This is a genomic window from Streptomyces sp. NPDC088354 (genome assembly GCF_044753585.1).
Lineage (GTDB): Bacteria > Actinomycetota > Actinomycetes > Streptomycetales > Streptomycetaceae > Actinacidiphila.
The window spans coordinates 225,422-281,822 of record NZ_JBIVNJ010000004.1 but is presented as its reverse complement, the minus strand read 5'-3'; the positions used below and the strand labels follow the sequence as shown (position 1 = coordinate 281,822).

Sequence of the window (56,401 nt, the reverse complement as noted above, 5' to 3'; positions counted from 1 at the left end):
CACGCTGCCCGCCGAACGGGGCACGGTCACCGACCGCAACGGCATCGACCTGGCCACCACCGTCGACGCGTACGACATCACCGCCGACCCGCTGCTGTTCACCCCCGAGTACGCCAAGGTCAAGGACGCCCCGCAGCGCGCGGCCGAACTGCTGGCGCCGATCGTCGACGGCGACGCGCAGACCATCGCCAAGCAGCTGGCGAACTACCCCAAGTCGCGCAACGAGATCATCGCCCGCCAGCAGTCGCCGCAGGTCTGGAACCAGATCAAGGACCTGCAGAACGCACTGGCCGACAAGGCCGCCAGGGGCGACGACGGCAACTACCTGGCCGGCGTCTTCCGGCTGCGGCACAGCAAGCGGGTCTACCCCGCGGGGGACCTCGCCGCCGGGGTCATCGGCTGGGTCAACGCCTCCGACGTGGGCGGCGGCGGGCTGGAGAACAGCCTGAACAAGCTCCTGGCGGGCAAGGACGGCACGATCACCTACGCCCAGTCGGGCGGCCGCCGGGTGCCCACGGCCAGTGTGCGCGAACAGGCCGCGGAGCCCGGCACGGACGTGGAGCTGACCCTCGACCGGGACATCCAGTGGGCGGCGCAGCGGGCCATCACCGACCAGGTCGCGCAGTCCGAAGCGGACCGCGGCTACGTCGTCGTCCAGGACACCCGCACCGGGCAGATCCTGGCCATGGCCAACTCGCCCGGCTTCGACGCCAACGACCTGTCCCGGGCGGACGCCTCGGCGCTGCACAACTTCGCGATCGAGGACGCCTACGAGCCCGGCAGCGTCAGCAAGCTGATGTCGATGGCCGCCGTCCTCGACGAGGGCGTGGCCACCCCGCAGACCCATGTGACCGTGCCGGGCACGCTGCCCCGCGCCGACCGGGTCTTCCACGACGACGTGGACCACGGCACCTGGTACCTGACGCTGAACGGCGTGCTCGCCAAGTCGAGCAACATCGGCACGATCCTCGCCGCCGAACAGCTCGGCAAGAACCAGAAACAGGCCAATCGCGTCCTCTACTCCTACTTGCACAGGTTCGGCATCGGGCGGCCCACCGGTCTCGACTTCCCCGGTGAGACGCCCGGCATCCTGGCGAAGCCGGACGACTGGAACGCGTCCCAGCAGTACACGATCCCGTTCGGGCAGGGCCTGTCGCTGAACGCCGTGCAGGCCACCTCGGTGTACTCGACGATCGCCAACGGAGGCGTCCGGGTGGAACCCAGCCTGGTGCGCGGGACGACCGGCCCCGACGGGCAGTTCGTGCCCGCCGCGGCGCCGAAGAAGACCCGGGTGGTCAGTACGAAGACCGCGCGGACGCTCGCCACGATGCTGGAGTCGGTCGTCGGCAGCGAGCAGGGCACCGGCGTCAAGGCCCGGATCGCCGGGTACCGCGTGGCGGGCAAGACCGGCACGGCCAACCGGGTGGACCCGGACACCGGCACCTACAGTGGCTACACCGCCTCCTTCATGGGCTTCGCGCCGGCGGACAAGCCGCGGCTGACCGTCTCCTGCGTGATCCAGAACCCCACGCGCGGCAGCTACTTCGGCGGCCAGATCTGCGGCCCGGTCTTCAAGCAGGTCATGGAGTTCGCCCTGAAGTCCCTGCGGGTGCCGCCGAGCGGTACGCGGACGCCGAGCCTGCCGGTCGAGTGGGACCCGTCGAAGTCGTGAAGGAGCATGAAGGGCGCGAAGAGTGCGAACGGCGCGAACCGCGCGAACCGCGCGAACCGCGCGGAGGGTACGACGGACGCGAACGACGTGAAGGCGGGAAGGGACGGCGGACATGACGCAGGACGGCCCCGCCGCGGCGGGCACGCACGGTCGCGCCGCGGACGCGGAACGTACCGGGCACCCGGACGGGCGAAGTGCCGTGCGGGAAGAGGCGCGGAGGCCTTTTGGCCCCGGGCCCGGCCCGGCGGGTACTCTCACCGCCGTGTCACTCGCTGATCAGTCCCCCACACCCGAACAGCCCCAGCCCGGCGCGCCCCGACCGTCCCGGGTCCACCCCAAGTCGCCCGCGGATCTGGCCGCGAGGCTGGGCGCGCAGCCGCCCGCACAGGACGCCGCCCCGGTCACCGGGATCACCCATGACTCGCGTGCCGTCCGCCCCGGCGACCTCTACGCGGCCCTGCCCGGGGCCCGTTTCCACGGCGCCGACTTCGCCGCCCAGGCGGCCGATCTGGGCGCCGTCGCGATCCTCACCGACCCGGCGGGCGCCGAGCGCGCCGCCGCGACCGGACTGCCGGTCCTGACCGTCCCGGACCCCCGGTCCTCGATGGGCGAACTGGCCGCCGAGATCTACGACCGGCCGGGCGAGCACCTGCTGCAGATCGGCATCACCGGCACCTCCGGCAAGACCACGACCGCGTACCTCGTCGAGGGCGGTCTGCGCGCGGTGCACGGCACGCACACCGGCCTCATCGGCACCGTCGAGTCGCGGATCGGCGACGAGCGGATCAAGAGTGAGCGCACCACTCCCGAGGCCACCGACCTGCAGGCGCTGTTCGCGGTGATGCGCGAACGGGCCGTCGGCGCGGTCGTCATGGAGGTCTCCAGCCACGCCCTGGTGCTGGGGCGGGTGGACGGCGCGGTGTTCGACGTCGCCGTCTTCAACAACCTCAGCCCCGAGCACATGGAGTTCCACTCGGGGATGGAGGACTACTTCCAGGCCAAGGCGCAGTTGTTCACCCCGCGCCGCAGCCGGCTCGGTGTGGTCAACATCGACGACGAGTACGGCCGCCGGCTGGTCCGCGAGGCGGGGGTGCCGGTGACGACCTTCTCCGCGGAGGGCCACCCGGACGCCGACTGGCGCGCCGAGCACGTCGAGATCGGCGCGTCGCGCTCCACGTTCACCGTCGTGGGCCCCGGGGGACGGCGCGTGAGTGCCGTCTCGCCGCTGCCCGGCCCCTTCAACGTCGCCAACGCGCTCGCGGCGATCACCGCCCTCGCGGTGGCCGGGATCGACCCGCAGACGGCCGCCGACGGCGTGGCCGCCGTGCCGGGCGTGCCGGGCCGGCTGGAACGGGTGGACGCGGGCCAGCCGTATCTGGCGGTCGTGGACTACGCGCACAAGACCGACGCCGTCGAGTCGGTGCTGCGGGCGCTGCGCAAGGTCACCAAGGGCAGCCTGCACATCGTGCTGGGCTGCGGCGGCGACCGCGACCAGACCAAGCGCGGCCCGATGGGCGCCGCCGCCGCGCGGCTCGCCGACACCGTCGTGCTCACCTCCGACAACCCCCGCTCCGAGGACCCGCTCGTGATCCTCACCGCGATGCTGTCCGGTGCCGCCGGGGTGCCGGCGCACGAGCGGGGCCACGTCGTCGTCGAGCCGGAACGGGCGGCCGCCATCGCGACGGCCGTCGCCCTGGCCCGGCCCGGCGACACCGTACTGGTGGCCGGCAAGGGCCATGAGCAGGGTCAGGACATCGCCGGAGTGGTACGCCCCTTCGACGACCGAGAAGTGCTCCGCGCGGCCATCGGGCACGCCGCGGGCACGCCAGCGCAGGAGAAGGACCAGGACCAGCTGTGATCCCACTCACCCTCGCCGAGGTCGCCCAGGCGGTCGGCGGGAGCACGTACGACATACCGGACCCCGGCCTTCGGGTCACCGGGTCCGTGGAGATCGACTCCCGTCAGGTCCAGCCGGGCGGGCTGTTCGTCGCCTTCCAGGGCGAGCGCGTGGACGGTCACGACTACGCGGAGCGGGCCGTCGCGGCCGGCGCGGTCGCCGTACTGGCCGCCCGGCCGGTCGGTGTGCCCGCGATCGTCGTGGACGACGTCCAGATCGCCCTCGGACGGCTGGCCAAGCACGTCATCGAACGGCTCGGCGCGACCCTCGTGGCGCTGACCGGATCGGCGGGCAAGACCAGCACCAAGGACCTCATCGCCCAGGTGCTCCAGCGGCTCGCCCCGACCGTCTGGACGCCCGGCTCCCTCAACAACGAGATCGGGCTCCCCCTGACCGCGCTGCGGGCCGACGAGTCCACCCGGCACCTGGTGCTGGAAATGGGCGCCCGCGGCATCGGCCACATCCGCTACCTCACCGAGCTGACCCCGCCGCGCATCGGCCTGGTCCTCAACGTCGGGACCGCCCACATCGGCGAGTTCGGCGGCCGCGAGCAGATCGCCCAGGCCAAGGGCGAGATGGTCGAGGGGCTGCCGGAGGCCGCCGAGGGCGGCATCGCCGTGCTGAACGCCGACGACCCCCTGGTGCGCGCCATGGAATCGCGCACCAAGGCGCGCGTCGTGCTGTTCGGCGAGGCCCCGGACGCCGATGTGCGTGCCGAGAACGTCCGTCTCAACGACCGAGGTCAGGCCGTCTTCACGCTCACAACACCTACCGGGTGCAGCGAAGTGACCTTGCGCCTGTACGGTGAGCACCACGTGTCGAACGCGCTCGCCGCGGCCGCCGTAGCCCGTGAACTCGGCATGCCCACAGACGAGATCGCCATCGCGCTCTCCGAAGCCGGGACGCTGTCGCGCTGGCGTATGGAGGTCGTCGAACGGCCGGACGGCGTGACGGTCGTCAACGACGCCTACAACGCGAACCCCGAGTCCATGCGGGCCGCCCTGCGCGCGCTCGCGGCGATGGGGCGTGCCGCCGAGGCGCGCGGGGGCCGCACGTGGGCGGTGCTGGGCGAGATGGCCGAGCTCGGCGGGGAGTCCCTCGCCGAACACGACGCGGTCGGACGGCTCGCCGTCCGGCTCAACGTCAGCAAGCTGGTGGCGGTCGGCGGCCAGGCGGCCGCCTGGGTGCAAATGGGCGCCTACAACGAGGGTTCGTGGGGTGAGGAGTCGGTGCACGTGTCCGACGCTGAGGCGGCGATCGACCTGTTGCGCAGTGAGCTGCGTCCGGGGGACGTCGTGCTGGTGAAGGCATCGAGGGCGGTCGGACTGGAACGGGTGGCGCTCGCGCTGCTCGACGGCGTCGAGGGTGGGGGCGCTCGGTAATGAACCAGATCTTGGTCTCGGGCGTCCTCGGTCTCTTCCTCTCCCTGATCGGCACTCCGATGCTGATCAAGCTGCTGGCCCGCAAGGGCTACGGCCAGTTCATCCGCGACGACGGCCCCAAGGAACACCACAGCAAGCGCGGTACGCCCACCATGGGTGGCATCGCCTTCATCCTGGCCACGCTCGTCGCGTACGCGCTCACCAAGGTGATCACCTCCGAGCGGCCGACGATCTCCGGCCTGCTGGTGCTCTTCCTCTTCGCCGGCCTCGGCGTCGTCGGCTTCCTCGACGACTACATCAAGATCGTCAAGCAGCGCAGCCTCGGTCTGCGCGCCAAGGCGAAGATGGCCGGCCAGCTGATCGTGGGCATCACCTTCGCGGTGCTGTCGCTGCAGTTCGCCGACTCCCGCGGGGTGACTCCCGCGTCCACGCGGCTGTCCTTCACGCAGGACTTCGGCTGGTCGCTCGGCCCGGTGATCTTCGTGATCTGGGCGCTGTTCATGATCCTCGCGATGTCGAACGGCGTGAACCTCACCGACGGCCTCGACGGCCTCGCCACCGGCGCCTCGGTGATGGTCTTCGCCTCGTACACCGTCATCGGCGTGTGGCAGTACGGCCAGTCCTGCTCCAACGTCGTCACCGCGGGGCCGGGCTGTTACGACGTGCCCCATCCGCTGGACCTCGCGGTGGTCGCCGCCGCGCTCATGGGCGCCTGCTTCGGCTTCCTGTGGTGGAACACTTCGCCGGCCAAGATCTTCATGGGCGACACGGGCTCGCTCGCACTCGGCGGCGCGCTGGCCGGTCTGGCCATCTGCTCGCGCACCGAGATGCTGCTCGCCATCCTCGGCGGCCTGTTCGTCCTCATCACCCTCTCCGTGGTCATCCAGGTCGGCTCCTTCCGCCTGACCGGCAAGCGCGTCTTCCGCATGGCCCCGCTGCAGCACCACTTCGAACTCAAGGGCTGGGGCGAGGTCCTGGTCGTCGTCCGCTTCTGGATCATCCAGGGCATGTGCATGGCCGTCGGTCTCGGCCTCTTCTACGCGGGCTGGGTGGCCGCGCAGTGACGCCGCCCTCCGGGCAGGGATCCGGCGCCGGGCGCGGCGGACCGCGCACGCTTCCCGCGCACGCCGTCGAGGCGGCCCGCGCGCTCGGGCTGCCGGGCCGCCGGGTCACGGTGGCCGGGCTCGGGGTCTCCGGCATCCCGGCCGCCGAGGTGCTCGCCGCGCTGGGCGCGCGGGTCACCGTGGTGGACGGCGGCGACGGCGAGCGGCACCGCGCGCAGGCCGCCGCCCTGGAGGCGCTCGGCGTCGCCGTGCGGCTCGGCGACGGCGCCACCCTGCCCGAGGGCACCGAACTGATCGTCACTTCCCCGGGCTGGAAGCCCACCAGCGCGCTGTTCACCGCCGCCGAGGCGGCCGGAGTCGCGATCTGGGGGGACGTGGAGCTGGCGTGGCGGCTGCGGGAGGCCCCCTCGGCGGGCACGGCGGCCCCCTGGCTCGCGGTCACCGGCACCAACGGCAAGACCACGACCGTGCAGATGCTGGCCTCGATCCTGCGCGCCGCGGGCCTGCGCACCGCGGCCGTGGGGAACATCGGCACCCCCGTCCTGGACGTCGTGCTCTCCGACGAGCCGTACGACGTGCTGGCGGTCGAGCTGTCCAGCTACCAGCTGCACTGGGCGCCCTCGGTGCGCCCGCACTCCGCCGCGGTGCTCAACCTCGCCCCGGACCACCTCGACTGGCACGGCTCGATGGCCGCCTACGCCGCCGACAAGGGCCGCATCTACGAGGGCAACACGGTCGCCTGCGTCTACAACCTCGCCGATCCCGCGACCGAGGCCCTGGTGCGCGAGGCCGACGTCGAGGAGGGCTGCCGCGCGATCGGCTTCGGCCTCGGCAGCCCCCGCCCCTCCGAACTCGGCGTCGTGGACGGCATCCTGGTCGACCGCGCCTTCGCCCCCGAGCGGCACACCACCGCCCAGGAGCTGGCGGAGGTCACCGACGTGAACCCGCCGGCCCCGCACAACATCGCCAACGCGCTGGCCGCCGCCGCCCTGGCCCGGGCCTTCGGCGTCGCGCCGGCCGCCGTCCGCGACGGCCTGCGCGCCTTCCGCCCGGACGCCCACCGCATCGCGCACGCCGGCACGGTCGACGACGTCACGTACATCGACGACTCCAAGGCCACCAACACGCACGCCGCCGAGGCGTCGCTGGCCGCCTACGAGCACATCGTCTGGATCGCCGGCGGCCTCGCCAAGGGCGCCACCTTCGACGAGCTCGTCACGGGCGCCGCCGAGCGGCTGCGCGGCGTCGTCCTGATCGGCGCCGACCGGGCCCTCATCGGCGAAGCGCTCGCGCGACACGCCCCCGAGGTCCCGGTCGTCGACCTCGACCGCACCGACACTGGGGCGATGGCGGCCGCCGTCCGCGCGGCGCGGGACCTGGCCCGCCCGGGCGACACGGTGCTCCTGGCCCCGGCCTGTGCCTCGATGGACATGTTCGCGAACTACAACGTCCGCGGCGACGCGTTCGCGGAGGCCGTACGGGACCTGCGGGTCCCCGGCACCGGGCAGTAGCCGCAGGCCGCTCCGGCACGCACCGCGACCAAGGAGGGGACATGACGGCAGCCGACCACGGTGGTGCCTCCGGTTCTCGTTCCCGCAACGCGCTCGGCGCCCCCGCCCGTCCGGCGCGCCCTGCGGCGGCACTGCCCCGGCCGGGACGCGCGGGGCCACCGGCGCCGCGCCCCCCGAGGGGCCCGTCGCGGGGGAGTGCCCTGCGCGGCGCCAAGGTGGTCTTCGACCGGGCCAAGCGGGCCTGGGACCGCCCGTTGACGGCCTACTACGTGATCCTCGGCAGCAGCCTGCTGATCACCGTCCTCGGCCTGGTGATGGTCTTCTCCGCCTCCCAGATCAAGGCCCTGGAGTACGGGCTGCCCTCCACCTACTACTTCCGCAAGCAGCTCTTCGCGGCCGTGCTGGGCACCGGGCTGCTCATCGTCGGATCCCGGATCCCCGTGCGGCTGCACCGGGCGCTGGCGTACCCGCTGCTGGTGGGCTCGGTCTTCCTGATGGCGCTGGTGCAGGTGCCGGGGATAGGGCAGTCGGTGCACGGCAACCAGAACTGGATCTACCTCGGCGGCCCGTTCCAGCTCCAGCCCAGTGAGTTCGGCAAGCTGGCCCTCGTTCTGTGGGGTGCCGACCTGCTGGCCCGCAAGGACGACAAGAAGCTGCTCGTCCAGTGGAAGCACCTGCTGATCCCGCTGGTGCCGATCGCCTTCCTGCTGCTGGGGCTCATCATGCTCGGCGGCGACATGGGCACCGCCATCATCCTGACCGCGATCCTGTTCGGCCTGCTGTGGATCGCCGGCGCCCCCACCCGGCTGTTCGCGGGCGTGCTGGCGGTGGCCGGCGTCATCGGTTTCCTGCTGATCAAGACCAGTGGCAACCGGATGGGCCGGCTCGCCTGCATCGGAGCCACCGACGTCACTCCCAGTGGCGGCTGCTGGCAGGCCGTGCACGGGATCTATGCGCTGGCCTCCGGCGGATGGTTCGGTTCCGGTCTCGGTGCCAGTGTGGAAAAATGGGGCCAACTGCCGGAACCGCACACCGACTTCATCTTCGCCGTGACCGGGGAGGAACTGGGCCTGGCGGGGACGCTGTCGGTGCTCGCCCTCTTCGCGGCTCTAGGCTATGCGGGTATCCGCGTGGCCGGTCGTACGGAGGACCGCTTCGTCAGGTTTGCCGCGGGTGGGGTGACGACGTGGATCACGGCGCAGTTCGTGGTCAACATCGGTGCGGTGCTCGGCCTGCTGCCGATCGCCGGCGTCCCGCTCCCGCTGTTCTCCTACGGAGGCTCGGCCCTCCTGCCGACCATGTTCGCGATCGGGCTGCTCATCTCCTTCGCGAGGAGTGAACCCGGGGCGCGGGCGGCACTCAAGGCGCGGGGGCCCGGCTACTGGCCGGGGGCAATGACACGGACAATGAGGCGGCTCGTCACACGGCGGCCGTCCAGGGAGCGGTGAATTTCGGTGCATGTCGTACTCGCCGGTGGGGGGACCGCCGGCCACATCGAGCCCGCGCTCGCGCTCGCCGATGCCCTGCGCAGGCAGGATCCGACCGTGGGGATCACCGCGCTGGGCACGGAACGGGGCCTGGAGACCCGGCTCGTGCCCGAGCGCGGTTACGAGCTGGCCCTGATCCCCGCTGTACCGCTGCCGCGCAAGCCCACCCCCGAGCTGATCACCGTACCCGGGCGGCTGCGCGGCACGATCAAGGCCGCGGAGCAGATCCTGGAGCGCACCAAGGCGGACGCGCTGGTCGGCTTCGGCGGCTACGTGGCGCTGCCCGGATACCTGGCCGCCAAGCGGCTCGGTGTGCCGATCGTGGTGCACGAGGCCAATGCCCGCCCCGGCCTGGCGAACAAGATCGGCTCGCGCTACACCGACTACGTCGCGGTGAGCACCCCCGACAGCAAGCTGCGGCACTCCCGTTACGTCGGCATCCCGCTGCGCCGGTCCATCGCCACGCTGGACCGCGTCGCGATGCGGGCCGAGGCGCGGGCCGCCTTCGGGCTCGACCAGGGCCTGCCGACGCTGCTGGTCTCCGGCGGTTCCCAGGGCGCCCGCAGGCTCAACGAGGTGATCGCCTCCGTCGCACCGCGCCTGCAGCAGTCCGGTGTGCAGATCCTGCACGCGGTCGGCCCGAAGAACGAACTCCCGCCGGCCGACAATATGCCCGGCATGCCGCAGTACATCCCGTTGCCCTACCTGGACCGGATGGATCTGGCCTACGCCGCCGCCGACATGATGCTCTGCCGCGCCGGCGCCATGACCGTCGCCGAGCTGTCAGCGGTGGGCCTGCCCGCGGCCTACGTCCCGCTGCCGATCGGCAACGGCGAGCAGCGCCTCAACGCCCAGCCGGTGGTCAAGGCCGGCGGCGGCGTCATCGTCGACGACGCCGAACTCACCGCCGAGTGGGTGCTGGGCCATGTGCTGCCGGTTCTGACCGATCCGCACCGACTGTATGAAATGTCCCGCGCCGCCGCCGAATTCGGCCGCCCGCACGCCGACGAACTGCTCGTCGGCATGGTGCGCGAGGCGATCGCCGCCCGTCGTCGCTGAGCCCGGTGGGTGGGCCCCGGCCCACCCACCGGCGTGCGCCCGCCGGAGAGCCGGGCGGGGCGGCTAGCCTGCTGCGCAGCGGACGAACCCACCCCCAACCCCCGGAGGCGAACGTGGCCGTACCGACGACCGCCGAGCCGGCCGCCGACCAGGACGACGACGAGATCCGGCCGTCGCCGCGATCGGCCCGCCGCCGGCGTGTGATCGCGCTCGCGGCGCTCACGGCCGCCGGCCTGCTGACGGGCACGTCCGCCTGGTTGCTCTACGGCTCGGCCTGGCTGCGGACGACGTCCGTCACCGTGACCGGCGCCGACGTCCTGAGCCCCGACGAAGTGCGGGACGCCGCCGAGGTGCCCGTGGGCGCCCCGTTGGTCTCCGTGGACACCGACGCGGTGGGCGGCCGGCTGCGTGAACGTCTTCCGCGGATCGCGAATGTGACAGTGGAACGTTCATGGCCGCACACGATCGTTCTTAAAGTGACGGAGCGAACTCCCGCCGCCCTGGTGAAAGATGGCGGGAACTTCATCGAAGTGGACGCCGACGGCGTACGGTTCGCGGAGATCCGCGACCTCATCAAGGGTGTCCCCGTCATCGAATTGAGCCCCGACCGCGACTCGGCGAGCTTTCGCCATTTCGGGACAAAGCGCCTCCTCGCCGCGGCCGTCCAGGTCGCCGCCGATCTCCCGAAAGCCGCCTACCAGCAGGCCCGTCTGATCGAAGTGCGCTCCTGGGACGACATCTCGGTGGAGTTGGCGGGCGGACGCACCGTGGTGTGGGGGAGCGTGGAGCGGGGCGAGGAAAAGGCGTTCGCGCTCGCCGCCCTGATGAAAGTCGAAGAGGGTGCGGTCTTCTACGACGTGAGTGCCCCAACAGCCCCTGCGGCATCGGACGGTTGACGTCCCAGCCTTCAGTTCGACACCCTGGTTGGTCCGGCTCCTGCGTGATCACATAGGGTCAAAAGAAAAACGGGAGGTTCGGCGTGTTCGTTGAACGCGAACCGCTTGTCGATTTAGTGTCCTGTCCCAAAGAACGTGCGGGACAGACATACTGGTAACCCTAAACCTGAGGGTTAGGGTTCGGGTCGGCCGGCACCTCCCGACCGTCCCACAGGTATACGTAACTCGAGGCGAGAGGCCTTCGACGTGGCAGCACCGCAGAACTACCTCGCAGTCATCAAGGTCGTCGGCATCGGCGGCGGTGGCGTCAACGCCATCAACCGGATGATCGAGGTCGGTCTCAAGGGCGTCGAGTTCATCGCGATCAACACCGATGCACAGGCCCTGCTGATGAGCGACGCCGACGTGAAACTCGATGTCGGCCGCGAACTCACGCGCGGCCTCGGTGCCGGCGCCAACCCGGATGTCGGCCGCAAGGCCGCCGAGGACCACCGCGAGGAGATCGAAGAGGTGCTCAAGGGCGCCGACATGGTCTTCGTCACCGCGGGTGAGGGCGGCGGCACCGGCACCGGTGGCGCGCCTGTGGTCGCCAACATCGCCCGCTCGCTGGGCGCCCTCACGATCGGGGTGGTCACCCGCCCGTTCACCTTCGAGGGCCGCCGTCGCGCCAACCAGGCCGAGGACGGCATCGCCCAGCTGCGCGACGAGGTCGACACCCTCATCGTGATCCCCAACGACCGGTTGCTGTCCATCTCGGACCGCCAGGTGAGCGTGCTGGACGCCTTCCGGTCCGCTGACCAGGTGCTGCTCTCCGGTGTCCAGGGCATCACCGACCTGATCACCACACCGGGCCTGATCAACCTCGACTTCGCCGATGTGAAGTCGGTGATGTCCGAGGCGGGTTCCGCCCTCATGGGCATCGGCTCGGCCCGCGGCGACGACCGCGCCGTCGCCGCCGCGGAGATGGCCATCTCGTCCCCGCTGCTGGAGGCGTCCATCGACGGCGCGCGGGGCGTGCTGCTGTCCATCTCCGGCGGCTCCGACCTCGGCCTGTTCGAGATCAACGAGTCGGCCCAACTGGTCAGCGAGGCCGCGCATCCCGAGGCCAACATCATCTTCGGCGCCGTCATCGACGACGCCCTGGGCGACGAGGTCCGGGTCACCGTCATCGCGGCCGGTTTCGACGGCGGCCAGCCCCCGACCCGCAGCAACCGGGACAAGGTGCTCGGCGCGTACGGCAGCTCCCGCGACGAGAGCAGCGGCACCACGACGTCCCCGGTCCGCCCGGCCACCCCGCCGGCCGAGCCGTCGCGTCCGGCCTTCGCCGGCCTGGGCAGCGTCACCCAGCGTGACGAGGAGCCCGCCCAGCCCGAGCCGGTGGCCGAGGTCCCGGCCCAGCCGGCCGCCCCGCAGGTCCCCCCGGCGCGTCCCTACCAGGACACCAGCGCCGAGGAGCTCGACGTCCCCGACTTCCTCAAGTAAGCACAGTCTCACGTGATAACGCACAACCACGCACGTCCGGGCGGCGCCCACTTCGCCTTCACCGACAGGTGGGGCGGGGTGAGCGCCGCTCCGTACGACAGCCTCAATCTCGGCGGTGCGGTCGGCGACGACCCCGCCGCCGTCCTGTCCAACCGCGGCCTCGCCGCCCGTGAACTGGGCCTGGACCCGGCGCACGTGGTGTGGATGAAGCAGGTGCACGGCAACGACGTGGCCGTGGTCGCCGCTCCGTGGGGTGAGCACCGGGTACCGGAGGTGGACGCGATCGTCACCACCCGGCCCGGCCTCGCGCTCGCGGTACTGGTCGCCGACTGCGTCCCCGTGCTGCTGGCCGACACCGAGGCCGGAGTCGTCGCCGCGGCGCACGCCGGCCGGCCGGGACTGGTCGCCGGGGTCGTCCCGGCGGCAGTCGAGGCGATGGTCGGACTCGGCGCCAGGCCGGAGCGGATCACCGCCGTCACCGGGCCGTCGGTCTGCGGAGCGTGCTACGAAGTGCCCGAGCAGATGCGGGAGGACGTCGCCTCGGCGGTCCCCGAGGCCCGGGCCACCACCAGCTGGGGCACCCCCTCCGTCGACGTCGCCGCCGGGGTGCACGCCCAACTCGTCCGTCTCGGCGTTCCCGCGGGTGAGAAATCACATATCTGCACCATGGAGTCGGGCGACCACTTCTCCTACCGCCGCGAGCGCACGACCGGGCGGCTCGCCGGATATGTCTGGCTGGACGGCGACCAGTGAGCGACGCACGCGATGACTGACCGAACGGAAGAACGACGGGCCGAACTCGCGGCGAATCTCGCCCGGGTCGAGCAGCGGATCGCCGCGGCGTGCGCGGCGGTCGGCCGGGCCCGGGACGAGGTGACCCTGATCGTGGTCACCAAGACCTATCCCGCCAGTGACGTCCGGATCCTGTCGGAACTCGGCGTCCGCCAGGTCGCCGAGAACCGCGACCAGGATGCCGCGCCCAAGGCCGGGGCCTGCGGGGACCTGCCGCTCACCTGGCACTTCGTGGGCCAGTTGCAGACCAACAAGGTGCGTTCGGTGGTCGGTTACGCCGATGTCGTGCACTCGGTGGACCGGGTCCGGCTGGTCGAGGCGCTGTCCGCCGCGGTCATGAAGTCGCCGCGGGCCGACCGTGAACTGGGCTGCCTGGTCCAGGTCGCGCTGGACGCCGAGTCGGGGGCCCAGGGTACCCGCGGCGGAATCGCACCGGATGCCGTCGAAGGGATCGCCGAAGCGGTGACTGCCGCTCCGGGCCTGCGACTTGACGGCCTGATGACGGTAGCGCCGCTGGCCGGGGCCTACGCCGGTCAACCGCGCGCCGCGTTCGACCGGCTGGCGGAAATCTCATCCTGCCTGCGCGAGATGCATCCTGCTGCGAACATGGTCTCGGCAGGGATGAGCGCGGACCTCGAAGAGGCCGTTGCCGCAGGTGCGACACACGTACGCATCGGTAGCGCGGTACTCGGAGTCCGGACCGGGCTCCGGTAACGTCACCAACCAAGTCGGACCACACAAAAAATATGGTCTTTCCCCGCTGAGAGGACGCAGAGCATGGCCGGCGCGATGCGCAAGATGGCGGTCTACCTCGGCCTCGTGGAGGACGACGGGTACGACGGCCCGGGATTCGACCCGGACGACGAGTTCGAGCCCGAGCCGGAGCCGGAGCGTCCCCGCCGGTCGCACCAGCCGCACCAGCCGCACCCGTCCCACCAGCCACCGCACCAGACGCAACCGGAAGAGCCGGCACGCCTCGTGCACCCGCCGGTCCCTCGGGAACCGCGGATCGCCCCAGTGGCATCCATCACACAAGAACGCCATAGCCTGGAGAAGAACGCACCGGTGATCATGCCTAAGGTCGTGTCCGAACGAGAGCCGTACCGGATCACGACACTCCACCCCCGGACGTACAACGAAGCCCGTACCATCGGGGAACACTTCCGCGAGGGCACCCCGGTGATCATGAATCTGACGGAGATGGACGACACGGACGCAAAGCGACTTGTCGACTTCGCCGCCGGTCTGGTCTTCGGTCTGCACGGGAGCATCGAGCGGGTGACGCAGAAGGTGTTTCTGCTGTCGCCTGCTAACGTCGATGTCACGGCGGAGGACAAGGCCCGCATCGCCGAGGGCGGGTTCTTCAATCAGAGCTGAGATACGCAACCGCACGAAACCGGCCGCGAGGCCCACGAACAGGCAGAGGAGAGGGACGCGCGATGGACATCGCACTCCAGGTGCTGTGGATCGCGTTGATGTGCTTCCTGCTTGTCCTGATCTTCCGGTTGGTGATGGACTATGTCTTCCAGTTCGCCCGATCGTGGCAGCCTGGGAAGCCCATGGTGGTCGTCCTGGAGACCACCTACACTGTCACCGATCCGCCACTCAAGCTTCTGCGGCGGTTCATTCCGCCGCTGCGTCTCGGGGGCGTGGCGCTCGACCTGTCCTTCTTCGTATTGATGATCATCGTGTACATCCTGCTCACCGTCGTGGGGGGCTTGAGATGACCGATGCGGGCTCCCGATATGTCGACGATCACGTTGAGGTGAAGAGATGCCACTGACCCCCGAGGACGTGCGGAACAAGCAGTTCACGACCGTCCGCCTCCGAGAAGGCTATGACGAGGACGAGGTGGACGCCTTCCTCGACGAGGTCGAGGCGGAACTGACCAGGCTGCTGCGCGAGAACGAGGACCTGCGGGCGAAGCTGGCGGCGGCCACCCGCGCCGCCGCCCAGAACCAGCAGCAGGGCATGCGCAAGCCCGAGCCGCAGGACGGCCGCGGCGGCCCCGGTGCCCCCGTGCCCGCCGCCATATCCGGACCGCAGCCGGTGCCGCCGCAGCAGATGGGCGGCCCCCAGGGACCCGGCAGTGGCCTCGCCCTGCCCGCCGGGCCCAGCGCTCAGCAGGGCCACATGGGGCAGCACCCCATGCAGCAGCAGGGCCCCATGCAGGGCGGCCACCCCATGCAGCAGCAGGGTCCCGGTCCGATGGGCCAGCACCCGATGCAGCAGCAGGGTCCCGGCCACATGGGTCAGCACCCGATGCAGCAGCAGGGCCCCATGCAGGGCGGCCACCCCATGCAGCAGCAGGGCCCCGGCGGCGACAGCGCCGCCCGTGTGCTCTCGCTCGCCCAGCAGACGGCCGACCAGGCGATCGCCGAGGCGCGCGCCGAGGCCAACAAGATCGTCGGCGAGGCCCGCAGCCGCGCCGAGGGTCTGGAACGCGACGCCCGCGCCAAGGCGGACGCGCTCGAGCGGGACGCGCAGGAGAAGCACCGCGTGGCCATGGGCTCCCTGGAGTCCGCTCGCGCCACGCTGGAGCGCAAGGTCGAGGACCTGCGCGGCTTCGAGCGCGAGTACCGCACCCGTCTGAAGTCGTACCTGGAGAGCCAGCTGCGCCAGCTGGAGAACCAGGCCGATGACTCGCTCGCCCCGCCGCGGACCTCCGCGGCCCCCTCCCTGTCCTCCGGTTCCGGCGGCATGGGCGGCGGTATGGGTGGCGGCACCATGGGCGGCGGCATGGCCACGGCCGGAGCCGGCACCATGGGCGGTGGCCAGAGCTACGGCGGCCAGGGCATGGGCGGCCACGGCGGCCCGAACCCCACCTACGGCGGCCAGCAGCAGATGTCCCCCGCCATGACCCAGCCGATGGCACCGGTCCGGCCGCAGGGGCCGGCTCCGCTGCAGCAGGCGCCCACGCCGATGCGCGGGTTCCTCATCGACGAGGACGACAACTAGTCGCGCACAGGCGCCGGCCGCTCGCACGACGCGCACCACGGCACCACACAGGGCCGGGCCCCCAGGGAATCGCTTCCCTCGGGGCCCGGCCCTTTTGCGCCTCCCGCAAGCCCCTGCCAGCGGACGTCGCGCGCACGAGGAAACCGCCCCCGCCCACGGTGACGTGGACGGGGGCGGTTCGGCCTTCCCGGTACCCGGATGGGCTAAGCGGGCCCGCCGGGCTTCCGGTGCATGCTCACCGCTTGCGCAGGTGGAAGGTGAGGCCGAGGGCCTCGTCGGTGAAGGCGGGCCCGTAGCCGTCCTCGGGGCCGCCGGAGGCGAAGTCCGTCGCGAGGACCTCGTCCGCGACGAGTCCCGCGTGCTCCTCCAGCGCCGAGACCAGCTCGGTGTCCGCGGCGGCCCAGCGCAGCGCGATGCGGTCGGCGACGTCCAGGCCGCTGTTCTTGCGCGCCTCCTGGACGAGCCGGATCACGTCACGGGCCAGTCCCGCCCGTCGCAGCTGCGGGGTGACCTCCAGGTCCAGCGCTACGGTCGCGCCGGAGTCGGAGGCGACCGACCAGCCCTCGCGCGGGGTCTCCGTGATGATCACTTCCTCGGCCGAGAGGGCGACCGGCTCGCCGTCCACCACGACGGTGGCCGTGCCGTCGCGCAGACCGAGCGAGAGCGCGGCCGCCTCGCACTCCGCGATGGCCTTGGCGACCGCCTGGACGCCCTTGCCGAAGCGCTTGCCCAGCGCGCGGAAGTTGGCCTTGGCCGTGGTGTCCACCAGGGAGCCGCCGACCTCGCTGAGGGACGCCAGGGAGACGACGTTCAGCTCCTCCGCGATCTGCGCCCGCAGTTCCCCGCCCAGCGACTCGAAGCCCGCCGCGGCCACGAGCGCCCGCGAGAGAGGCTGACGGGTCTTGACGCCGGATTCCGCCCGGGTGGCCCGGCCCAGCTCCACCAGACGCCGTACGAGGGCCATCTGCTCGGACAGGGCGGGGTCGACGAGCGCCTCGTCCACCGTCGGCCAGCTCGCCAGGTGCACGGACTCCGGTGCCCCCGGGGTGACCGGGACGACCAGGTCCTGCCAGACGCGCTCGGTGATGAACGGCACCAGGGGCGCCATCAGCCGGGTCACGGTCTCCACGACGTCGTGCAGCGTGCGCAGCGCCGCCGGGTCGCCCTGCCAGAAGCGGCGACGGGAGCGGCGGACGTACCAGTTGGACAGGTCGTCCACGAAGGAGGAGAGCAGCTTGCCGGCCCGCTGGGTGTCGTACGACTCGAGCGCGCCGGTGACATCCCGCACCAGGGTGCCGAGTTCGCCGAGCAGCCAGCGGTCGAGCAGCGGCCGGTCGGCGGGCGCCGGGTCGGCGCCGCCGGGGGCCCAGCCGGCGGTGCGGGCGTACAGCGCCTGGAAGGCGACGGTGTTCCAGTAGGTCAGCAGCGTCTTGCGGACGACCTCCTGGATCGTGCCGTGGCCGACCCGTCGCGCCGCCCAGGGCGAGCCGCCGGCCGCCATGAACCAGCGCACGGCGTCGGCGCCGTGCTGGTCCATGAGCGGGATGGGCTGCAGGATGTTGCCCAGGTGCTTGGACATCTTCCGGCCGTCCTCGGCGAGGATGTGGCCCAGGCAGACCACGTTCTCGTAGGCGTTCCGGTCGAAGACCAGGGTGCCGACCGCCATCAGCGTGTAGAACCAGCCGCGGGTCTGGTCGATCGCCTCGGAGATGAACTGCGCGGGGTATGCGCCCTCGAACACCTCCTTGTTGCGGTACGGGTAGCCCCACTGCGCGAACGGCATGGAGCCCGAGTCGTACCAGGCGTCGATGACCTCGGGCACGCGCTCGGAGGGGGCCGAGCACTGCGGGCAGGCGAAGGTGACGTCGTCGATGAAGGGCCGGTGCGGATCGAGGCCGGTCTGGTCGGCGCCGGTCAGTTCCGACAGCTCGGCCAGCGAGCCGACGCAGGTGAGGTGGCCCTCCGCGCAGCGCCAGATGGGCAGCGGGGTGCCCCAGTAGCGGTTCCGGGACAGCGCCCAGTCGATGTTGTTGTTCAGCCAGTCGCCGAAGCGGCCGTGCTTGACCGCCTCCGGGTACCAGTTGGTGCGCTCGTTCTCGCGCAGCAGCGCGTCCTTGACCGCGGTCGTGCGGATGTACCAGGACGGCTGCGCGTAGTAGAGCAGCGCGGTGTGGCAGCGCCAGCAGTGCGGGTAGCTGTGCTCGTACGGCAGGTGCCGGAAGAGCAGGCCGCGCTCCTGGAGGTCGGCCACCAGGGCCTCGTCGGCCTTCTTGAAGAACTGGCCGCCGACGAGCTCCAGTTCCTCCTCGAAGGTGCCGTCGGGGCGCACCGGGTTGACCACCGGCAGGCCGTAGGCGCGGCAGGTCCTGAGGTCGTCCTCACCGAACGCGGGCGACTGGTGGACCAGACCCGTTCCGTCCTCGGTCGTCACGTACTCGGCGTTGACGACGAAGTGGGCGCCCTCGATCTCCACGAGGCCGAAGGGCCGGTCGTACGTCCAGCGCTCCATCTCGCGGCCGGTGAAGGACTGCCCGGTGGCCTCCCAGCCCTCGCCGAGCGCCTTGCCGAGCAGCGGTTCGGCGACGACCAGCCGCTCCGTGCCGTCGGTCGCGACGACGTAGGTGACGTCGGGGTGGGCCGCGACAGCGGTGTTGGACACCAGCGTCCAGGGCGTGGTCGTCCACACCAGGAGCGCGGCGTCACCGGCCAGCGGACCGGACGTGAGCGGGAAGCGCACGAACACCGAGGGATCCACCACGGTCTCGTAGCCCTGGGCGAGTTCGTGGTCGGACAGGCCGGTGCCGCAGCGCGGGCACCAGGGCGCCACGCGGTGGTCCTGGACGAGCAGGCCCTTGTCGAAGATCTGCTTCAGCGACCACCAGACGGACTCGATGTACTCGGGGTCCATCGTGCGGTAGGCCTCGTCGAGGTCGACCCAGTAGCCCATACGGGTCGTCAACTCGGCGAAGGCGTCGGTGTGGCGGGTCACCGACTCCCGGCACTTGGCGTTGAACTCGGCGATGCCGTACGCCTCGATGTCCTTCTTGCCGGTGAAGCCGAGCTCCTTCTCGACGGCGAGCTCCACCGGGAGGCCGTGGCAGTCCCAGCCGGCCTTGCGGGTCACGTGGTGGCCCTGCATGGTCTTGAAGCGGGGGAAGACGTCCTTGAAGACGCGGGCCTCGATGTGGTGCGCGCCGGGCATGCCGTTGGCGGTCGGGGGGCCTTCGTAGAAGACCCATTCGGGCTTGCCCCGGGTCTGCTCCAGCGAACGGGCGAAGACCTTGTTGTCCTGCCAGAACGCGAGCACGTCGTGCTCCAGCGCGGGCAGGTCGACCTGGGCGGGGACCTGGCGGTACTGCGTCATCGGATTCTGCCTCCGGCGGACACGTCATTGGTGCGTGCGTATTCCGTCGGAGGGACGAGAGCCGGTTGCTGCGCCGGTCCCGCGGTACCACCCTCCTTGGCGGCGGGCGGCCCCTCGCGGGGTCGTTCCGCAGCCCCCTCATTGGGGTCGCGCTGCCGGTTCTACTCGCCCTCGCGGGCTTTCTTCCGGCGGCTCGGGGGTGATCTTCACGTCGCGCACACCCCCGGGCTTCCACCGCCCCCGGGTCGCTATGGGCTGCGTGCGGCGCTACTCGTCCCCTTCCACGCCTTTCGCTCCGCCCAGTGTACGGGGCCGGGGGGCGCCGTGTCGGCCGGGTTTTCCGCGGGGCGGGAGTGACCCGAATGGCCCGGTGCGCACCTCGTTACCGGTTGGTACCGGAATACCTGGCGGAGAGCTGGGCACAACGGATGCAGACCTGCCTCCCGGCCGGGCAAGGCGGGCGAATCCGGCGGCGTGCCCCGTTGCCGCGGGTCCGGAGCCGATTTATCGTTCCGGCACGATTCGCGAGCAAGATCACAATATGTGAAGGGGCCGCGACCATGGTGGGGAAGAAGACCACCGCCACGAAGAAGGCGACGGCGAAGAAGGCGACACCTGTGGGCGCTTCCGCGGACCGCGGGAAGGCCGCACCCGGGGTCGCCCCCGAACGCCCCGCCCTCTCCGCGCCCGCACGCGGGAAGGCCGCCGCGGCCGGGAAGGCGGCCAGGGCCGGGAAGTCCGGCACGGCGGCGTCCCCGGCATCCCGCACCAAGGCGCCGGCCGCTGTGCAGGCGCCCGCGAAGACCCCGGCGAAGAGCCGCGCGAAGCCACTGGCCACGACCGCCCCCACGACGGTTTCGCAGGGCGGCGGGAAAAAAGCGGCGTCCTCCGGAAAAGCGGAATCCGTCACAAAGGCGGCATCCTCGAAGGGGGCGTCCGTGAGGCCGCCCGCCAAGAAGGCGGCGGGTGCCGTGAAGCAGACCGCGGAAGGCACGCGGAAGACCGCGGCTCAGGCCGCAGGGAAGAGAGCTGCCGTGGCGGAGGCTGACAAGACCACGACGACGGCGCCCGCACGCACCAAGGGCCAGTCGGGCAAGGCCGGTACGGCGACGGGACGCGCGGCGCGCAAGACCGCGCCCCCGGCGAAGAAGACCGCCCCCGCGGCGGAGAAGGCGCCGGCGGCCAAGAAGGCCGCCCCGCCGAAGAAGACCGTGAAGGCGGGCCGGACGGCCGAGCCCGCCGAGGAGTCCGGGCCGGCGAACGCCGGCACGACCGCGAAGGCCACGAAAAAGGGAGCCAAGAAGGTGGTAGCGAAGAAGACCGCGGCCGGTACGGCCGCAACAGGGGGACCCGCCTCCGCGGTGCCCACGGCGCGCATCGCCCGGCCGACCGGCGTCGTGGCCCCGGGCGACCTGGCGGTCCGGCCCGACGAGGAGCCCTGGTCCGCCGAGGAGGTGGACGCGGCGCGCGCCGAGCTGCTGGCCGAGATGGGCCGGCTGCGGACGGAGATCACGACCTCGGAGGACGCCATCACCGGCCTGCTGCGCGACTCCGGTGACGGCGCGGGGGACGACCAGGCCGACACCGGCACCAAGAACATCACCCGCGAGCACGAGATGGCGCTCACCGCCAACGCCCGCGAGATGCTCGCCCAGACCGAGCACGCACTGGAACGGCTCGACTCCGGCACGTACGGGCTCTGCGAGTCCTGCGGCAAGCCCATCGGCAAGGCGCGCATGCAGGCCTTCCCCAGGGCCACGCTCTGCGTCGACTGCAAGCAGCGACAGGAGCGTCGCTACTGAGTTTTCGCGGGGGCCGCGCCCGGCCGCCCCCGCTGTTCGGACGTGTGTGCCGTAACCTCGTCAGCGTCAGGATCAGGCCTGGCCGGGACATCGGGGCTGAAGGACTCACATGGCGAAGGCACAGGAGACGGCGACGGACACGGCGGACGAGCCGACCGGCGGCACGGACGTGACCGTCCCCAAGGGACCGCGGCGCATCGCCGTGCTGCTCGGCGTGGCGGCGCTGGCGTACGCCCTGGACCTGCTCTCCAAGATCTGGGTGGTGACCCGCCTGGAGGGGCATGAGCCGATCGACGTGATCGGCTCCTACCTGCGCCTGGAAGCGGTCCGCAACGCGGGCGCGGCCTTCGGCTTCGGGCAGGGCATGACGATCGTGTTCACCGTGATCGCGGTCACGGTGATCGTCGTGATCGCCCGCATCGCGCGGAAGCTGCACAGCGTGCCGTGGGCGATCGCGCTCGGGCTGCTGCTCGGCGGCGCCTTCGGCAACCTCACCGACCGGGTGTTCCGGGCGCCGGGCTTTCTGCAGGGGCACGTGGTCGACTTCGTCGCGCCCGCCCACTTCGCGGTCTTCAACCTCGCCGACTCGGCGATCGTCTGCGGCGGCATCCTGATCGTCCTGCTGTCCTTCCGCGGCCTCGACCCGGACGGCACCGTCCACAAGGACTGACGCGGCCGCCCGGCCGCCGGGAGGGGCCGGAACGCGTGAGCGGGAAAGCACCCGTCACCCATCCGGCATACTCGACCAGGTGAGTATGTCTGCCGAAGTTCGGTCCCTCCCTGTTCCCGACGGTCTCGAAGGCGAACGTGTCGACGCCGCCATCGCCCGTATGTTCGGATTCTCCCGGACCAAGGCCGCCGAGCTGGCGGCGGCGGGGAAGGTGACGATCGACGGCAGCACCGCCGGGAAGTCCGACCGCGTCTCCGGCGGCGCCTGGCTGGAGGTCGAGCTGCCCGCCCCGCCGCGTCCCGTGGAGATCGTCGCGGAGCCGGTGCCGGGCATGCGCATCGTCCACGACGACGAGCACGTGGTCGTCATCGACAAGCCGGTCGGCGTGGCGGCGCACCCCAGCCCCGGCTGGACCGGCACCACCGTCATCGGCGGGCTGGCCGCGGCCGGCTACCGGATCTCCACCTCCGGCGCCGCCGAGCGCCAGGGCATCGTGCACCGGCTGGACGTCGGCACCTCCGGGCTCATGGCCGTGGCCAAGTCGGAGATCGCCTACAGCGACCTCAAGCAGCAGTTCCGCGAGCGCACCGTCGACAAGCGCTACCACGCCCTCGTCCAGGGCCACCCCGACCCGCTCAGCGGCACCATCGACGCGCCGATCGGCCGCCACCCCACCCACGACTACAAGTGGGCCGTCACCGCGGACGGCAAGCCCAGCGTCACGCACTACGACTTGGTCGAGGCGTTCCGCGCGGCCTCGCTGCTGGACATCAAGCTGGAGACCGGCCGCACCCACCAGATCCGCGTGCACATGGCCGCGCACCGCCACCCCTGTGTCGGTGACCTCACCTACGGCGCCGACCCGACGATCGCCAAACGGCTGGAGCTCGGGCGCCAGTGGCTGCACGCCGTGCGCCTGGGCTTCACGCACCCCGGGGACGGCCGCTGGGTCGAGTTCGAGAGCGACTACCCCGAGGACCTCCAGCACGCCCTCGACATCGTGCGGGGCGACAGTGCCTGAGGCGTACACGATCCGGGTGCCCGAGGGCCCCGACGACCTGAAGGCGTACTTCGCCGTACGGCACGAGGTCTTCGTGCTGGAGCAGAAGGTGCCCGCAGACCTGGAGTACGACGAGTTCGACGCGACCGCCGTCCATGTGGTGGCGATCGGTCCCGACGGCGCGCTGGGCGCCGGCCGGCTGCTCCCCGGCGCGGACGGCACCGGCGTCCTGGGCCGTCTCGCGGTGCTGTCGCGGGCCCGCGGGCTGGGCGTGGGAGCGGCACTGGTGCGGGCCGTGGAGGAGCAGGCCCGGCTGCTGGGGCTGCGCGTCGTCGAACTGCACGCGCAGGTCCACGCCCTCGGCTTCTACGAGCGCCTGGGCTACGAGCCCTTCGGCGAGGAGTACGAGGAGGCGGGCATCGCCCACCGTTCCATGAGGCGCGCGCTGTGACGCGCTGACCCGAGTGGGCTCCGCGGACATGTCACGCTAGGGGCGTGGATCAACTCGCGCTGTTCTTCGCCCTGATGCTCGCGGCCATCATCATGGTCCCGCTGGGCGACCGGCTGGGGCTGCCGTCGCCCGTTCTCATGACACTGCTCGGGGTCGTCCTGGCCCTGCTGCCGTTCGTGCCCAACGTGCAGATCAACCCGGCGCTCATCCTGCCGCTCGTGCTGCCGCCGCTGCTCTACGCCTCCGTGCAGCGCACCTCGTGGCGGCAGTTCGCCGCCAACAAGAGGGCGATCTTCCTGCTCGCCGTCGCCCTGGTGCTCATCACCACGGCGGCCGTGGGCGGCATCGCGAACGCCGTCCTCCCCGGGATCTCCCTGGCCGGCGCCGTCGCGCTCGGCGCGCTCGTCGCCCCTCCGGACCCCGTGGCGGCCACCGCCGTGGCCGGGCGGCTCGGCCTGCCCCGGCGCATGATCTCCACCCTGGAGGGCGAGGGGCTGTTCAACGACGTCACCGCGATCGTGGTCTACAACGTGGCCGTCGCCGCGGCCGTCACCGGCTCGTTCTCCTGGCCCGAGGCACTCGGCGAGCTGCTGCTGTCGGCGGTCGTCGCGGTCGTGGTCGGCTTCGCCCTGGGCTGGATGGCCTCCAAGCTGATGGGGGTCGTCGGCGACCCGACCCTCCAGATCGGGCTGTCGCTGCTGGTCCCCTTCGCGGCGTACGCCATCGCCGACGAGGCGCACGGCTCGGGCGTCCTCGCCGTGCTCACCACGGCGCTCTTCCTGGCCGAGCACGCCGTGGACGCCGACGACGTGACGGGGCGACTGGTCGGCGCCACCTTCTGGGAGGTCGTCGACACCCTGGTCACCGGCGTCGCCTTCGGCCTCATCGGCCTGGAGCTGCACAACGTCTTCGGAGTCGGGGCCGGCCGCTGGGGGACGATGGTCGGCCACGCGGCACTCGTCGTCGGCGCCGTGATCGTCGTCCGGCTCGCCTACCTGCTGCCCGCGGCATACGCCGCCAGGAAGCTGCACAAACGGCGCGACCTGGACGAGGACATCCCCATGAGCGGGCGGGAGACCGTCGTCATGTGGTGGTCCGGCATGCGCGGCGTGGCGTCCGTCGCGCTGGCCCTGGCCATCCCGCACACCATCGACAACGGCGACCCCTTCCCGGCCCGCGACGAGATCCTCTTCATCGCGTTCTCCGTCGTCCTGACCACCCTGGTCCTCCAGGGCCTCACCCTGCCGTGGGTCGTCAGACGGCTCGGGGTCAGCAGCGACACCCAGATCGAGCACGACATGGAGATGCTGCTCGCGCTGCGCGCCATGGCGGCGGCCAAGCAACGGCTGAAGGAGGTCGAGGCGACCGAGAGCTTCCCCGAGGAGGTCTCCGAACTCCTGCACCGCCGGGCCTTCGACGTCGGGGCGCGGATCTGCCCCGACATCGTCGACGACGACAAGCGCGACCGGCACACCGCGCGGGTGAGCCGCATCAGGACCCTCGAACGCGTCCAGCGGGACATGCTCTCCGCGGCCCGGCACGAGGTCCTCGCGGCGCGCAGCGAACCCGGCTACGACCCGGAGATCGTCGACCGGGTGCTGCGCCAGCTCGACGTCCGCAGCCTGCGGGTGTCCCGCTAGGGGCCGCGGGCGCCCCCGGGGGCCCGCTAGCGGGCCCCCGGCCCCGGCCCGATGTCGCTCGCGCCCGGCGTCGCCTGCTGCCGGTCCGGAGCGTCGGCGAGCCCCGGCGCCGGGGCCGTGTTGATGCGGGGCAGGGCGTACGGGTGCTCGCGGCGCAGCCACTCGATCATCTGCTCGCGCACCACGCAGCGCACCGTCCAGATGTCGTCCGCGTCCTTCGCCGTGGCCAGCGCCCGCACCTGGATCGTGGACGGGGTGGTGTCCGTCACCACCAGCCCCCAGGCGCGGCCGTCCCACTGCTCGCACTCCTTGAGGACCTGCAGCAGCCGTTCGCGCATCAGGTCCACCGGAGTGGTGTGGTCCAGGTGGAAGTAGACGGTGCCCGTCATCCGGGCGGTGCCGCGCGACCAGTTCTCGAACGGCTTGCTGGTGAAGTACGACACCGGCATGGTGATCCGCCGCTCGTCCCAGGTGCGGACCACGAGGTAGGTGAGGGTGATCTCCTCGACCGTCCCCCACTCGCCCTCCACCACCACGGCGTCGCCGATCCGCACCATGTCGCCGAAGGCGATCTGCAGCCCGGCGAACAGGTTCCCCAGCGTCGACTGGGCGGCGATACCGGCGACGATGCCGATCAGACCCGCGGAGGCCAGCATGGAGGCACCGAAGCCGCGCATCGCCGGGAACGTCAGCAGCATCGCCGCCACCGCGACGACACCCACCACCGCCGACACCACCCGCTGGATCAGCGACACCTGGGTGCGCACCCGGCGCACCCGCGCCGCGTCCTGCGCCCCGGAGGCGTACCGCGAGTACGAGGCCTCCACGACGGCCGCCGCCACCCGGACCACCAGCCAGGCGCAGGCCCCGATCAGTACCAGGGTCAGCACCTGGCCGATCGCCCGGGTGTGGCCGCGGGCGAGGTGCGCCTGCTCGTAGGAACCCCGCAGCAGCGAGCTGCAGATCACCAGTTGGAGCGGCAGCCGGGCGCGCCGCAGCAACTGCCACAGAGGGGTCTCGGGATGACGGGCGTCGGCGCGGCGCAGCGCGTGGTCGACGGCCCAGCCCACGGCCAGAGTCACGATGAGGGAGCCGCCCACCACGCCCAGCGGCCGTACGACGGAGTCCATGGTTTCGACGGTAACGGGCATGATGGAGCCCGTACCCCGATCGTGCGGCCCCTATGGGATGTGAATTGTGACCTCCGGCATGACCATCGTGCTCTTCCACTCGGCCTACGGGCTCCGCCCCGCCGTGCACGCCGCCGCCGACCGGCTGCGCGCAGCCGGGCACGAGGTGCACGTGCCCGACCTGTACGAGGGCCGCACCGCCGAAACCGTCGAAGAGGGCATGGCCATCAAGGACGAGATCGGCCGCGACGAGCTGCTGATGCGGGCCGTCACCGTCTCGGGACCGCTCTCCGAGCGCGGGCTGGTCTACGCGGGCTTCTCCCTCGGCGGCTCCATCGCGCAGAACCTCGCCCTCGCCGACGACAAGGCCCGCGGCCTCCTGCTGCTGCACGGCACCTCCGACATCGCCGACGACGCGGCCACCGACATGCCCGTCCAGCTGCACGTCGCCGAGCCGGACCCCTTCGAGCCCGACGACTGGCTGAACGCCTGGTACCTGCGCATGCGCAAGGCGGGCGCCGACGTGGAGGTCCACCGCTACCGCGGCGCGGGCCACCTGTTCACCGACCCCGGTCTCGACGACTACGACGCCGAGGCCGCCGAGCGTGCGTGGGCGATCGCCCTGGACTTCCTCGCCGACATCTCGGCGGACGCGGAGTGACCGGGGGCTGAGGGCTCGGGACGGGCAACTGCCCTGCTCGCACACGGCGTTGTCAGTGCCGGATGGGATCATCCGGCCATGGGTGTTCTCTACGGCTACTACTCCGCCGGTGACGACCGGGACGCGGTCCGCGCCGTGGTCCGTGCCGAGGTCCACGACGACGGCGCGGCCCTCGCCCCCGACTACGACCAGCTGGTGATCAAGGGTGTCGACCCGGTGCTCGAACTCCTCCCCGCCGAGGTGCTGATCACCGGCCGCGCCGCCGAGGACGTCCAGACCGACCCCCGCCGCGGCGCCCTCGTCGGCATGGCCGGGGACGGCCAGGTCGTCGCCGTCTCCCTCACCGACACCTTCCGCGACGCCCTCGCGGCCTTCGACCCCCGCCTCCTCGACGACGTCGCCGTCGGCTGGGCCCGCACCTCGCGCACCCCGGCCGTCTCCGGGTCCTCCCGCGGCGAGTTGGACCCCCACGCCCGCGGCCGCTTCCTCAAGGACCTGGCCGCCCTGGCCGGCCGCGCCTCGTCCGGCGGACGCCGCCTCTACTGCTGGATCTGCCCCTGACGCGCCGGGCGGCCCGGGCGGCCCGGGACCTGCGATGGGGCCACCAAGGGCTGACAGGGGGGAGAGCCGCTGTGGCCGGCGTTCTTCGGGACGTTTCTGGTCGTCGAGCTCCTGCGCCGCGGCGCCTCCCGCACGGAGAACGCCGACGGCCTCCTCATCGAACAGGCCCGCCGGGAGCAGGCCCACGGTGACCGCTTGTCGTACAACTCGCTCACGCCGCACAACATCCCCTACCCATGGGGGGACTCGCCCCGCGGCCAGGCGTGGCCACGCGTGACCGGGCCGGGGGCGAACGTAGAGTCGGCGCGTGCTGATGACTCGCGAGAAGACCCACTTCGTCCTGGGCCCCGTTCCGTTGCTCCTGCTGGCCGAGGCCCCGATCCACGACGGCCTGCCGGTGCTGCACGCGCCCGAGGGCCGCATGCCGTCGTGTCCCGAGTGGCGGATCATGCCGCGGCTCACCATGTCGGTGGTGGACGGCCCGGGAGACGCGGGATGCCTCGTGCAGGGCGCCCGGTCGCAGGAGGAGGCCGAGGACATGGCCCGGTGGTGCGGCGCCGTGGAACAGGCCGGCGGAGCCGTCGTCGTCTCCCTCGACTCCTTCGACGCACTGCCCGGGGAGATCGACTGGGACGAGCTGTTCACCGGTGGCCGGTCCCGGGGCGGATTCGTCGCCATGGCGTGAGGGCGCCGTGTCCCGGGCCCCGGCGCCCGGCGACTCGGCTCCCGTCGGGAACCCGCGGACGCCCGGGCGGACTACGGCATCGTCCGGGATGCCGAGGGGGATGTCGTCCCGTTCCCCGATGCAGGAGCAGGCGGGTCGGTTCACCGGCGTCGGCCCTGGCCCCGGTGTGGAACTCGCCGATGCGGTCGGTGGTGGAGAACTGGCCCCTCGCCGGGCCGTGTGCTCAGCGACCGGCCAGTCGGGGAAGCCGGGTTCGGTCGCGTCCGTCGCGTCCGTCGCGTCGGTCGCGTCGGTCGCGTCGGGCCCGACGGAAGACCGATGCGGCTGTGGGAGATCGTCCACGCGGCGACGGGCCCGGCCGCGAAGACCCCCTGCCGCAGGCCGAGCGCGTCCGCCGCCTCCTCGGGCCCGGCGTCCCGGACCGCGCGCCACGACGTCTCGCAGCCGATGCCCAGGTTCCCCGCCCCCCCCGCGCACGTTCTAAAGGTGCCGCATCCACAGATTGGTCTCGGCGTAGACGCCCTGGTCCCGCTCGCGATCGATCTCGACGGGATCGAGGGCGTCCGGAACGACATAGCGCCCGGTCTGGGGGAAGGCCATCGAGGTCCACTGCTCCCACTGCGCGACGGTCCCAGGGATGACCATGGAACGCGGGGCGGGGGCGAGAACGGTCGCCCCGAGGCGCTGGTGGGTGCGGATCCACGGATCGAGGTGCAGGCCGTCGTCACGCGTCCAGCGGGCGAAGTCCTCCATCGAGGTCAGGGGATACCTCGCCTTGAGGGCCGGCCGCACGGGAGCGATCACGCGTCGCAGCCCGGCTTCGACAGCGCGTCGGCGCAGCGCGGTGAGTGCCTCCCCGGCCAGCCCGCGGCCCGAGTGGCCGGGCAGCACGGTGGCGGCCATGATGCACAGGGTGTCGGGCGCGACGGACGCCTCGTCCTCCGTCACCGCCTGCTCCAGGGCGCCGTCGTAGCCGGACGGCAGCGTGTCCACGTTCCCGTCCCAGCGCAGGGCCACGCCCGCGGCGTTGGCGACCACCTTGCCGTCCTGCACCAGCAGCACGTCGAAACGGGGAAAGCAGGTCGTCGCACGACGCCGGTAGTTCTTCGAGAACGGGTCGTGCAGGACAAAAGTCGGCCAAACGTCGCGGAGCGCGGCCTTGGCCTGCTGATACAGGTCGGGTCGCTCACTGGTCGTCATGATCTCTGTCGTGGGCACCCGTGGATCCTAGAGCGACGGGTCGGGACGGGCGGGGAGTTGGGGCTCTCCGAGTGCGACGCTCCCGGGGACGCCGTGGACGCGGTCGCCGATGTACCGTGCCCACGTGATCGTCTGTCCGCTCCGGCACGTCGGCCATCAGAACGAGGCCGGCCCCGACGGCGCCACGGTGCACGTCGACGAGAGCGGCAGCCTCCACGTCGACGAGCAGGACGGCGATGACGTGAAGCTCCTGGGCATCTACCCGACCGAGCAGAGAGCCGAGGAGCGCGTCCGTCGCGCGCACGTCCTGCCGGGGTTCCGCGGAGAACCTGAATGCTCCCTGATCGTCCCGTATCTCCTCGACGAGGACACGCGGACGGAGGGCTTCGTCCGCATCCCCCGCGGCGAGTAGTCGCGGCGGAACGAGCACATGGCCGGGCTCAGCTCCCACCGGCCGGGTGGCGGGCCGCGTCGCGCGCCTGCGTGATGCGGGTCTGCACTCCCATGACCACGTCGTGGAGGCGCCCCGGCCGGACGAGTTCGCGCGCCATCCACGCGTCGAGGCGAGGACGCAGATACCGGACCGCCCAAGCACCGTGGCGCCGCAGGACCGAGCGGCTGATCGAGATCTCCTCCTGGATCTCCCGACGCAGGTCGTCGGTCCAGCCCTGTTCGCGGTCGGCAGGGTCCAGCGGGGCTTTGAGGACGCTCACGGCCTCGGCGAGAAATTCCGGAAGATCCATCGGATGACGCCGGTCAGCCGGCGGCGAGGATCTCGGGGAGGCTCACCGCGGGGCAGCCGAGCAGCGCTGTCAGCGCGCGCTGCTGACGGCCGCTCAAAGCGGCCACGAAGACCGCCGCATCGGCGTCCGCCCGCTCGCAGGCCTCGGCCACCTCGAGGACCTTCCCGTGGCTCAGCAGGGTCCGCGAGGAAAAGGGCAGAGCCATCTTCTGCACCCCGCCGTCCGAGACCCCTCGTCGTTGCACGATCTGCCCGACGACCCGAGCGCCGCGAACCGCCAGTCCGGTGGCCGCCGAGTTCATGAGCGTGACGAAGTCCTTCTCCTTCGCGGAGAAGTAGCCGACCACCACGACATCGGCCCCCATGACCGTGAGCCGCGAGGCCTGTCGCCGGATCGGCTCCGGTCGCGCGCGGCGCGCCGGGCGGCGGTCGCGTCGTGGGGGCTGATGCATGCGGCACAGGCTAGAGGTCCGGCCGTCCGCGGCGACACGTGATTTCCCCGCGGGCGGGCGCAGAGAGGAGGCGGACGCAGGGTACGAGAGTGCCGCACCGGGGAGGCCGGCATTCACGCGCGCGTGTCGACGCCGAGTTCGGTGAGCAGGCCCTTGATGCGCTGTTCGATCTGGTCGCGGATGGGGCGGACGGCGTCGACGCCCTGGCCGGCGGGGTCGTCGAGCGTCCAGTCGAGGTAGCGCTTGCCGGGGAAGACGGGGCAAGTGTCGCCGCAGCCCATGGTGACCACCACGTCGGAGGCCTGCACGGCTTCGGTGGTGAGCACCTTGGGCACTTCGGCGGAGATGTCGATGCCGGCCTCCTTCATGGCGTCGACCACCGCGGGGTTGACCGTGTCGGCGGGGGCGGAGCCGGCCGAGCGGACCTCGACGCGGTCGCCGGCCAGGTGGGTGAGGAAGGCGGCGGCCATCTGGGAGCGGCCGGCGTTGTGCACGCAGACGAACAGCACGGACGGGACGGCGGGAGTACTCACAAGTCTTCCTTGTTCAGTGGCTGGTGGTGAGGAGTTCGGGTTCGCCAGGGGACGCGGCGGCCGCCGCGGGTGCGGCCCGGGCGGAGGGGCCGAAGAGGACGGCGGCCAGCGCGAGGCCGATGGCGGCGCCCGCCAACTGGGCGGCGATGAAAGGCGTCACGGAGGTGGGGGCGATGCCGGCGAAGGTGTCGGAGAAGGCGCGGCCGATCGTCACGGCGGGATTGGCGAAGCTGGTGGAGGAGGTGAACCAGTAGGCCGCGCCGATGTAGCAGGCGACCGCGGCCGGGCCGACGCGCTGCTGCCCGGTACGGCCGAGACCGAGGACGAGCAGGACCAGACCCGCGGTCGCCACGACCTCGCCCAGCCACAGGTGCCCGGCGGACCGGTCATGGGTGGAGAAGCGCACCAGGGGTTCGGCGAACATCGCGTTCGCCAGCATGGACCCGCCGATGGCGCCGGCGGTCTGGGCGGACAGGTAGGCCGCGACATCGCGCGGGGCCGGTCCGTCGTCGGTGGCGCGGCCGGTCCACCAGGCGACGAGGGTGACCACCGGGTTGAAGTGCGCGCCGGAGACCGGACCCAGCAGCGCGACGAGCGCACCCAGGCCGAACACGGTGGCCAGCGAGTTGGCGAGCAGCTGCACGCCCACGTCGCGGGAGAGTTCGGTGGCCTGGATGCCGGAGCCCACCACGACCGCGACGAGAGCGGCCGTGCCGATGAACTCCCCGGCGGCACGGCGACCGAGTGGAGAACCTGAGTTCATCAGCAGGCCCCGGCCCCGGCCCCGGCCCCGGCCCCGGCCCCGGCCCCGGCCCCGGCCCCGGCCCCGGCCCCGGCCCCGGCCCCGGCCCCGGCCGACTCGGCCGGGGTCCGCAGGAGCGAGGACAGGCGTGCGAGCGCGACGGGCAGCACCCAGTAGTAGACCCAGGTCCCACGCCGCTCCGAGCCCACGAGGCCTGCTTCCCGCAGCACCTTCAAGTGGTGCGAGATGGTCGGTTGGGACACGTCGAAGGGCCCGGTCAGGTCGCATACGCAGGCTTCGCCGCCCTCGTAGGAGGCGATCAGCGACAGCAGCCGCAGCCGCACCGGATCCGCCAGCGCCTTGAACATGCGCGCCAGATCGACGGCGTCCGCCTCGCCGAGCGGTTCCCGGACCATCGGCGAGCAGCACGCCGCTTGATCGTCCTGACCCAGCACGGTCAGCTCTGATTTCGACATGTGTCTATGTTGACGCTTGTCGAATCAGGTGGCAACCTCGGATCCGTCGAGCTGTATCGACAACTGTCGATACAGAACCTGATGAGGGAGATCGCCATGTCCCGTGTTCAGCTCGCCCTGCGCGTCCCCGACCTCGAGGGCTCCATCGCCTTCTACTCCCGGCTCTTCGGCGCCGAGCCCGCCAAACTCCGCCCCGGCTACGCCAACTTCGCCATCACCGAGCCCCCGCTCAAGCTCGTCCTGATCGAGGGCGGGGACGGCCGGGACACCCGGCTGGACCACCTCGGCGTCGAGGTCGAGTCCACCGGACAGGTTGCCGCGGCCACCGGCCGACTCCAGGAAGCGGGTCTGGCGACCTTCGAGGAGAACGACACCTCCTGCTGCTACGCCCTCCAGGACAAGGTCTGGGTCACCGGCCCCGGTAAGGAGCCCTGGGAGGTCTACGTCGTCAAGGCCGACGCCGACACCGCGCCGCCCGCTTGCTGCGGCGTCGACGAGCAGTCCGAGCCGGCGGCCGCCGCGTGCTCGTGCGGCAGCCGGCGCGACCGCCAGGACGCGCGGTAGGCGTCATCACCGTGTACGGGACGGGGATGCCCGTCGCCGGATGCGACCTCGGGTGCCGAAAATTAGGCTGGTGGGGGGATGCCCGACTATGTCGAGGTGAGTATCCGTGCCGACCTACATCTCGCTGCTGAACTGGACCGAGCAGGGCATTCGCGCCTGCAAGGACACGGCGACCCGTGCCGACGCGTTCGCGGCCGCGCTCGAAAGGCTCGGCGCCAGGCTCGTGACCATGTACTGGACCGTCGGTTCGTACGACCTCGTGGCGGTCCTTGAGGCACCCGACGACGAAACGGCAGCCGCCGCGCTCCTCCAGCTCGGCGAGGCGGGCAACGTCCGCAGCACGACCATGCGAGCGTTCGGCCGAGACGAGATCGAAGGCGTCATCGCCAGGGCATCCATGTGAGGCCCGTAGCGCCGTCCGTTCGTGTCGAGAGGGCCATGAGGGCGTCGCCCTGCCGCTCTCGTGGGGCGGGGGAGGAAGCGGGTGCCGCGGGTTCTGGCCCTGCCGGGCGCCAGCGAGAAGGCACCGGACCGGCCACGGTCCGGTGCCTTCGGGCGGTGGTGATGTGGGGCTGCCGGGACGACCCTTTTGCCGCCAGCCTCCGCAGTGGTGGGGGGTCAGGCCGGGGTGCCGGCGTCCTGCGTGGAGGCCGTGAACGCCTCGGGGCCCTGCTCCGCCGCTGCCGGGTCCATCCACATGACCTGCCAGGCGTGGCCGTCGAGATCGAAGAAGCTGCGTGAGTACATGAAGCCGTAGTCCTCGGCGCCGTCCGCCTCGGAGCCGCCCGCCGCGAGCGCGGCGGCGCTGACCGCGTCGACCTGGTCGCGGGACGACACGCTGAAGCAGTACAACGCCAGCGTGTGCGTGGTGGGGTCGGCCATCGGCAGTTTCGCGAACTCCGCGAACTTCTCGCGGCTCAGCAGCATGACGAAGGCATGCTCGCCGACCGGCATGCAGGCGGCGGTCTTGTCGGTGAAGTTCGGGTTGAAGCCGAACCCGAGCTCGGCGAAGAACGCCTTGCTGCGCTCGAGGTCCGCTACGGGGATGTTGACGAACAGCATGCGGCCGGGGTGTGCGGGAGTCGTCATGGTGGGTCTCCAGTCGGTGGCTCGACGGCGTACGTACGGAGGGACCGGCCCTACCGGCGGAACTCATCGGTGTACCTTCGCCGGCCACCCGAAACAGCGGACACCGTCGCCCGGATGTCCTCGTTGCCATCGCTGCCACGACGGCCGCCACTGCTGTCGGCAACGAGGAGCGGTGGCCCTACGATCTTGCGGTGAGCTACGACATCTACTTTCTGAGCCGACGCGACGGCCAGTCCTGGGATGAGGTCCTGGAGGCCATGGAGGACGCAGCCCAAGACAGCGGGCCCATCCCCGCTGAGCTCCTCGCAGCATGGCAGCGAATAGTGCCGCAGGCCCGAACCCTGCTCGGCGATGTGGAGATCGCGGAGGATGGGCAGGAGTCGCGGGACCTGAGCCACTCCGGTACTGGTGTCGACCTTTCAGTGTTCGGTGACGAGGTCAGCATCACCGTGCCCTACTGGCACGTCGGGGACGGTGCCGCAACGGTGCTCGGCAAGGTCTTTGCCCTCTCCGCGATCGTGGAGAAGGAGACCGGCCTGACTGCCTATGATCCCCAAGTGGAGATGCCTTTGGCGGAGATGCCTCCGCAGCAGGCAACGGGCATCATGTCGCGGGTCACGTCGGACCTCCGAAACCGCTACGGGGGTTGAGGGCCCCGTGCCCGGTCCGTGCCCGCGGGAGCGGTAAGCCACGGTCAACAGCGGGTGTAAGGGAGAGCCTCCGCTACACCCTGGAACCCGTTCTCGCAGGTCAGGCTGTAGTCGAGGCCCAGAAGCCCGGTGATTCCCAAGCTCAGGTGAGATTCACCGCTGTGCCCGCCTTGCGGATCGGCTGCCCAAGAATCTTATCGACCTCCGTTGATACGGCGTCGAGGAGTGCCTCACCGAACAGACAGAGAGACTCTTCCCAAGGATGGCCAAAGCTGCCCATGCGGAAGTCTTCCGAAAGGTAGATGAAATAGTCCCCGTCGGGATACGGGCTGAGTGGCCAAGCCGGTTGCCCAGGGCCGCCGATCTCCTGCGGGGCAAAGCGGTAACAGGTGTGCTGCCAGTCCAGCGCGAGCAGTGTGCCCTGCGGGCCAACGCACGCGGCCAGCCCCTGCTGGACGACCTCGACCAGTCGGTCCAGGCGCTCGTAGTCGGGTTCGTCGGGGAGCGTCGACAGGCTCCAGGTGATCGATGCGGCAGGCTCTTTGATGGCTGGCCAATTGAATGAACTCGTACTCGGCTGGAAACTGAACTCTTGGTAGAAGCGGTCCCAGACGTCTCGGTACTCAGCCGCGGGCAGCGCGGCCACGGGTTCGTCCATCCCCGATCGCTCCTAACGACGTGCCTGAAAGGGGACGCCCGCTGAATCGGTCACGAGAGGGCGGGCGAGAATCTCATGCGGGTGTCACCCCGCAAGTTGAACACCTCGGCCGGGCCGTCCCTGGGCCGTGGAAGGTGGACCAGCGCTGACCAACGTTGACAACCAGTGACGGTATCAACGCTGGTCAGCGGGCTGTTCCGTTTGGAGACCCAGCTCAGCCAGGTGGCTGATCAGTAGACCGATATGTGCACGTGGTCGAAGTGGTTCTGGGTGATGGAGCCGCGGTCCTCCATGAGCTTCCAGCCCTGCTGGGGGAGGCGGCTGGACCATATGTGCTGTTCGTAGATCACGTACCATATGCCGAATTCGTCCGCGTGCTCGCGGACCCAGGCGACGATGTCGTCGCCGAGGGCCTCGGGTCTGCCGGTGACCTTGTGGCCGGCGGGCATGAGCATGAAGTCGCAGGCACGGCCCAGGGGGTGTTCGCCGCCGCCGGCGATGCCGCCGTCCTCGCGGTAGCAGCCGGGGGCGCCGCGGAGGCCGCGGGGGCCGAACTCCTTGACGACGGCGTCGCGGACGGCCTTCATGCGCGCGGTGATGTGGTCGGGGCCCTGGGGGGCCTCCTCGGGCCAGTTGGCCGCCCGCACTTGGGCGGAGAGCGTGGGCCAGGCCACGGCCGCCAGTACGAGGGCGCCGATCACGAGCAGCCCGAAAACGGTGCGGCGGACGCTGCGGCCGCGTGTGGTGTCCCGCCCCCTGGTGGTGTTCATCGCCCCCCACAACGCCCGGCGCGAGCGGTAAGTGCCCGGCTGGACCAGCGGCGTCGGTGACGCGAATATCACGTCCCGCCGGGGGCCCGGCCCGGTGACGCGGGCGTACGCTCCTGCGTTGACCCGTCGACGGGGAGCCGACACACGTACAGCCAGGAGGCGCAGGACAGATGGCCACAGGTCTCACGAGTGACGAGCAGCGCGGGGAGCGGATCGTCGAGGTCTTCGGGACCGCCTTCGGCGAGCTGCTCGCGGCGGATCCGGCGGCCTTCCGGGTCAAGTTCCGCAAGATGGCGGCCTCGGCGTTCGCGTTCTACCGCGGCACGGCCTGCCTGTACTACGCCGACCTCGCCGAGGAGAAGGACGGCAGCCCCTTCGTGGACGAGCGCACCTCCCGGGTGTGGATCCACGGGGACCTGCACGCCGAGAACTTCGGCACCTACCTGGACGCCAACGGCCGGCTGATCTTCAACGTCAACGACTTCGACGAGGCCTACGTCGGCCCCTTCACCTGGGACCTGCAGCGCTTCGCCGCCTCCATCGCGCTGATCGGCTACAGCAAGGCGCTGGCCGACGACGTGATCTCCGGCCTGGTGCGCACCTATGCCACCGCCTACCGCGAGCGCATCCGTGCCCTCGCCCAGGACGAGGCCGTGCCCTCGCTCACCCTGGACACCGCGGAGGGCACGTTGCTGGACGCACTGCGCCACGCGCGCGCCCAGACCCGGGTGGGCCTGCTGGACTCGATGACCGAGATCCGCGAGTGGGACCGCCGCTTCACCCCCGACGGCGGCGCCGTCGAGCTGGACGAGGCGACCCGCGCCAAGGTGCTGCGGGCCTTCGAGGGGTACCTGGAGACGCTGCCGGAGACCAGCCTGATCAACCCCGACAGCCACCGGGTCAAGGACGTGGTCGGCCGCCGCGGCGTCGGCATCGGCAGCGCGGGCCTGCCCTCGTACAACCTCCTCCTCGAGGGGCACACCGACGCCCTGGAGAACGACGTCGTGATCTACATGAAGCAGGGCCAGACCCCCGCGGTCTCCCGGCACATCACCGACGAGGCGGTCCGCTCCTACTTCCGGCACGAGGGCCACCGCACGGTGATCTCGCAGCGCGCGCTCCAGGCGCACGCCGACCCGTACCTGGGCTGGACGGAGCTGGACGGTGTCGGCCAACTGGTCGCCGAGGTGTCGCCGTACGCCGTGGACCTGGACTGGTCGGACATCGACGACCCCGCCCAGATCGAGGCGGTCGTGGCCGACCTCGGCCGGGCGACGGCCGCCATGCACGCGGCGGCGGACGACGAGAGCGGCCACTCCCTGGTGCCGTTCTCGACGGAGGACGCGATCGACGAGGCCATCGCGCGCGACGAGGAGGGCTTCCCCGGGATGCTGGTGGACTTCGCCCACTCCTACGGGGCGCGGGCCCGCGAGGACCATCAGATCTTCGTGGACCTGTTCCGCAACGGCCGTTTCCCGGGGCTGTGATCGGGGCTGCGATCCCGGGTTTTCGGGGCTTTAGGCATTGCTTACCCACCGGCATGGCACACTCAGCGCCATGGATGGGACCGGGCCTCAGCTGAGGGCGTTGCGCGCGGCGTGTTTCGCCGCGCTGTGCGTCACGCTGTCCGCGACCGCCCACATCCTGCTCTCGCACGAGCCCCTGCCGCTGGTGACCACGGCGGGGGCGGCCGTCGGCGTCTTCGCCGTCGCCTACGCCCTCGGCGGCCGGGAGCGCGGCTACTGGCCGATCGCCGGCCTCCTCGTCCCGCTCGAACTGGCCGTGGACACGCTGTTCACGGCCGGACAGCAGACCTGTTACGGCCCGGCCGGCGGGCCCGTCACGGGCTCGTGGCGCTCGATCAACGAGGCCCTGGCCTGCCACGGCGGTGACGTCGGCGGCCCGCTCGCCGGCGCCGCCGGGAGCCCCGGCCACTCGGCCTCGCCCTGGCTGCTGCTCGTCGTGCACGTCGCCGTGGGCCTGGCCGCCGCCTGGTGGCTGCGGCGCGGCGAGGCCGCGCTGCACGGCCTGCTGCGCATCGTCTTCCGGCCGCTGATCGTCGCGGTCGCCGCCTTCCGCGGCACCGCCCGGCCGCGGGCCGCCGCCCGCCGCTTCGTGCCCGCGGCCGCCGTCGCGCCCGCGCTGCCGCTGCTGCTCCACACCGTCGTACGCCGAGGGCCCCCGGTCGTCGCCGCCGCTCGCTGAGCCGCGCCGCGCACGACCCGTCCCACCCCCGCACATCCCCTCACGCATGTCACGACGACACGGAGAACCCACCACCATGAGCAAGAGGAACAGCCAGACCGCCAAGACCGCCGCCCGCGAGCGTCTGCGCGCGGAGCGGGAGCGCCAGGCGAAGCGCGACAAGGTCCGCCGCCAGTTCATCGTCGGCGGCGCCGTGGTCGGCGTTCTGGCGCTCGGCGCCGGCATAGCCGTGGCCGTGGTCAAGATGAACGCGCCCTCCTACTGGGAGAAGGCCGCTGACCAGAAGCTGGTGGCGCCGGCGAACTCCACGGGCAAGAACGGCACGTCCATCGAGATCGGCGACGCGAACGCCAAGCACACGCTGAAGGTGTACGAGGACCTGCGCTGCCCGGTCTGCGCGCAGTTCGAGCAGACCTCCGGCGAGGAGGTCCAGAAGGACGCCAAGGACGGCAAGTACAAGATCTCGTACACCATGGGCGCCTTCCTGGACGACGCCCTCAAGCAGGGCCAGGGCTCGAAGAACGCGCTGAGCGCGCTCGGCGCGGCGCTGAACGTCAGCAAGGACGCGTTCGTCCAGTACCACGCGCTGCTGTACTCCAAGGACGTCCACCCCGAGGAGACCAAGGACGACTTCGGCAGTGACGCCAAGCTGATCGAGATCGCGCAGAAGGTCGACGCCCTCAAGGGCAACAAGACCTTCGAGAACGCCGTCCGCAACGGCACCTACGACAAGTGGGCGCTGACGATGGCCAAGCAGTTCGACACGGACGGCATCCAGGGCACGCCGACCGTGAAGCTGGACGGCAAGACGATCGAGAACGTGCAGACCATGACGCCGCAGCAGTTCACGGCGGCGGTGGACGCGCAGATCGGCGCCAAGCAGTAGGCGGCGCACGGCACTTGATCGCCCCCCGGTCCCCGGCGACGTGCCGGGGACCGGGGGGCGAAGTCTTCGCCAACAGTTGCCGGGAGGGGTGCCGGAGAGCGGTTACTGACGCGTAATCTGATCCGCCGTGACCGAGACCTCTGCATCCTCACAGACCTCTCCGAGAACACCGAGCCGCCGTTCGGTGGTCAAGGCCGGCGCCGTCGTGACGGGCGCCGCGCTCATACCGCTCGCCGCCACCGCCGGCCAGGCGCAGGCGGCGTCCGCGCCCGCCTTCCTGCACGGTGTGGCCTCCGGCGACCCGCTGCCCGACGGCATCCTGCTGTGGACCCGCGTGACCCCGGTCCCCGAGGCGGTCCCCGGCTCCGGGCTCGGCCCGGCGACCGAGGTGACCTGGACCGTCGCCACGGACAAGGCGCTCACCTCCGTCGTCGCCAGTGGCACGGCCACCGCGACCGCGGCGTGCGACCACACGGTCAAGGCCGATGTGCGCGGCCTGCGGCCGGCGACGGACTACTGGTACCGATTCACCGCGGGCGGCGTGGACTCGCCGGTCGCCCGGACCCGTACCGCCCCGGCCGACAACTCCACCGCCGCCCGCCTGCGCTTCGGCGTGGTGTCCTGCTCGAACTGGGAGGCCGGGTACTTCGCCTCCTACCGGCACCTGGCCGCGCGCGGTGACCTGGACGCCTGGCTGCACCTGGGCGACTACATCTACGAGTACGCCAGCGGCGGCTTCGCCGCCCGCGGCACCGTCGTCCGCCCGCACGCGCCGGCGCACGAGATCACCACGCTGGCCGACTACCGCACCCGGCACGGCCGCTACAAGACCGATGCCGACCTCCAGGCGCTGCACGCCGCCGCCCCGGTCGTCGCGATCTGGGACGACCACGAGTTCGCCAACGACGCCTGGTCCGGCGGCGCCGAGAACCACACCGAGGGCGCCGAGGGCACCTGGACCGCACGGGTGGCGGCCGCCAAGCAGGCCTACTTCGAGTGGATGCCGGTGCGCCCCTCGATCGCGGGGACGACCTACCGCCGGCTGCGCTTCGGCAGGCTCGCCGACCTGTCGCTGCTCGACCTGCGCTCCTTCCGCTCGCAGCAGGCCGCTGTCGGCAGCGGCTCGGTGGACGACCCCGACCGCTCGATCACCGGCCGGGCGCAGCTGGACTGGCTCAAGGCGGGGCTGAAGGCCTCGGACACCACCTGGCGGCTGATCGGCAACTCGGTCATGATCTCGCCGGTCGCCTTCGGCGCGCTGCCCGACTACCTGCTCGCGCCGCTGGCGAAGCTGCTCGGCCTGCCCGGCGAAGGTCTGGCGATCAACCCCGACCAGTGGGACGGCTACACCGACGACCGCCGTGAGCTGCTGGCGCACCTGCGGGACAACGGCATCCGCAACACCGTGTTCCTGACCGGCGACATCCACATGGCGTGGGCCAACGACGTCCCGGTCAAGGCGGCCACGTACCCGCTGTCGGCGTCGGCGGCGACCGAGTTCGTGGTCACCTCCGTCACCTCGGACAACCTGGACGACATCCTCAAGGTCGCACCGCGCACCGTCTCCCCGATCGCCGAGGCCGCCGTCAAGGTCGCCAACCGGCACGTGAAGTGGGTGGACATGGACTCGCACGGCTACGGCGTCCTGGACATCACCGCCGAGCGGGCGCAGATGGACTACTACGTCCTGTCCGACCGGACCGACGCCGGCGCCACGTCCACGTGGGAGCGTTCGTACCGCACGCTGTCCGGCACCCAGAAGGTGGAGCGGGCCGACTCGCCGGTGCGCTGAGCGGCTCAGGGCGCCGCTCACCGGCAGGCGTCCCGCGGTGCGCGCCGCGCAGCGCGGGACGCCGCCCTGCCCGGTCCGGGTACGACCCGTGGCGCGGGACCGGGTCCGCCGTCGCACGGACATCGGCTACGACTCGCGGAGGCGCCGGAACCCCGCCGGCCGGGCGTGTCGCGGGGGGAGCACCCGGGCCGCCCGCCCGGCATGGACCGTCCCGGCCGTGGTTGTCGGACCCCCGGCGTAGGATTCCCCTCGCCGCCAGATGACCACCGATGCCGGAGGTGTCGCTTCCCGTGACCACGCCCTTCACCCATCTGCATGTTCACACCCAGTACTCGCTGCTGGACGGAGCGGCGCGGCTGAAGGACATGTTCAAGGCCTGCGGTGAAATGGGCATGACGCACATCGCCATGACCGACCACGGCAACCTGCACGGCGCCTACGACTTCTTCCACCAGGCCAAGGGCGCCGGGGTCACGCCGATCATCGGCATCGAGGCGTACGTCGCCCCCGAGTCGCGGCGGAACAAACGCAAGATCACCTGGGGCCAGCCGCACCAGAAGCGGGACGACGTCTCGGCCTCCGGTTCGTACCTGCACAAGACGATCTGGGCGGCGAACCGGACGGGCCTGCACAACCTCTTCCGGCTCTCCTCCGACGCCTACGCCGAGGGCTGGCTGACGAAGTACCCCCGGATGGACAAGGAGACCATCGCCCAGTGGTCCGAGGGCCTGATGGCCTCCACGGGGTGCCCCTCCGGCGAGGTGCAGACCCGGCTGCGGCTCGGCCACTTCGACGAGGCGCTCAAGGCGGCGGCGGAGTACCAGGACATCTTCGGCAAGGAGCGCTACTTCCTGGAGCTGATGGACCACGGCATCGAGATCGAGCGCCGGGTCCGCGACGGGCTGCTGGAGATCGGCAAGAAGCTCGGCATCCCGCCGGTCGTGACCAACGACTCGCACTACACGTACGCCAGCGAGGCCGACGCCCACGACGCCCTGCTGTGCATCCAGACCGGCAAGAACGTCTCCGACCCGGACCGCTTCCGCTTCGACGGCACGGGCTACTACCTCAAGACGACGGAGGAGATGCTCGCCATCGATTCCTCCGACGCCTGGCAGGAGGGCTGCCGCAACACCACGCTGCTGGTCGCCCAGCAGGTCGACACCGAGGGCTGGTTCCAGGAGAAGAACCTGATGCCCCGCTTCGACGTGCCCGACGGGTACACCGAGGTCACCTGGTTCCGCGAGGAGACCCTGCGGGGCATGCACCGCCGCTACCCCGGCGGGATCCCGGACGACCGGATGAAGCAGGCCGAGTACGAGATGGACACCATCATCCAGATGGGGTTCCCCGGCTACTTCCTCGTCGTCGCCGACTTCATCATGTGGGCCAAGAACAACGGCATCGCCGTCGGCCCCGGCCGCGGCTCCGCGGCCGGCTCGATCGTGGCGTACGCCATGGGCATCACCGACCTCGACCCGATCGAGCACGGCCTGATCTTCGAGCGCTTCCTCAACCCCGAGCGCGTCTCCATGCCCGATGTCGACATCGACTTCGACGAGCGCCGGCGCGCCGAGGTGATCCGGTACGTCACCGAGAAGTACGGCGCCGACAAGGTCGCCATGATCGGCACCTACGGCACCATCAAGGCCAAGAACGCGATCAAGGACTCGGCCCGGGTGCTGGGCTACCCCTACGCGGTCGGCGACCGGCTCACCAAGGCGATGCCCGCCGACGTCCTGGGCAAGGGCATCCCGCTCAACGGCATCACCGACCCGACGCACCCGCGCTACAGCGAGGCCGGCGAGATCCGCGGGATGTACGAGAACGAGCCGGATGCCAAGAAGGTCATCGACCTCGCCCGCGGCGTGGAGGGCCTGGTCCGGCAGATGGGCGTGCACGCGGCCGGCGTGATCATGTCCAGCGAGACGATCACCGACCACGTTCCGGTCTGGGTACGGCACTCCGACGGAGTCACCATCACCCAGTGGGACTACCCGAGTTGCGAGTCGCTCGGCCTGCTGAAGATGGACTTCCTCGGCCTGCGCAACCTCACGATCATGGACGACGCCGTCAAGCTCGTGAAGACCAACAAGGGCATCGACATCGAGCTGCTCGCGCTGCCGCTGGACGACCCCAAGACCTTCGAACTGCTCGGCCGCGGTGACACCCTCGGCGTCTTCCAGTTCGACGGCGGCCCCATGCGCTCCCTGCTGCGCATGATGAAGCCCGACAACTTCGAGGACATCTCCGCCGTCTCGGCCCTGTACCGGCCGGGCCCGATGGGCATGAACTCGCACATCAACTACGCCCTGCGCAAGAACAAGCAGCAGGAGATCACCCCGATCCACCCGGAGCTGGAGGAGCCGCTCAGGGAGGTCCTCGACATCACCTACGGCCTGATCGTGTACCAGGAGCAGGTGCAGAAGGCCGCCCAGGTGCTCGCCGGTTACTCGCTCGGCCAGGCCGACCTGCTGCGCCGCGCGATGGGCAAGAAGAAGCAGGAGGTCCTCGACAAGGAGTTCATCCCCTTCCAGAAGGGCGCGCGCGAGCGCGGCTACTCCGACGAGGCCATCCAGGCGGTGTGGGACGTGCTGGTCCCCTTCGCCGGCTACGCGTTCAACAAGGCGCACTCCTCGGCCTACGGCCTGGTCTCCTACTGGACCGCCTACCTCAAGGCCAACTACCCGGCCGAGTACATGGCCGCGCTGCTCACCTCGGTGCGCGACGACAAGGACAAGTCGGCGATCTACCTCAACGAGTGCCGCCGCATGGGTATCAAGGTGCTCCCGCCGAACGTGAACGAGTCGGACGCCAACTTCACCGCGCAGGGCGACGACGTGATCCTCTTCGGCCTGACCGCCGTCCGCAACGTCGGCCAGAACGTGGTGGACTCGATCATCCGCTGCCGCAAGGCCAAGGGGAAGTACACCGCCTTCCCCGACTTCCTCGACAAGGTCGAGGCGGTCGTCTGCAACAAGCGCACCATCGAATCGCTGATCAAGGCGGGCGCCTTCGACGAGATGGGCCACACCCGCAAGGGCCTGACCGAGCACTACGAGCCGATGATCGACAACGTGGTCGCGGTCAAGCGCAAGGAGGCCGAGGGGCAGTTCGACCTCTTCGGCGGCATGGGCGACGACGCCGCGGCCGACGAACCGGGCTTCGGGCTCGACGTCGTCTTCTCCGACGTCGAGTGGGACAAGACGTATCTGCTCGCGCAGGAGCGGGAGATGCTCGGTCTCTACGTCTCCGACCACCCGCTCTTCGGCATCGAGCACGTCCTCAACGACAAGGCGGACGCGGCCATCGCGGCCCTCGCCGGCGACTACGCCGACGGCTCGATCGTCACCATCGGCGGCATCATCTCCGGTCTGCAGCGCAAGATGACCAAGCAGGGCAACGCCTGGGCGATCGCCACCGTCGAGGACCTCGGCGGCTCCATCGACTGCATGTTCTTCCCGGCCACTTACCAGCTGGTCTCGACGCAGCTGATCGACGACGCCGTGGTCTTCGTCAAGGGCCGCCTGGACAAGCGCGAGGACATCCCGCGGCTGGTCGCCATGGAGTTGATGGTCCCCGACCTCAGCGACGCGGGCACCAACGCACCCGTGACGATCTCCATCCCGACGGTCAAGGTGACCCCGCCGCTGGTCGCCCGGCTCGGTGAGGTGCTGGCCAGCCACAAGGGCAGCACCGAGGTGCGGGTGCGGTTGCAGGGCGCCCGCTCGACCACCGTGCTGCGGCTGGACCGCCATCGGGTCACTCCCGACCCGGCACTCTTCGGTGACCTCAAGGCCCTCCTGGGCCCCGCCTGTCTCGGCGCGGCCCAGCAGCAGGCGAGCTGATCGCCCGCCCTGCCCTCTCCCTCCCGATCCCTGCGATCACCCTCCGTGCACAGGGGAGATACGCATCAAGGGTGGCACCCCCGAGCGGGATGCCACCCTTGATCGCTGCCGTCCGGCGCTAGTTGTGGCCGAACTTCTTCTGCCGCTTCTGCGACACGTGCGGCTCGGCCCCCGGGGCCGTCATGATGTGCTCGCGTCCGGCGCTCTTCGCGTGCTCTTCGGTGGTCGCGGAGGTGCCCCGCTCGGATCGCTGGCCGGTGCGCTCGCCCCGGTTCTTGTTCTTGCCCACGATGTTCCTCCTTGGGGGAAATCACGGAATGGGCCGCACTCAGGCTTGCACGGGAGTACGAAGGTCGCATTTCGGGCAGTTGCCCAGTGTGGCGCGCCGGTGATCGCCCAACAGGTCACAACGAGCCGGTGTTCGGGCAGACTCGGGGAAACGTCGGGGGGACGGACGACAGGACTCCGGAAAAGAGGGTGAGACCGATGGACCGCTGCGTCGTCCTGGTGGACGCCGGTTATCTGCTCGGCGCCGCCGCGAGCCTGCTGGCCGGAGAGCCCTCGCGCTCCCGGATCCTGGTCGACCACGCGGAGATCGTCGCGGGCCTGCGCGAACGGGCCGAGAAGGAGACCGGGCAGCCGCTGCTGCGGATCTACTGGTTCGACGGCGCCCCCGACCGCGTACCGCAGCCGGAACACCGGCGGTTGCGGGTCATGCCACGTGTCACCGTGCGGCTCGGCGCGCTCACCCGTACCGACGGACGCTGGGCCCAGAAGGGCGTGGACGCGGCCATGCACGCCGAACTGTCCGAGCTCGCCCGCAACCGGGCCTGCTCCGACGTGGTGCTCGTCACCGGCGACGGCGATCTGCTGCCCGGCATGATGTCGGCCAAGGAGCACGGCGTCGCCGTCCACCTGTGGGCCGTCCAGGCCGCCGACGGGGACTTCAACCAGTCCGAGGACCTGGTCGCCGAGGCCGACGAACGCCGGGTGCTGGACCGCGAGTGGATCACCCGGGCGATCCGGGTCCGGGAGCCCGCCGGGGTCTGCGCCCCGCCCACCCCGCGCCCCGAGATCGCCGCCATCCTCTCCGCCCCGCTGCCCGAACCCGCCCCGGCCAAGCCGCAGCCCGTCGCGGCGGAGGAGCCGACCGCGGCCGAGCCCGTCGTGGCCACCGCCGCGCAGAACGGCTCCGGCCTCCTCGCCGATCCCCCCGCGGCCGCCGGCAAGGGCCTGGTGCCCACCCCCAAGGACCTGGCCGGGATCGTGCACCGCGGCCACTCCGCCCCGCACCCCTCCTCCGCCGCGGCAGGCGCCACACTGCGCTGGTCCTCCGACCGCGGCATGGTCGGCGGCAGCGACGCCGTGGACGCCGGGCTGCCCACCCTGGCCCAGCTCACCAGCGCCGAGCAGCGCTGGGCCGACCGCGAGGAGGACATCACCGACGTCAGCGGCGACCCGTACGAGGTCGGGCAGGTCTTCGCCCGGCGCTGGATCGGCCGGCTCACCGAGGGCCTGCACCTGCAGCTGCTCTCCGCCGAGTACCCGCGCGTGCCGCACCGCATCGACGGCGAGCTGCTGCGCTACGCCGCCCGCTTCGGACTCCTCGCCCACAAGGACGACCAGATCGACGAGCACGACCGTTACGCCATCCGGGCGGGCTTCTGGCGCGAGGTCGACGCCCGCGCGGTCGTCGCACGGCCGCCCGCGGCGGAGTGAACGCGCCCCGGACCGACCCTGAGGCGCATACCGGCCGGGATGGAGCGTAGTCTCGACCCTCGTGAGTACGGGCACGGGACAGGACACCGCCGCGCGCACGGCGGTGGTCGTGACCGTGCGCGGGCTCGTCAAGACCTATCCGGCCGGGCGCGGACGCCGCGCGGCGGCGAAACCGGCCGTGCGGGCCAACGACGGCATCGACCTCGACGTCCGCGGCGGCGAGATCTTCGGGCTGCTCGGCCCCAACGGCGCCGGGAAGACCACCCTGGTGCGGCAGTTGACCGGGCTGCTGCGCCCGGACGCCGGGAGCGTCGACCTCCTCGGCCACGACCTGGTACGCCACCCCGAGCGGGCCTCGCGCCTCGTCGGCTACCTCGGACAGGAGTCCAGCGCGCTGGACGAGCTCACCGTCGCCCTCGCCGCCGAGACCACCGGGCGGCTGCGCGGACTGGACGTGCGGTCCGCGCGGGCCGAACGGGACGCCGTCCTGGAGGAGCTGGGGCTGACCGGGCTCGCCTCGCACCCGCTGCGCAAGCTCTCCGGCGGGCAGCGCCGGCTGGCCTGCCTCGCCACCGCGTTGGTGGGGGAGCGGCCGGTGCTGGTGCTGGACGAGCCGACGACCTCCATGGACCCGGTCGCCCGGCGTGCTGTGTGGGCGGCGATCGACCGGCGGCGCGCGGAGCGCGGCGTCACCGTCCTGCTGGTCACCCACAACGTGCTGGAGGCCGAGACCGTACTGGACCGCGTCGCGGTCATCGACGAGGGCCGGGTCATCGCCTGCGACACCCCGGCCGGCCTCAAGGCGCTTGTCGCCGACGAGGTGCGGCTGGACCTGGTCTGGCGGGACGAGCCCCCGCTGTCGGTGCCAGGCATCGCGGGGCTGCGCGAGAGCGCGCGGATCACCGGGCGCCGCTGGACGCTGCGGCTGCCCCAGGAGCGCGCCCGCGCGGTGGTCGCCGAGGTGACCGGCGGACCGGCCTTCGCCGCGCTCGACGACTTCACGCTGGCGACACCGAGCCTGGAGGATGTCTACCTGGCCCTCGGCGGCCGCCGGAGGGGACTGGTCAAGGCGTGAACGGCGGCAACGGCGGCAACGGAGCCATGAGGGGAACGGCCGTGAACGAGATCCCGGACGCCATCGCGGGGGAACGGGGCGGCGCGGCGTGACCATCGTCTCCGCGGGAGCGGACACCACCGCGGCGGCGGCCCCGACGACGGCCCCCGCCGGACCCTTCACCGGCGCGGCCGCGCCGCTCGCGCCCCGCGCCCGGCTGCTGCCGGCGATGATCGCGGTCTACCGGGCGCAGCTGTCGCGCGCGCGGGTCGCGCGCATCCCGCTGCTCTTCGTCGCGACGTTCCAGTCGGTCGGGATCATGGTGCTCATGCGCGGTGTCGTGCACGGCGGCCCGGCCGCCCGCGCGGTGGTCGCCGGCTCCAGCGTCCTCGTCGTCGCCTTCGTCGCGCTCAACCTGCTCGCCCAGTACTTCGGCCAGCTGCGCGCCTCCGGGGGCCTCGACCACTACGCGACGCTGCCGGTGCCGCCCGCGGCGGTGGTGCTCGGCGCGGCGGGCGCGTACGCGTCCTTCACGGTGCCCGGGACGCTGGTGACCGCCGGCATCGGCTGCGGCCTCTTCCAGCTCCCGTTCACCCATCTGTGGGTACTGGCCGCCGTCATCCCGCTGGCCGGTGCCGCCCTGTCCGGTCTCGGGGCGGCGCTCGGGCTGCTCGCCCCGCGCCAGGAGCTGGCCACGCTCGCCGGACAGCTCGGCATGTCGGCCGCGCTGCTCCTGGGCGTCCTCCCGGCGGGCAATCTGCCCGCGCCGATCGGGTACGTGCGCGACCTGCTGCCGTCCACGTACGGCGTCGAGGCGTTCATCCGCAGCTTCGACGCCCACCCGGACTGGCTGGCCGTGATCGCGGACCTGTCGGTGTGCGCCGCCGTCGGCCTCGTCTCGCTGGCCGTGGCCACGTGGGCGTACCGCAGGGCGGCCTCCCGGTGAGGGGCCGGTGGGGCGGGTGCGAGGTGCCGGTGGCGCGTCCCGCGGGTGTACCTGGCACGATGGCAGGGTGACCGCACCTCTGACGCCGCACGATCACTGGCCCTCCATGCCACTGCCGTCGCCCCAGGGCGACGACGCGCGCATGGCCCCCGCGCAGGAGCTCAAGAACGGCGCGCTGACCGCCGTGCTCGTGGCGGTGGCGGGGGTGCTGCTGGGGCTTCTGTGGCTCTGGCTGGCGCCGCGGGTGCCGCTGATCTCCGACGGCAAAGCGGTCTACCTCAAGGACACCGAGGGCGAGCAGGCCGTCGGCGGCGACGGCACCTTCGTGCTGCTCGGGCTGGGCATGGGCGTCCTGACCGGCGCGCTGGCCTTCTGGCGGGTGAAGCGCGGGGGAGTGGGCGTGGTGCTCGGCCTCGCCCTGGGCGCGGTGGTCGGTTCCGTGATCGCCTGGCGGCTGGGGATCTCGCTCGGCCCGACCTCCGACCTGATCGCGCACGCCAAGGCCGTCGGCCCGAAGAAGGTCTTCGACGGCCCCCTCCAGCTCCAGGCCAAGGGCGCCCTGCTGGCCTGGCCCGTGGGCGCCGTGCTCACGCACCTGCTGCTGACCCTGGGCCTCGGCCCGCGCGACCCCGAGCCGCCGCTGCTGCCGTACTGGGACACCCCGGCTTCGCACCTGCCCCCGAAGGGCTGACGCGGGCGCTCAGCCGCGGCCGATCGGCGCCGTGACCGCGTCCGTCAGCCTGACCAGGTCCTGCGGGGCCAGCTCGACCTCCAGGCCGCGCTTGCCCGCCGAGACGAAGACCGTGGTGTGGTCCAGGGCGGAGGCGTCCACCACGGTGCGCAGCCGCTTGCGCTGTCCCAGCGGGGAGATCCCGCCCCGTACGTAACCGGTCGTGCGCTCGGCGGCCGCCGGGTCGGCCATCGCCGCCCGCTTGCCGCCCGCCGCGGTCGCCAGCGCCTTGAGATCCAGCGAACCGGCGACCGGGACGACCGCGACGGTCAGCGCGCCGTCCACGTCGGCGACGAGGGTCTTGAACACCCGGTCGGGAGAGGTGCCGAGCGCCTGCGCGGCCTCCTCGCCGTAGCCGAGTTCCGAGGCGGGGTCGTGTGTGTAGGCGTGCACGGTGAAGGCGGCTCCCGCCTTCTCCAGGACGACGGTGGCGGGCGTACCGCCGGACGGTGACTGCTTCTTCTTGGCCATCAGTGAATTGACTATCCGTCAGTTGAGGCTCGGAGCCTGGCGGGTGAGGTCCACGGCGGGCAGGGTCTGCAGCTTGTCGATGACGGCGGCCTCCCGGCGCAGCAGCCGCAGCTCCCGCTCCAGCCGGGTCGCGGTGTCCGCGGCCTCCAGCAGTTGCTGCTTGGCCGGGGTGTCGACGACGGCCGCCGCGGCCACGAGGTACGACAGCACGGTCGGGTCGTCCGGGAGCTCCCGGGCGCCCGCGATGCTGGACTCGCGTGCCCCGGCCAGCCGCTTCTGGTACGTGCGGAAGGCCCGCGCGACGCCGGCCGCCAGCGCGCCGGAGCCGCTGCCGCTCTCCTCCGGCACGTCCTCGACCTCGCCGACGAGGTACGGGCCCGTGGTGTCCACCGACACCAGCCGGAAGCGGGTCGTCCCGGTCGCCACGACCTGGAAGCCGCCGCCCTCGCGCTCCCCGATCGTGGCCGCCTCCGCGGTGCAGCCCATCGTGAACAGCGACGCCGCCAGGTCCGGGGCGAAGCCCGCCGCCGCGCCGTCCTCCCCGCCCGCGGGCGCCACCTCGTGACCGTCCCGGATCGCCACGACCCCGAACCGGCGCGGTGCCTCCTCCGGCAGTTCGAGCAGGTCGCGGAAGAGGGCGCGGTACCGCTCCTCGAAGACGTTCAGGGGCAGGACGAGGCCGGGGAAGAGCACCGAGCTCAGGGGGAACAGCGGAAGGCGAGCGGTCACGTCGAGCAAGCCTAGGGCCTGGCGGCCCGGCCTTTCGTGGGGGTGCGGCTCCGCTGCGCTTGCTGTACCGGGTTTTTTCCCCGCCCGCCCGCCCGTGTGCCCTGTGAAGTCTGGGCGCCCCGGCGCGCGTGCGGGGTGGGCCGGGTGCGGGGCCTCCGGGGCTGCACGTCCTGGACTGGGATATTTACGCGCGTTTCCAGCACTTGCTCATCCCGTCCCTGCCCGGATGGTGCGCACAAATATCCCGCAGCGTCCAGAACATCCACCCCTACGACCCCGCCCCCTCCGTCTCCATATGCGCCTGATCCCCGGTGGGGGGTGTGGGGGCGGTCCGGGGTGACCGCGGTTGCCTGACTCCACCCCTTCGGCCTGCCGCGCGAGGGCTGGCCCCTCGGACCGCGCCGGTGGGGGGGTGTGGGGGGCGGTCCGGGTGACCCCAGTCGCCTCACTCTTGCCCCCGAGGCCTGCCGCGCGAGCGCTGGCCCCGCGGACCGCGCCGGTGGGGGGTGTGGGGGCGGTGCGGGTGACCCCGGTTGCCTCACTCCACCCCGGCGGCCTGCCGCGAGACAGCGGGCCCCCTCGGACCGCGCTGCGCCAACGGGCGGCCCCAGGCACGGTGCCGCTTCTACCCCCCACCGGGGATCAGGCGCGATACGAAACGGAGGGGGCGGGGTCGTAGGGGTGGGTGTTCTGGACTGTGGAGCATATTTGGGTGCATGACCCGGGGTGATCAGTTGAGGGTGCTTGAGGCACCTAAATGTGCTGTCCAGAATGGCCAGCCCCGGAGGCCCCGACCCCGGCCCCCACGAAACGCGCGCCGGGGTCACTGACCGCGCCGGGCTGGGGGCACCCCCGGCCGAAGGTTGAGGGAGGGAGGGCGGGAGGGCGGGAAAGGATCTTGCCCGGTCGGGACGCGAAGCGTCAGCCGCGGCGGAGGAGGCGCGACGCACCCGCGGCGACCGTCGTCGCGAGGATCCAGCCGAGCATCGTGAGGAACGCGGCAGCCCACTGCGCGTCGCCGGCCAGGCGCCACGCGTTGTCCTGCCCGAGATTGATGACCGGGAGCAGCAGGTCGAGGGCGAACAGCGGCGCGTTCCAGTTCGGGAAGGCACCGCCGTCGACCGGCTTCGGCTCGCCGTGGATCTGGAAGAAGACCGCCCCGAGCGCCCAGAGCAGGGCCATCCAGATCGCCGCGCGGCCGGGCCGGTAGCCGTAGCCGACGGTGATGTCCTGGAGGAAGCCCCAGAGCTTGCCGGCGATCGGGAGGGTCTCGCGGCGCCGTCGCTGCTTGGCCAGCTGGACCTCGCGGGCGTCGGCGTCCTCGCCGCTCGCGCGCAGGGCGGCGGACAGGTGCTCGTAGGGCTCGGGGCTGTACTCGGGGGTCGCCGCCGCGAGCCAGGCGATGCGGGCGCGGAGCGGGAAGGAGCCCTCGGGGCTGAGCGAGCCGTAGCTGAAACCGGTCAGGTCCATGCCGCCCGTGCCGGGCCAGCAGGCGTGGTTGTCGGTGAGGTTGCCGACCCGCGCGCCGGCCAGGGAGATCGCGCCGGTCGGCGGCTGGTCGAGGGTGAGCCGCAGTTCCGGGGTCTGGACGCGGCGCAGGGACAGCTGCTGGCCGTCGGCGAGCCGGAACCGGGCCCGGTGGATGATCACGCCGTTGCCGAAGCGCCCGTCGTCCAGCCGGACCCCGCCGTCGCTGCTGAAGGGCCGGACCCCGCCGGAGCTGAGGTACAGCGTGTGCTCGACGGTCACCCGGGCCGCGTTGAGCGCGTAGCGCCCCTCCGGATTGCGCAGCCGGCTGCCGCGCAGGCTGAGGCGGCCGCCGATGCGCGCGCTGCGCAGGCTGATCTCGCCGGTCGCCTCCATCAGTTCGGCCTCGACGTCCTGGGCGACGCTCAGCCCGTCGGCGGCGAGCGCCCGGCCGTGCCGGTCCTTGCGCAGGGTGATCTGGTTGAGCAGCAGGTCCGTGCCGATGTGGGCGTCGGTGAGCCGGACGCCGCCCTCGATCGTGCACTGGGGCAGGTGCAGGTCGCCGGAGGTGTGCAGCCGGGCGGCCTCCAGCCGCGGTATGGCGCAGCGCACCATGCGCAGCGTGGTGAAGCTGCACTCCGCGAGCAGCACCTGCTCCTCGAAGCGGCAGTCGTGCAGCTCCACGTACGGCACCACCGTGCCGCCGGAGAGGTTGAGCTGCCCGCTGATCTGCGCGCCCGACAGCTTCACGCACGAGACACGCCCGGACGCGGCCTGCGGTCCGTCCAGCAGCAGCCGGGCGATCGTGTCGGCGCGCACGGTGCGGTCCGGGCCCCAGAAGAGGTCGGCGGCCGGGTCGTCCCGCTCGGGTATCCCGGTGCGCAGGTCGTACAGCTCGCCGAGGCGGAAGGCCCGCCACAGGCCCTGTTCCACCGGGGTCCAGTCGTGCGGCGGCGCGATGTCCGGCGGCTCGGTCACCGAGATCCCTCCCCTGGCTGGCGACGACGACGGAAACGCTAGCGGGGATGATCAGCGCTGGGGAACCGTAGGCGTATCAGGGACTGATACTCGGCGGAGCCGCCGTGGGCGGTTCTCTACACTTGGGAGGGTGATCTCCCGAATCGATCTGCGCGGCGACGCCTTCCCCGAGGACGGCATCGACCGCGATCTGCTGCCCCGTGCCGAGCTCGACGTCGAGGCCGCCCTGGAGAAGGTGCGCCCGATCTGCGACGACGTGAAGCATCGTGGCACGGCGGCACTGATCGACTACGCGGAGAAGTTCGACGGCGTCGCCATCGACCGGGTGCGCGTCCCCGCCGAGGCGCTGACCCGGGCCCTGGCGGAGCTCGACCCGAGGGTCCGGGCCGCGCTGGAGGAGTCGATCCGCCGCGCGCGGCTCGTCCACCGGGAGCAGCGCCGCGCCGACCACACCACGCAGGTCGTGCCGGGCGGCACGGTCACCGAGCGCTGGGTGCCGGTGGAGCGCGTGGGCCTGTACGTGCCCGGCGGCCGCTCGGTCTACCCGTCGTCCGTGGTGATGAACGTGGTGCCCGCGCAGGAGGCCGAGGTCGGCTCGATGGCCGTCGCCTCGCCGCCGCAGCAGGAGTTCGGCGGGCTCCCGCACCCGACGATCCTCGCCGCGTGCGAACTGCTCGGCGTGGACGAGGTCTACGCCGCGGGCGGCGCCCAGGCCGTCGCGATGTTCGCCTACGGCACCGAGGAGTGCCGTCCGGTGAGCATGGTCACGGGCCCCGGCAACATCTACGTCGCCGCGGCCAAGCGCCTGCTCAAGGGCCGCATCGGCATCGACGCGGAGGCCGGCCCCACCGAGATCGCCATCCTCGCCGACGCCACCGCCGACCCGGTGCACGTCGCCGCCGACCTGATCAGCCAGGCCGAGCACGACCCGCTGGCCGCGGCCGTCCTGGTCACCGACTCCGTCGACCTCGCCGAGGCGGTGGAGAAGGAGCTCCAGACGCAGGTGGCGGCCACCAAGCACGTCGAGGACCGGATCGCCCCGGCCCTGTCCGGCCGCCAGTCCGGCATCGTGCTGGTCGACGGGATCGAGCAGGGCCTGCGGGTCGTGGACGCCTACGCGGCCGAGCACCTGGAGATCCAGACCGAGAACGCGAGCGCCGTCGCCGCCCGGGTGCGCAACGCGGGCGCGATCTTCGTCGGCGCCTACGCCCCGGTCTCGCTGGGCGACTACGCGGCCGGCTCCAACCACGTCCTGCCCACCGGCGGTTGCGCCTGCCACTCCTCGGGCCTGTCCGTGCAGTCCTTCCTGCGCGGCGTCCACGTCGTCGACTACACCCGCGAGGCGCTGGCGGAGGTCGCCGGCCACGTGGTGACCCTCGCCGACGCCGAGGACCTGCCGGCGCACGGTGCGGCGGTGCGGGCACGATTCGATTGGACGGTACCGGGTTCGTGACCGGCATCGACGACCTGCCCATCCGGGACGAGCTGCGCGGCAAGTCCCCGTACGGGGCGCCGCAACTCGACGTCCCCGTACGGCTGAACACCAACGAGAACCCGTACCCGCTGCCCGAGGCGCTGGTCGAGCGGATCGCCGAGCGGGTCCGCGAGGCCGCCCGCGACCTCAACCGCTACCCCGACCGGGACGCGGTGGAGCTGCGCACCGCTCTGGCGGCCTACCTGACCCGCACCGCCGGGCACCCGGTGGGCCTGGCCAACGTGTGGGCGGCCAACGGCTCCAACGAGGTCATCCAGCAGCTGCTGCAGACCTTCGGCGGCCCCGGCCGCACCGCGATCGGCTTCGAGCCCTCGTACTCGATGCACGGCCTGATCTCGCGCGGCACCGGTACCGCCTGGCTCCCCGGCCCCCGCAGGGACGACTTCACCATCGACGTGGCCGCCGCCGGGCGGGCCATCGCCGAGCACCGCCCGCACGTGGTCTTCATCACCTCGCCGAACAACCCCACCGGCACCGCGGTCGAGGCCGACACCGTCCTGGCCCTCTACGAGGCCGCGCAGGCCGCCCGGCCCTCGCTGGTCGTGGTCGACGAGGCGTACGGCGAGTTCAGCCACTCGCCCTCGCTGCTGCCGCTCATCGAGGGCCGGCCCAACATGGTGGTCAGCCGGACCATGTCCAAGGCCTTCGGCGCCGCCGGCCTGCGGCTGGGCTATCTCGCCGCGCACCCGGCGGTCGTGGACGCCGTGCAGCTGGTGCGCCTGCCGTACCACCTGTCGGCCGTCACCCAGGCCACCGCGCTCGCGGCCCTGGAGCACACCGATACGCTGCTCGGGTACGTCGAACAGCTGAAGGCCGAGCGGGACCGCCTGGTCGCGGAGCTGCGCGCGATCGGGTACGAGGTCACCGACTCGGACGCCAATTTCGTGCAGTTCGGCCGCTTCGAGGACAGCCACCGCGCCTGGCAGGCGATCCTCGACCGCGGCGTCCTCGTCCGCGACAACGGCGTACCGGGCTGGCTGCGGGTGACCGCGGGCACCCCGGCCGAGAACGACGCGTTCCTCGAAGCGGTGCGCGAGCTGAAGAAGGAGCGGTAACCACATGACACGCGTCGGCCGCGTGGAGCGCACGACCAAGGAGACGTCCGTCGTCGTCGAACTCGACCTCGACGGCACCGGCAGGACCGAGATCTCCACCGGAGTCGGCTTCTACGACCACATGCTCGACCAGCTCGGCCGCCACGGCCTCTTCGACCTCACGGTCAAGACCGAGGGCGACCTGCACATCGACACCCACCACACCATCGAGGACACCGCCCTCGCGCTCGGTGCCGCCTTCAAGCAGGCGCTCGGCGACAAGGTGGGCATCTACCGCTTCGGCAACTGCACGGTGCCGCTGGACGAGTCCCTCGCCCAGGTCACCGTGGACCTCTCCGGCCGCCCCTACCTGGTGCACACCGAACCGGAGAACATGGCGCCGATGATCGGCTCCTACGACACGACGATGACCCGGCACATCCTGGAGTCCTTCGTCGCCCAGGCGCAGATCGCGCTGCATGTCCACGTGCCGTACGGGCGCAACGCCCATCACATCGTGGAGTGCCAGTTCAAGGCGCTGGCCCGGGCCCTGCGCTACGCCTCCGAGCGCGACCCGCGCGCGGCGGGCATCCTCCCGTCGACGAAGGGCGCGCTGTGACCAAGCCGGCCATCCTGTTCATCCTGCTGGGCCTGTTCCTGGCCGGCGGTGTCTACTCGTTCTGGAAGCAGAAGATGCCCAAGGGCGTCATCGTGCTGCTCGGCATCGGCTCGGCCATGTCCCTGGTGTCCGGCCTGCTGCGGCTGTAGGGGGTTCGCGCACATGAGCAAGGCCGCCAGGAAGGTCGTGGTCCTCGACTACGGCTTCGGCAACGTCCGTTCCGCCGAGCGTGCGCTGGCGCGGGTGGGCGCGGACGTCGAGATCACCGCCGACTTCGACAAGGCCCTGAACGCCGACGGGCTGCTCGTGCCCGGCGTCGGGGCGTTCGCCGCGTGCATGGCCGGGCTGAAGTCGGTACGCGGCGAATGGGCCATCGGCCGGCGGCTCG

General features: G+C 71.6%; 56 protein-coding genes (2 of these 56 cut by a window edge). 40 read left to right on the top strand and 16 right to left on the bottom strand.

All coding sequences use genetic code 11. The annotated features are described in order from the left end of the window. From ACIP98_RS09610 to ACIP98_RS09545, 14 genes are all read left to right on the top strand, one after another. Positions 1 to 1,672, top strand: partial view of a peptidoglycan D,D-transpeptidase FtsI family protein gene (locus ACIP98_RS09610; RefSeq protein WP_401974722.1) — the 3' portion only. Its footprint begins 359 nt before the window's first position; only the last 1,672 of its 2,031 coding nucleotides appear in the window; the start codon falls outside the window, past its left edge; its stop codon occupies positions 1,670 to 1,672. A 112-nt stretch (positions 1,673 to 1,784) separates the two neighbouring features. Continuing rightward, positions 1,785 to 3,530: a UDP-N-acetylmuramoyl-L-alanyl-D-glutamate--2,6-diaminopimelate ligase gene (locus ACIP98_RS09605; RefSeq protein WP_401974720.1), complete on the top strand. Its 1,746-nt coding sequence runs from the start codon at positions 1,785 to 1,787 to the stop codon at positions 3,528 to 3,530. Next, entirely contained in the window at positions 3,527 to 4,951 is a 1,425-nt protein-coding gene (murF, locus tag ACIP98_RS09600; RefSeq protein WP_401974718.1) for a UDP-N-acetylmuramoyl-tripeptide--D-alanyl-D-alanine ligase, read from the top strand. Before ACIP98_RS09605 ends, murF begins: the two co-directional genes overlap by 4 nt. Then, complete coding sequence (mraY, locus tag ACIP98_RS09595) at positions 4,951 to 6,015, top strand: phospho-N-acetylmuramoyl-pentapeptide-transferase (RefSeq protein ID WP_319661041.1); 1,065 nt, start codon at positions 4,951 to 4,953, stop codon at positions 6,013 to 6,015. Before murF ends, mraY begins: the two co-directional genes overlap by 1 nt. Positions 6,016 to 6,104: 89 nt before the next feature. After that, complete coding sequence (murD, locus tag ACIP98_RS09590) at positions 6,105 to 7,526, top strand: UDP-N-acetylmuramoyl-L-alanine--D-glutamate ligase (protein ID WP_319661308.1); 1,422 nt, start codon at positions 6,105 to 6,107, stop codon at positions 7,524 to 7,526. 41 nt (positions 7,527 to 7,567) lie between these two features. Next, entirely contained in the window at positions 7,568 to 8,974 is a 1,407-nt protein-coding gene (gene ftsW / locus ACIP98_RS09585) for a putative lipid II flippase FtsW (protein WP_319661042.1), read from the top strand. A gap of 6 nt (positions 8,975 to 8,980) precedes the next feature. After that, positions 8,981 to 10,072 (top strand): undecaprenyldiphospho-muramoylpentapeptide beta-N-acetylglucosaminyltransferase, encoded by a 1,092-nt coding sequence (gene murG, locus ACIP98_RS09580; RefSeq protein ID WP_319661043.1) that lies wholly within the window; start codon positions 8,981 to 8,983, stop codon positions 10,070 to 10,072. Positions 10,073 to 10,185: 113 nt separating this feature from the next. Next, a complete protein-coding gene (locus ACIP98_RS09575) occupies positions 10,186 to 10,968 on the top strand; it encodes a cell division protein FtsQ/DivIB (RefSeq protein WP_401974714.1) in 783 nt (260 codons plus the stop codon). Between the two features lie 246 nt (positions 10,969 to 11,214). After that, positions 11,215 to 12,450, top strand: coding sequence for a cell division protein FtsZ (ftsZ, locus tag ACIP98_RS09570; RefSeq protein ID WP_319661045.1), 1,236 nt, complete (start codon positions 11,215 to 11,217; stop codon positions 12,448 to 12,450). Between the two features lie 15 nt (positions 12,451 to 12,465). After that, entirely contained in the window at positions 12,466 to 13,203 is a 738-nt protein-coding gene (gene pgeF / locus ACIP98_RS09565) for a peptidoglycan editing factor PgeF (protein WP_401974837.1), read from the top strand. 12 nt (positions 13,204 to 13,215) lie between these two features. Then, a complete protein-coding gene (locus ACIP98_RS09560) occupies positions 13,216 to 13,956 on the top strand; it encodes a YggS family pyridoxal phosphate-dependent enzyme (protein ID WP_401974711.1) in 741 nt (246 codons plus the stop codon). A gap of 63 nt (positions 13,957 to 14,019) precedes the next feature. Then, a complete protein-coding gene (locus tag ACIP98_RS09555; protein ID WP_360911931.1) occupies positions 14,020 to 14,619 on the top strand; it encodes a cell division protein SepF in 600 nt (199 codons plus the stop codon). 62 nt (positions 14,620 to 14,681) lie between these two features. After that, positions 14,682 to 14,969 (top strand): YggT family protein, encoded by a 288-nt coding sequence (locus tag ACIP98_RS09550; RefSeq protein ID WP_319661048.1) that lies wholly within the window; start codon positions 14,682 to 14,684, stop codon positions 14,967 to 14,969. Positions 14,970 to 15,015: 46 nt separating this feature from the next. Then, positions 15,016 to 16,200 carry a DivIVA domain-containing protein gene (locus ACIP98_RS09545; RefSeq protein WP_319661049.1) on the top strand — a complete coding sequence of 395 codons (1,185 nt, stop codon included), beginning with the start codon at positions 15,016 to 15,018 and terminating at the stop codon, positions 16,198 to 16,200. Between the two features lie 235 nt (positions 16,201 to 16,435). Here ACIP98_RS09545 and ileS read toward each other — a convergent pair whose 3' ends face one another. Continuing rightward, positions 16,436 to 19,564, bottom strand: a complete 3,129-nt coding sequence (gene ileS / locus ACIP98_RS09540; RefSeq protein ID WP_401974710.1) for an isoleucine--tRNA ligase — start codon at positions 19,562 to 19,564, stop codon at positions 16,436 to 16,438. Between the two features lie 382 nt (positions 19,565 to 19,946). Then, complete coding sequence (locus tag ACIP98_RS09535) at positions 19,947 to 20,558, bottom strand: hypothetical protein (protein ID WP_401974707.1); 612 nt, start codon at positions 20,556 to 20,558, stop codon at positions 19,947 to 19,949. A 40-nt stretch (positions 20,559 to 20,598) separates the two neighbouring features. Here ACIP98_RS09535 and ACIP98_RS09530 point away from each other — a divergent pair, with 40 nt between their 5' ends. From ACIP98_RS09530 to ACIP98_RS09510, 5 genes are all read left to right on the top strand, one after another. Further along, entirely contained in the window at positions 20,599 to 21,366 is a 768-nt protein-coding gene (locus tag ACIP98_RS09530) for a TraR/DksA family transcriptional regulator (protein ID WP_319661052.1), read from the top strand. 109 nt (positions 21,367 to 21,475) lie between these two features. Next, a complete protein-coding gene (gene lspA / locus ACIP98_RS09525) occupies positions 21,476 to 22,036 on the top strand; it encodes a signal peptidase II (protein ID WP_319661053.1) in 561 nt (186 codons plus the stop codon). An 85-nt stretch (positions 22,037 to 22,121) separates the two neighbouring features. Next, positions 22,122 to 23,057: an RluA family pseudouridine synthase gene (locus tag ACIP98_RS09520; RefSeq protein ID WP_401974705.1), complete on the top strand. Its 936-nt coding sequence runs from the start codon at positions 22,122 to 22,124 to the stop codon at positions 23,055 to 23,057. Continuing rightward, a complete protein-coding gene (locus tag ACIP98_RS09515) occupies positions 23,050 to 23,487 on the top strand; it encodes a GNAT family N-acetyltransferase (RefSeq protein WP_319661056.1) in 438 nt (145 codons plus the stop codon). The genes ACIP98_RS09520 and ACIP98_RS09515 overlap by 8 nt, the downstream gene beginning before the upstream one ends. 44 nt (positions 23,488 to 23,531) lie before the next feature. After that, on the top strand, positions 23,532 to 25,127 hold the full coding sequence (locus ACIP98_RS09510; protein ID WP_319661057.1) for a Na+/H+ antiporter: 1,596 nt from the start codon (positions 23,532 to 23,534) through the stop codon (positions 25,125 to 25,127). 26 nt (positions 25,128 to 25,153) lie between these two features. Here the strand turns inward: ACIP98_RS09510 and ACIP98_RS09505 are convergent, their stop codons facing one another. Next, a complete protein-coding gene (locus ACIP98_RS09505; protein WP_319661058.1) occupies positions 25,154 to 26,257 on the bottom strand; it encodes a mechanosensitive ion channel domain-containing protein in 1,104 nt (367 codons plus the stop codon). Positions 26,258 to 26,336: 79 nt separating this feature from the next. On the opposite strand from ACIP98_RS09505, the gene ACIP98_RS09500 reads away from it, so the two are divergent. The 3 genes from ACIP98_RS09500 to ACIP98_RS09490 all read left to right on the top strand — a co-directional run bounded on the left by ACIP98_RS09500 (position 26,337) and on the right by ACIP98_RS09490 (position 28,164). Further along, positions 26,337 to 26,918 carry a dienelactone hydrolase family protein gene (locus ACIP98_RS09500; protein WP_401974701.1) on the top strand — a complete coding sequence of 194 codons (582 nt, stop codon included), beginning with the start codon at positions 26,337 to 26,339 and terminating at the stop codon, positions 26,916 to 26,918. Between the two features lie 78 nt (positions 26,919 to 26,996). Further along, entirely contained in the window at positions 26,997 to 27,479 is a 483-nt protein-coding gene (locus tag ACIP98_RS09495; protein WP_319661060.1) for a hypothetical protein, read from the top strand. Positions 27,480 to 27,792: 313 nt separating this feature from the next. Continuing rightward, on the top strand, positions 27,793 to 28,164 hold the full coding sequence (locus ACIP98_RS09490) for a hypothetical protein (RefSeq protein WP_319661310.1): 372 nt from the start codon (positions 27,793 to 27,795) through the stop codon (positions 28,162 to 28,164). A 480-nt stretch (positions 28,165 to 28,644) separates the two neighbouring features. Here ACIP98_RS09490 and ACIP98_RS09485 read toward each other — a convergent pair whose 3' ends face one another. Continuing rightward, positions 28,645 to 29,382 (bottom strand): hypothetical protein, encoded by a 738-nt coding sequence (locus ACIP98_RS09485; RefSeq protein WP_319661061.1) that lies wholly within the window; start codon positions 29,380 to 29,382, stop codon positions 28,645 to 28,647. A gap of 106 nt (positions 29,383 to 29,488) precedes the next feature. Here ACIP98_RS09485 and ACIP98_RS09480 point away from each other — a divergent pair, with 106 nt between their 5' ends. Beyond that, complete coding sequence (locus ACIP98_RS09480; protein ID WP_401974698.1) at positions 29,489 to 29,776, top strand: hypothetical protein; 288 nt, start codon at positions 29,489 to 29,491, stop codon at positions 29,774 to 29,776. A gap of 28 nt (positions 29,777 to 29,804) precedes the next feature. On the opposite strand, the gene ACIP98_RS09475 is transcribed toward ACIP98_RS09480, so the two are convergent. From ACIP98_RS09475 to ACIP98_RS09455, 5 genes are all read right to left on the bottom strand, one after another. Further along, a complete protein-coding gene (locus ACIP98_RS09475) occupies positions 29,805 to 30,107 on the bottom strand; it encodes a hypothetical protein (protein ID WP_319661063.1) in 303 nt (100 codons plus the stop codon). 13 nt (positions 30,108 to 30,120) lie between these two features. Next, positions 30,121 to 30,558, bottom strand: a complete 438-nt coding sequence (locus ACIP98_RS09470; protein ID WP_401974694.1) for a hypothetical protein — start codon at positions 30,556 to 30,558, stop codon at positions 30,121 to 30,123. Positions 30,559 to 30,671: 113 nt separating this feature from the next. Continuing rightward, positions 30,672 to 31,091, bottom strand: coding sequence for an arsenate reductase ArsC (locus ACIP98_RS09465; protein WP_319661065.1), 420 nt, complete (start codon positions 31,089 to 31,091; stop codon positions 30,672 to 30,674). A gap of 13 nt (positions 31,092 to 31,104) precedes the next feature. After that, complete coding sequence (locus tag ACIP98_RS09460) at positions 31,105 to 31,854, bottom strand: aquaporin (protein WP_319661066.1); 750 nt, start codon at positions 31,852 to 31,854, stop codon at positions 31,105 to 31,107. Next, a complete protein-coding gene (locus tag ACIP98_RS09455; RefSeq protein ID WP_401974691.1) occupies positions 31,854 to 32,309 on the bottom strand; it encodes an ArsR/SmtB family transcription factor in 456 nt (151 codons plus the stop codon). The genes ACIP98_RS09460 and ACIP98_RS09455 overlap by 1 nt, the downstream gene beginning before the upstream one ends. Positions 32,310 to 32,405: 96 nt before the next feature. Between ACIP98_RS09455 and ACIP98_RS09450 the strand changes: the two genes are divergently transcribed. Both ACIP98_RS09450 and ACIP98_RS09445 read left to right on the top strand, forming a co-directional pair. After that, complete coding sequence (locus ACIP98_RS09450) at positions 32,406 to 32,873, top strand: ArsI/CadI family heavy metal resistance metalloenzyme (protein ID WP_401974689.1); 468 nt, start codon at positions 32,406 to 32,408, stop codon at positions 32,871 to 32,873. A 106-nt stretch (positions 32,874 to 32,979) separates the two neighbouring features. Then, complete coding sequence (locus ACIP98_RS09445) at positions 32,980 to 33,276, top strand: GYD domain-containing protein (protein WP_319661069.1); 297 nt, start codon at positions 32,980 to 32,982, stop codon at positions 33,274 to 33,276. 215 nt (positions 33,277 to 33,491) lie between these two features. Here the strand turns inward: ACIP98_RS09445 and ACIP98_RS09440 are convergent, their stop codons facing one another. Beyond that, complete coding sequence (locus ACIP98_RS09440; RefSeq protein WP_401974686.1) at positions 33,492 to 33,962, bottom strand: VOC family protein; 471 nt, start codon at positions 33,960 to 33,962, stop codon at positions 33,492 to 33,494. Positions 33,963 to 34,153: 191 nt separating this feature from the next. On the opposite strand from ACIP98_RS09440, the gene ACIP98_RS09435 reads away from it, so the two are divergent. Further along, positions 34,154 to 34,612 carry a hypothetical protein gene (locus ACIP98_RS09435; protein WP_401974683.1) on the top strand — a complete coding sequence of 153 codons (459 nt, stop codon included), beginning with the start codon at positions 34,154 to 34,156 and terminating at the stop codon, positions 34,610 to 34,612. 142 nt (positions 34,613 to 34,754) lie between these two features. Here the strand turns inward: ACIP98_RS09435 and ACIP98_RS09430 are convergent, their stop codons facing one another. Both ACIP98_RS09430 and ACIP98_RS09425 read right to left on the bottom strand, forming a co-directional pair. Further along, positions 34,755 to 35,270 (bottom strand): DUF2716 domain-containing protein, encoded by a 516-nt coding sequence (locus tag ACIP98_RS09430; protein ID WP_401974680.1) that lies wholly within the window; start codon positions 35,268 to 35,270, stop codon positions 34,755 to 34,757. Between the two features lie 230 nt (positions 35,271 to 35,500). After that, positions 35,501 to 36,040 (bottom strand): hypothetical protein, encoded by a 540-nt coding sequence (locus ACIP98_RS09425; protein ID WP_319661073.1) that lies wholly within the window; start codon positions 36,038 to 36,040, stop codon positions 35,501 to 35,503. A gap of 170 nt (positions 36,041 to 36,210) precedes the next feature. On the opposite strand from ACIP98_RS09425, the gene ACIP98_RS09420 reads away from it, so the two are divergent. The 5 genes from ACIP98_RS09420 (at position 36,211) to dnaE (ending at position 44,771) form a co-directional block, all read left to right on the top strand. Next, entirely contained in the window at positions 36,211 to 37,527 is a 1,317-nt protein-coding gene (locus tag ACIP98_RS09420) for a DUF2252 domain-containing protein (RefSeq protein ID WP_319661074.1), read from the top strand. 70 nt (positions 37,528 to 37,597) lie between these two features. Next, a complete protein-coding gene (locus ACIP98_RS09415; RefSeq protein ID WP_319661075.1) occupies positions 37,598 to 38,245 on the top strand; it encodes a hypothetical protein in 648 nt (215 codons plus the stop codon). A gap of 76 nt (positions 38,246 to 38,321) precedes the next feature. Next, on the top strand, positions 38,322 to 39,131 hold the full coding sequence (locus tag ACIP98_RS09410) for a thioredoxin domain-containing protein (RefSeq protein WP_319661076.1): 810 nt from the start codon (positions 38,322 to 38,324) through the stop codon (positions 39,129 to 39,131). A 127-nt stretch (positions 39,132 to 39,258) separates the two neighbouring features. Then, positions 39,259 to 40,923, top strand: coding sequence for an alkaline phosphatase D family protein (locus ACIP98_RS09405; protein ID WP_401974675.1), 1,665 nt, complete (start codon positions 39,259 to 39,261; stop codon positions 40,921 to 40,923). A gap of 269 nt (positions 40,924 to 41,192) precedes the next feature. Further along, positions 41,193 to 44,771, top strand: a complete 3,579-nt coding sequence (gene dnaE, locus ACIP98_RS09400; RefSeq protein ID WP_319661078.1) for a DNA polymerase III subunit alpha — start codon at positions 41,193 to 41,195, stop codon at positions 44,769 to 44,771. Between the two features lie 118 nt (positions 44,772 to 44,889). On the opposite strand, the gene ACIP98_RS09395 is transcribed toward dnaE, so the two are convergent. Next, on the bottom strand, positions 44,890 to 45,060 hold the full coding sequence (locus ACIP98_RS09395) for a hypothetical protein (protein WP_319661079.1): 171 nt from the start codon (positions 45,058 to 45,060) through the stop codon (positions 44,890 to 44,892). A gap of 197 nt (positions 45,061 to 45,257) precedes the next feature. Between ACIP98_RS09395 and ACIP98_RS09390 the strand changes: the two genes are divergently transcribed. From ACIP98_RS09390 to ACIP98_RS09375, 4 genes are all read left to right on the top strand, one after another. After that, complete coding sequence (locus tag ACIP98_RS09390) at positions 45,258 to 46,490, top strand: NYN domain-containing protein (RefSeq protein ID WP_319661080.1); 1,233 nt, start codon at positions 45,258 to 45,260, stop codon at positions 46,488 to 46,490. 61 nt (positions 46,491 to 46,551) lie between these two features. Then, positions 46,552 to 47,565, top strand: a complete 1,014-nt coding sequence (locus ACIP98_RS09385) for an ABC transporter ATP-binding protein (protein ID WP_319661081.1) — start codon at positions 46,552 to 46,554, stop codon at positions 47,563 to 47,565. A gap of 88 nt (positions 47,566 to 47,653) precedes the next feature. Further along, on the top strand, positions 47,654 to 48,490 hold the full coding sequence (locus ACIP98_RS09380; protein WP_401974672.1) for an ABC transporter permease: 837 nt from the start codon (positions 47,654 to 47,656) through the stop codon (positions 48,488 to 48,490). Between the two features lie 67 nt (positions 48,491 to 48,557). After that, complete coding sequence (locus ACIP98_RS09375) at positions 48,558 to 49,181, top strand: ABC transporter permease (protein WP_319661082.1); 624 nt, start codon at positions 48,558 to 48,560, stop codon at positions 49,179 to 49,181. A gap of 9 nt (positions 49,182 to 49,190) precedes the next feature. On the opposite strand, the gene ybaK is transcribed toward ACIP98_RS09375, so the two are convergent. The 3 genes from ybaK to ACIP98_RS09360 form a co-directional block, all read right to left on the bottom strand. Continuing rightward, entirely contained in the window at positions 49,191 to 49,691 is a 501-nt protein-coding gene (gene ybaK / locus ACIP98_RS09370) for a Cys-tRNA(Pro) deacylase (protein WP_319661083.1), read from the bottom strand. Between the two features lie 18 nt (positions 49,692 to 49,709). Further along, positions 49,710 to 50,420 carry an LON peptidase substrate-binding domain-containing protein gene (locus ACIP98_RS09365; protein WP_319661084.1) on the bottom strand — a complete coding sequence of 237 codons (711 nt, stop codon included), beginning with the start codon at positions 50,418 to 50,420 and terminating at the stop codon, positions 49,710 to 49,712. A 921-nt stretch (positions 50,421 to 51,341) separates the two neighbouring features. Then, positions 51,342 to 52,865 (bottom strand): oxidoreductase, encoded by a 1,524-nt coding sequence (locus ACIP98_RS09360; protein WP_319661085.1) that lies wholly within the window; start codon positions 52,863 to 52,865, stop codon positions 51,342 to 51,344. 130 nt (positions 52,866 to 52,995) lie between these two features. Here ACIP98_RS09360 and hisD point away from each other — a divergent pair, with 130 nt between their 5' ends. The 5 genes in view from hisD to hisH are tightly spaced (at most 13 nt apart) and all read left to right on the top strand, a layout consistent with a single transcriptional unit that may run on beyond the window. Continuing rightward, on the top strand, positions 52,996 to 54,318 hold the full coding sequence (gene hisD / locus ACIP98_RS09355; protein WP_401974667.1) for a histidinol dehydrogenase: 1,323 nt from the start codon (positions 52,996 to 52,998) through the stop codon (positions 54,316 to 54,318). After that, positions 54,315 to 55,415, top strand: a complete 1,101-nt coding sequence (locus tag ACIP98_RS09350) for a histidinol-phosphate transaminase (protein WP_401974665.1) — start codon at positions 54,315 to 54,317, stop codon at positions 55,413 to 55,415. The genes hisD and ACIP98_RS09350 overlap by 4 nt, the downstream gene beginning before the upstream one ends. Positions 55,416 to 55,419: 4 nt before the next feature. Beyond that, positions 55,420 to 56,013: an imidazoleglycerol-phosphate dehydratase HisB gene (hisB, locus tag ACIP98_RS09345; RefSeq protein WP_319661088.1), complete on the top strand. Its 594-nt coding sequence runs from the start codon at positions 55,420 to 55,422 to the stop codon at positions 56,011 to 56,013. Further along, positions 56,010 to 56,162, top strand: a complete 153-nt coding sequence (locus ACIP98_RS09340; protein WP_319661089.1) for a hypothetical protein — start codon at positions 56,010 to 56,012, stop codon at positions 56,160 to 56,162. The genes hisB and ACIP98_RS09340 overlap by 4 nt, the downstream gene beginning before the upstream one ends. Positions 56,163 to 56,175: 13 nt before the next feature. Continuing rightward, a protein-coding gene (hisH, locus tag ACIP98_RS09335; protein ID WP_319661090.1) for an imidazole glycerol phosphate synthase subunit HisH crosses the window boundary here: on the top strand, positions 56,176 to 56,401 show its start. Its footprint extends 425 nt past the window's final position; 226 of the gene's 651 nt are visible here — the first part of the coding sequence; its start codon is at positions 56,176 to 56,178; its stop codon lies beyond the right edge, outside the window.

What these genes read in the sequence shown, in the direction of transcription:
- ACIP98_RS09555 (WP_360911931.1), top strand. Translation starts at nt 14,020, where the DNA reads ATGGCCGGCGCGATGCGCAAGATGGCGGTCTACCTCGGCCTCGTGGAG.
- ACIP98_RS09545 (WP_319661049.1), top strand. Translation starts at nt 15,016, where the DNA reads ATGCCACTGACCCCCGAGGACGTGCGGAACAAGCAGTTCACGACCGTC.
- ftsW (WP_319661042.1), top strand. Translation starts at nt 7,568, where the DNA reads ATGACGGCAGCCGACCACGGTGGTGCCTCCGGTTCTCGTTCCCGCAAC.
- ileS (WP_401974710.1), bottom strand. Translation starts at nt 19,564, where the DNA reads ATGACGCAGTACCGCCAGGTCCCCGCCCAGGTCGACCTGCCCGCGCTG.
- ACIP98_RS09490 (WP_319661310.1), top strand. Translation starts at nt 27,793, where the DNA reads ATGACTCGCGAGAAGACCCACTTCGTCCTGGGCCCCGTTCCGTTGCTC.
- ACIP98_RS09495 (WP_319661060.1), top strand. Translation starts at nt 26,997, where the DNA reads ATGGGTGTTCTCTACGGCTACTACTCCGCCGGTGACGACCGGGACGCG.
- lspA (WP_319661053.1), top strand. Translation starts at nt 21,476, where the DNA reads ATGGCGAAGGCACAGGAGACGGCGACGGACACGGCGGACGAGCCGACC.
- ACIP98_RS09470 (WP_401974694.1), bottom strand. Translation starts at nt 30,558, where the DNA reads ATGCATCAGCCCCCACGACGCGACCGCCGCCCGGCGCGCCGCGCGCGA.
- ACIP98_RS09410 (WP_319661076.1), top strand. Translation starts at nt 38,322, where the DNA reads ATGAGCAAGAGGAACAGCCAGACCGCCAAGACCGCCGCCCGCGAGCGT.
- ACIP98_RS09605 (WP_401974720.1), top strand. Translation starts at nt 1,785, where the DNA reads ATGACGCAGGACGGCCCCGCCGCGGCGGGCACGCACGGTCGCGCCGCG.
- ACIP98_RS09425 (WP_319661073.1), bottom strand. Translation starts at nt 36,040, where the DNA reads ATGAACACCACCAGGGGGCGGGACACCACACGCGGCCGCAGCGTCCGC.
- ybaK (WP_319661083.1), bottom strand. Translation starts at nt 49,691, where the DNA reads ATGGCCAAGAAGAAGCAGTCACCGTCCGGCGGTACGCCCGCCACCGTC.
- ACIP98_RS09520 (WP_401974705.1), top strand. Translation starts at nt 22,122, where the DNA reads ATGTCTGCCGAAGTTCGGTCCCTCCCTGTTCCCGACGGTCTCGAAGGC.
- ACIP98_RS09460 (WP_319661066.1), bottom strand. Translation starts at nt 31,854, where the DNA reads ATGAACTCAGGTTCTCCACTCGGTCGCCGTGCCGCCGGGGAGTTCATC.
- mraY (WP_319661041.1), top strand. Translation starts at nt 4,951, where the DNA reads ATGAACCAGATCTTGGTCTCGGGCGTCCTCGGTCTCTTCCTCTCCCTG.
- ACIP98_RS09550 (WP_319661048.1), top strand. Translation starts at nt 14,682, where the DNA reads ATGGACATCGCACTCCAGGTGCTGTGGATCGCGTTGATGTGCTTCCTG.
- ACIP98_RS09415 (WP_319661075.1), top strand. Translation starts at nt 37,598, where the DNA reads ATGGATGGGACCGGGCCTCAGCTGAGGGCGTTGCGCGCGGCGTGTTTC.
- ACIP98_RS09430 (WP_401974680.1), bottom strand. Translation starts at nt 35,270, where the DNA reads ATGGACGAACCCGTGGCCGCGCTGCCCGCGGCTGAGTACCGAGACGTC.
- ACIP98_RS09420 (WP_319661074.1), top strand. Translation starts at nt 36,211, where the DNA reads ATGGCCACAGGTCTCACGAGTGACGAGCAGCGCGGGGAGCGGATCGTC.
- hisB (WP_319661088.1), top strand. Translation starts at nt 55,420, where the DNA reads ATGACACGCGTCGGCCGCGTGGAGCGCACGACCAAGGAGACGTCCGTC.
- dnaE (WP_319661078.1), top strand. Translation starts at nt 41,193, where the DNA reads ATGCCGGAGGTGTCGCTTCCCGTGACCACGCCCTTCACCCATCTGCAT.
- ACIP98_RS09455 (WP_401974691.1), bottom strand. Translation starts at nt 32,309, where the DNA reads ATGTCGAAATCAGAGCTGACCGTGCTGGGTCAGGACGATCAAGCGGCG.
- ACIP98_RS09500 (WP_401974701.1), top strand. Translation starts at nt 26,337, where the DNA reads ATGACCATCGTGCTCTTCCACTCGGCCTACGGGCTCCGCCCCGCCGTG.
- ACIP98_RS09450 (WP_401974689.1), top strand. Translation starts at nt 32,406, where the DNA reads ATGTCCCGTGTTCAGCTCGCCCTGCGCGTCCCCGACCTCGAGGGCTCC.
- ACIP98_RS09505 (WP_319661058.1), bottom strand. Translation starts at nt 26,257, where the DNA reads ATGGACTCCGTCGTACGGCCGCTGGGCGTGGTGGGCGGCTCCCTCATC.
- ACIP98_RS09390 (WP_319661080.1), top strand. Translation starts at nt 45,258, where the DNA reads ATGGACCGCTGCGTCGTCCTGGTGGACGCCGGTTATCTGCTCGGCGCC.
- ACIP98_RS09560 (WP_401974711.1), top strand. Translation starts at nt 13,216, where the DNA reads ATGACTGACCGAACGGAAGAACGACGGGCCGAACTCGCGGCGAATCTC.
- ACIP98_RS09440 (WP_401974686.1), bottom strand. Translation starts at nt 33,962, where the DNA reads ATGACGACTCCCGCACACCCCGGCCGCATGCTGTTCGTCAACATCCCC.
- ACIP98_RS09475 (WP_319661063.1), bottom strand. Translation starts at nt 30,107, where the DNA reads ATGGATCTTCCGGAATTTCTCGCCGAGGCCGTGAGCGTCCTCAAAGCC.